This window comes from Streptomyces sp. NPDC043176 (assembly GCF_056436715.1).
On record NZ_JBWKCA010000035.1, the window covers coordinates 1 to 54,915 of the forward strand.

Here is a 54,915-nt window from a genome sequence, read left to right on the forward strand (position 1 = left end):
CTAATCTGGCGTTGATTTTTGGCACGCTGTTGAGTTCTCAAGGAACGGACGCTTCCTTCGTACTCACCCTCGCGGGTTTTCCTCCGGGCGCTTCCCTTCGTGTTTCCAACCTTACCAGATCGTTTTCCGTTCCGTTTCCGGTTCGGAGTTCGTATCCGGTGGCCTGTTGGCTGCCTTTCGCCTTTCGGCGTGGTCACTACTTTAGCTGATTTCCGTAGAGGCTCATAATCGAGTCATTCGAAACGAATTTCGGAATGCCGAAATGAACCCCGATCGGGGCGTCATCTTGAGTAGTGGATGGCCACTGCGGGGTGCTCGAACAAGCAGGCCCGGATCCAGCGGCTCGGGCCACGTTAGTCGGTCGGCCGGGCAGAGTCAAGGGCGGCGGTTGCGGGGTGCGTGGGGGCGGTAGGGGCTGACGGTCGGGTCGTCGGTGAGCCAGAAACGCCAGGGGTGGGAGGCGCCGTCGCCGCCGACCCCGGTACGGGGGCCGGTGCGGATGTGCGCCGGGGGTGCGGGGGTGCCGGTGAGGACCGCGAGGGGGGCGTCGGAGCCGGCGCAGACGTCGGTGCCGTTGAGGGAGAGGGCAACGTCGAGAGCGGTGGCCAGGCGGGCGGGGCCCTTGGCCAGCTCGCGGTCGGACCGGGCCGAGCGGCGACGGGGGCGGGCCTGGTCGGCGCCGCGGAGGACTTCACCCGCGCGCAGCAGGACACCGCTCGCGTGGCCCTCGGGACCGCACACCAGGTTCAGGCAGTGCCACATGCCATAGGTGAAGTAGACGTAGGCGTGACCGGGCGGGCCGAACATGACGGCGTTGCGGGCGGTGCGGCCGCGGAAGGCGTGGGAGCCGGGATCGATCGCGCCGGCGTACGCCTCCACCTCCGTGAGGCGCAGCTCCATGCGGCCTTCCTCGGTGTTGCGGACAAGGGTGCGGCCGAGGAGGTCGGGGGCCACCTCCAGAACGGGTCGGTCGAAGAACGTCCGCGGAAGCGGCGTACGGTCGGGGCTCTCGCTCATGGCGCCCGAGCGTAGTGGGGGAACCGGCTACGGTCGTCGCGCGTATGTAGGGGTCAGGACTGAGAAGGAGTGGAAGTCATGGGATTCAAGAAGCTGCTCGCGAGCCTCGGTGCCGGTGGGGCCAGTGTGGAGACGGTGCTCACCGAGGAGAACGTGGTCCCGGGCGGGGTCGTCCAGGGTGAGGTGCGGATCCAGGGCGGCAGCGTCGACCAGCAGATCGAGGGGCTGTCCATCGGGCTGCAGGCGCGCGTCGAGGTCGAGGGCGGCGACCAGGAGCACAAGCAGGACATCGAGTTCGTCAAGGTGCGTCTGGGTGGGGCCTTCGAGGTCAAGGCCGGAGCCGTGCACGTGGTGCCGTTCGGTCTGGACATCCCGTGGGAGACGCCGATCACGTCGGTCTCCGGGCAGCAGCTGCGCGGTATGAACATCGGTGTGACGACCGAGCTGGAGATCGCGCGCGCCGTGGACTCGGGCGACCTGGACCCGATCAACGTGCACCCGCTTCCTGCGCAGCAGGCGATCCTGGACGCCTTCATCCAGCTGGGCTTCCGGTTCAAGAGCGCGGACATGGAGCGCGGGCAGATCCGCGGGACGCGGCAGAGGCTGCCGTTCTACCAGGAGATCGAGTTCTTCGCGCCGCAGCAGTACCGGGGTCTGAACCAGGTCGAGGTCAGCTTCGTCGCGGACGACCGCGAGATGGACGTCGTGCTGGAGATGGACAAGAAGCCGGGTCTGTTCGGTGAGGGCAGCGACTCCTTCCGTGCGTTCAAGGTGGGCCTGCACGACTTCCACACCACCGACTGGGCGGCGTACCTGAACCAGTGGCTCGCCGAGGTCGGTGGGCGCCGCAACTGGCTCTAGGCTCGGCAGGAGAGAGCTGCCATGACGGTAGCGACAGGCGATTCGGAGGATTTCGACGTGTCCGAGGGCAAGAGGGCGCCGCTCCCGCATGACTTCCATCCGCCGGTGGCGTCGTTCACCGTGGTGAGCGACGACGTCGCGCCGGGCGGGGTCCTGAAGGACGCTCAGGTGTACGCGGCGGGGAACACCTCGCCGCACCTCCGCTGGGAGGGTTTCCCGGCGGAGACGAAGAGCTTCGCCGTCACCTGCTTCGACCCGGACGCCCCGACGGGGAGCGGGTTCTGGCACTGGGTGCTGTTCGACATCCCGGCGTCGGTCACGGAGCTTCCCGTCGGTGCGGGGTCGGGGTCGTTCGAGGGGTTGCCGGCCGGTGCCGTGCACGTACGGAACGACTACGGGTCCCGGGAGTTCGGCGGCGCCGCTCCCCCGGCCGGGGATCCGGCGCACCGCTATGTGTTCACGGTGTACGCCGTGGACGGCGAGAAGCTCGGTCCGGACGGTGACGCGTCGCCGGCGGCGATCGGCTTCAACCTGCGCTTCCACACGCTGGGGCGTGCCCAGTTGATCGGGGAGTACGCGGCTCCCGCGGAGGCCTGATCGTTCGTTCGTTGTTTGCCCGCTTCTGGTCTTGGAGAGATCAGAAGCGGGCATCTTTTGTTTCGCGAGAAATTACGTTGTCCGACCCGGCCGGCCCGGCCATCGTTGATCCAAGCCCGCAGCCCCGCATCGGGGCTGGGGCCGGCACACGGGAGGTGGGCAACATGCGGGACACCCTGGTACTCAACGCGAGCTTCGAGCCGCTTTCGACGGTCACACTCAACCGTGCGGTGGTGCTCGTCCTACAGGACAAGGCCGTCGTCGAGCAGGCCCATCCCGAGCTGCGGGTGCGAGGTGCCGCCGTCGACCTTCCGGTGCCCCGGGTGATCAGGTTGTGCCGTTACGTCCGGGTGCCGTTCCGAAGACAGGCCCCGTGGTCGAGGAGGGGGGTGCTGGTCAGGGACCAGCACCGGTGCGCGTACTGCGGGCGGAGGGCGACGACCGTCGACCACGTGGTGCCGCGGGCGCAGGGCGGTGGGGACAGCTGGCTGAACACGGTCGCCTCGTGCGCCGAGGACAACCACCGCAAGGCGGACCGGACGCCGGAGCAGGCCGGGATGCCGTTGCTCCACCAGCCGTTCGAGCCGACGCCGGCGGACGCGATGCTGCTCGCGTTGCGGGCGAGCGAGCGGTCGGAGCTGCCGGAGTGGCTGGCGAGCTCGGCCGCGTAGACGCGTGATCCGCGGACAGTGGAAGGGCCCGTCTCCCCGGTGGGGAGGCGGGCCCTTCCCGTGGCCGGGAACGCGGGCTAGCCGAGCGTCAGTTGGAGGATCGCGACCACGCCGACCGCGATGATCACTCCGCGCAGGACCGAGGGGGGCAGTCTCCGGCCGACCTTGGCGCCGATCTGGCCTCCGAGGGTGGAGCCGACGGCGATGAGGAGGACGGCGGTCCAGTCGAAGTCGGCGACGAAGAGGAAGAAGACGGCGGCGACGCCGTTGACGAGGGCGCCGAGGACGTTCTTGACGGCGTTGATCCGCTGCAGGCTGTCGTGGAGCAGCAGGCCCATGAGGGAGAGGTAGAGGACTCCCTGTGCGGCGCCGAAGTATCCGCCGTACATGCTGGCGAGGAAGAGGCCGACGAGGAGGACGGGGCCGCCGTCGGGGTCCGCCTCCGTGCCGGTCTGTTCGCGCCGGCGCTTCACGGCGGCGGAGATGCGGGGCTGGAAGAGGACCAGCACGAGGGCGAGGCCGATGAGGACGGGGACGATCGCGTCGAACGCCTCGGACGGCAGGGCGAGGAGCAGGATCGCGCCGATGAGGCCGCCGAGGAGGGCGACGCCGCCGAGTCGGACGATCCGGGCCTTCTGGCCCGCGAGTTCGCGGCGGTAGCCGATGGCCCCGCTGACGGAACCGGGGACGAGGCCGAGGGCGTTGGAGACGTTCGCCGTGATCGGGGGGAGTCCGGTCGCGAGGAGGACCGGGAACGTGATCAGTGTTCCCGATCCGACGATGGTGTTGATGGTGCCGGCGCCGATGCCGGCGGCGAAGACCGCCAGGGCTTCCCAGATGGACAAAGCCGTTCCCTTACATGGTCAGTGGCTCGCCTCCCCGCCCTGCCGTGCGACAGGGTCGAGGGGCTCGCACCGATCATGCACGGGTTACGTGTACGTGTCAGTCAACCGTGGGTTCTTCTCGCCGTGCGGACGGAACGTCCTTGACGTTGAAGCCGGGGGCGCCGGAGGCCGCGTTGCCCAGGGCGCCGGAGAGGCCCTTGAGGGCGTCGCCGATCTCGCTGGGGACGATCCAGAGCTTGTTGGCGTCGCCTTCGGCGATCTTCGGGAGCATCTGGAGGTACTGGTACGACAGCAGCTTCTGGTCGGGGTCGCCCGCGTGGATGGCCTCGAAGACCGTGCGGACGGCCTGGGCCTCGCCTTCGGCGCGCAGCGCGGCGGCCTTGGACTCGCCCTCGGCGCGGAGGATCGCGGACTGCTTCTCGCCCTCGGCGGTGAGGATCGCGGACTGGCGCGTTCCCTCGGCGGTGAGGATCGCGGCGCGCTTGTCGCGCTCGGCGCGCATCTGCTTCTCCATCGAGTCCTGGATGGAGGTCGGCGGCTCGATCGCCTTCAGCTCGACGCGGTTGACGCGGATGCCCCACTTGCCGGTGGCCTCGTCGAGGACTCCGCGCAGGGCCGCGTTGATCTCCTCGCGGGAGGTGAGGGTCCGCTCCAGGTCCATGCCGCCGATGATGTTGCGCAGGGTGGTGACGGTGAGCTGCTCGATCGCCTGGATGTAGCTGGCGACCTCGTAGGTCGCGGCCCGGGCGTCGGTCACCTGGTAGTAGATGACCGTGTCGATGTTGACGACCAGGTTGTCCTGGGTGATCACCGGCTGCGGCGGGAACGGGACGACCTGCTCACGGAGGTCGATCCGGTTGCGGATCGAGTCGATGAACGGGACGACGATGTTCAGGCCTGCGTTGAGGGTGCGGGTGTAGCGGCCGAAGCGCTCCACGATCGCCGCGCTCGCCTGCGGAATGACCTGGATCGTCTTGATCAGGGCGATGAAGACGAGCACCACCAGAATGATCAGGACGATGATGACTGCTGACATCGTGTTCCCCGTGCCCTTCGCTGCCGGTTGACTGCCGGGTGGCCTTGCATGATCGAGTTTCCCAGATGGCGGAGCGTCATGGGCGCGGTTCGGTCACATGACGACGGCTGTCGCCCCGTCGATCTCGACGACGTCGACCTGTTCGCCCGGTTCGAAGGTCTGTCCGGTGTCGAGCGTGCGGGCGGACCAGACCTCGCCGGCGAGTTTGATGCGCCCTCCGCTGCCGTCGACCCGCTCCAGGACGACGGCCTGACGGCCCCTCAAGGCGTCGACACCGGTGGCCATTCCGGGTCCGCCGTCGCGGTGGCGGGCGGCGATCGGGCGGACCACCGCGATGAGCGCCACGGAGGCGACGACGAAGACGAGCACCTGCGGGACGATGCCGAACCCGAGCGCGGCGGTCACCGCGCCGGCGACCGCCCCCACGGACAGCATCCCGAACTCCGGCATCGCGGTCAGGACCAGCGGAATGCCGAGCCCCACCGCGCCGATCAACCACCAGACCCATGCGTCGATGTCCACATGGTCATGGTAGGGCGGGTGGGGCTCTCCGGGACAGGGCGCGGGCGGCTGTGCGGGACGCCGGCGTTCCGTCCGGTCACTTCAGGGGCAGGCCGTGGGCGGTCCAGCGGTCGCCGACGCGCTCGACGACGAGCGGCAGGCCGAAGCAGCGCGAGAGGTTCCGCGAGGTCAGCTCGGTCTCCACGGGGCCGGCCGCGAGCACCTTGCCCTGACGGATCATCAGGACGTGGGTGAAGCCCGGCGCGATCTCCTCGACGTGGTGGGTCACCATGATCATGGAGGGGGCGTACGGGTCGCGGGCGAGGCGGCCGAGGCGGCGGACCAGGTCCTCGCGGCCACCGAGGTCGAGACCCGCGGCGGGCTCGTCGAGGAGGAGGAGCTCGGGGTCGGTCATCATCGCGCGGGCGATCAGGGTGCGCTTGCGCTCGCCCTCGGAGAGGGTGCCGAACTCGCGGTCCAGGTAGTCGCTCATGCCGAGCCGGTCGAGGAAGGCCTTCGCGCGGTCCTCGTCGACCGGGTCGTAGTCCTCGTGCCAGGTGGCGGTCATGCCGTACGCGGCGGTGAGGACGGTCTGGAGGACGGTCTGGCGCTTGGGGAGCTTCTCCGCCATCGCGATGCCGGCCACGCCGATGCGGGGGCGGAGTTCGAAGACGTCGGTGCCGACGCCGCCGAGCCGCTCGCCCAGGACCTGGGCGGTGCCCTTGGTGGGGAAGAGGTAGCTGGAGGCGATGTTCAGAAGGGTGGTCTTGCCGGCGCCGTTGGGTCCGAGGATCACCCAGCGCTCGCCCTCCTTGACCGACCAGGAGACCTCGTCCACCAGAGCCCGTCCGTCGCGGACCACGGATACGTCCACCAGCTCCAGTACATCGCTCATGAGCGCGTTGTCTCCCCTTGCGGTCGAGTCGTTTCGTCGCCTTGCGCCGATGGGCGCGGCGTCCAGGGGAAAACCTACGTTATCGACGGAGCGGGCCGGTCCCTAGGGCTCCGTTGGAGTCCCTAGTCTGGGGGGATGCTTTCGGAACCACGCTCAGGACGCCTGGCCGCATGGGGCAATGCCCTGCTGGCCGGGGCGGTGTCGCCGGACGACGCGGCGCTGGCCATTGTCGGGGAGGACGCGGTGCACCGCGTGGAGGGGCTGCCGGGCGAGGCGGGACCGGTGGGACTGACGCTGGCCCTGGGGCGGTTGCGGCGGCTCGGGGTCACCGGGTGGCGGGTGGCGCTGCCCGCGCCGGGGCATCCGCTGGGGTTGAGCGGGCCGCCCGACTTCAACGCGCGCGCGTTGGAGGCGGAGGAGGCCGTGGTGGGTTTCGGCGCGCCGTACGGGCTCGTGCCGGAGGTCACCGAGGCGGGGCCGGCGGGTGACGTGCACGTGGAGGTCGTCTGGCACTGCCTCACCGTGCGGGAGGCCCCGCCGGCGGACGTGCCGTCGCTCGGCGAGGCGGAACGGGAGCTCGCGGAGGCGCTGCGGGACGCGACCGCCGTCCTCACCCGGCTCGACGTGGCGGCCTCCGGTCCCGCGGCGGAGGCGGCGCGCGAGGCGTACCGGGCTCGGTCCGAAGTGGGCCGCGAGGTGCTCGCGCCCGGGTACCCGCCCCGGGCGGTACGGGTCCTCGAGCTGGCCCAGCGGATCGGGCTCCTCGTGAACCTGGCGTACGGCCGTGGCCACGGGGGTGCGGTGAGCGCGTCGGAGATCGCGGCGCGGGGGGAGGCGCTGCGGCCGGTGGAGAGGGTGGCGCGGAGGGCGCAGGTCGCGGCCTACAACGCGTACGTGGAGGAAAGGGAGCGGGAGCGGGGGTTCTGAGGCCTTCGGGCCCCGCCCCCCTTTCGGCCCCGCCCCCTCCGGGCCCTGCCCCTTCGGGTCCTGCCCCCCTTCGGCCCCCGGCTCTCGATCGGTGGACGGAGTCCGGCGCGGCGGGCCGGAGCCTGGGGGGTGGCACCCGCCGCCGTGCGGGCCCGCGCCTGCCGTGTGGGCAATCGTCCCGCTGCCGTGTGGGCCCCGCGCCCCCGCCCCGCGTGGGCCTGCGCCCGCTGTCGTGTGGCCCCGCACCCCCACCGCCGTGTGGGCCTTCGCCCACCCTCCGTGTGGGCAATCGTCCCGCTGGGCGGGACGGGTGGGCACACGGGACGGCGCGCTTGGCGGCGCCTCTGCCTCTTGTACCCGGGCCCGCACCTTTACGGCGTCGCACAACGTGGTGCGGGTACAGGCGCGGAAGCCTGGGCCCGGCACGGGGCGCCGTCCGTTGTGCCCACCCGTTCCGCCCCGGCGGAACGATTGCCCACAACGGGGCGGGCGGAGGCGCGGGGGGTGGGCACCGCCCAGCGGAACGATGGCCCACACCGGAGGCGGAGACGCGGGGGTGGGCACCGCCTCAGCGGAACGGTGGCCCACAACGGGCGGTGGGCGGAGGTGCGGGGTGGGCCCGCGCCAGCGGGACGAGGGCCCACGACGGGGGGTGGGTGGGCCCGCGCCAGCGGGACGAGGGCCCACACAACGCGCGGGGGCTGCGGGTGGGCGGCGCTCGGAACGAGGGGGTGTGGGCGGGGTGGGGTCAGCCGTTGAGGGCGGTGTTGCCGAAGGCGGGGTTGAGCAGGCCGATCACGTTGACCGTGTTGCCGGAGACGTTCACGGGGACGTGGACCGGGACCTGCACCAGGTTGCCGGAGGCGACGCCCGGAGAGTTGAGGGCCTTGCCCGTGGCCTCGGCGCCGTGGGCGGAGGCGACACCGGCACCGGCGGCGACGATGCCACCGGCGACCATGGTGAGGGCAGCGGCCTTCTTGAGGTTCTTCACTTGGTACATCCTCCTGGTCATCGCTGCGGCAGGTCCGCCGCAGCACGCCCTGGAGAACGCCGCATCGCCCGCCAGGTTGCGCCGAACGGGGGATATACACACGACGGTATGAAGGACTGAACGGTCGTGCGCCCGGCGCGTAAGGGGGGCGCGTCAGTCGGTGAGGCCGTGGCGGACGGCCCAGAGGGCCGCCTGGGTGCGGTCCGCCAGGTCGAGCTTCATGAGGATGTTCGAGACGTGCGTCTTGACCGTCTTCTCGGAGAGGACGAGGGCGCGGGCGATCTCGCGGTTGGAGCGGCCGTCGGCGATCAGGCCGAGGACCTCCCGCTCCCGCTCGGTCAGGGTGGTGCCCCGGCCCGTACCCCCCGGGGAGTCGTCCTGGGCGAGGAGCGCGCCGGCGACCTCGGACTGGAGGAGGACGTGCCCGGCGTGGACGGAGCGGATGGCGGCGGCCAGGGCGTCGGGGTCGATGTCCTTGTACAGGTAGCCGCAGGCACCGGCGCGCAGCGCGGGGACGACCGTGCGCTGCTCGGTGAAGCTGGTGACGATGAGGACCCTGGCGGGGTTGGCGTGCTCGCGGAGCCGTCTGAGCGCCTCGATGCCGTCCGTGCCGGGCATCTTCACGTCCATGAGGACGACGTCGGGGCGGAGCTCCTCGGCGCGGGCGACGCCTTCGGCGCCGTCGGAGGCCTCCCCCACCACCTCTATGTCGTCCTGCACCTCCAGGAAGGTGCGCAGGCCCCGGCGGACGACCTGGTGGTCGTCGACGAGCAGGACTCGGATCGGTCGGTCAGCCACCGGGAACCTCCATCTCGATCGTGGTGCCCTCGCCGGCGGCCGAGGTCACGGTGAGCATCCCGCCGACGCCGCTCGCCCGGTCCCGCATGGAGACCAGGCCGAGGTGGCGGCCGGCACTGCGGACCGTACGCGGGTCGAACCCCTTGCCGTCGTCGGTGACGGTCAGCCGCGCGCCCTGGCCGCTGCGGGCGAGGGTGACGGTGACGCGCTCGGCGTCCGCGTGCCGCAGGGCGTTGTGCAGGGCCTCCTGGGCGACCCGGAGCACGGCCTCCTCCTGGGCGGCCGGCAGGGCCCGGGCGCCCTGGCTGTCGAAGGTGACCCGGGCGGTGTGGGCGCGGTCGAGGACCTGGATCTGGGTGCGGAGGGTGTGGACGAGGCCGTCCTCGTCCAGGGCGGCGGGGCGGAGCTCGACGACGGCGGCACGCAGTTCGTCGGCGGCCTCGGCGGCGAGCGCGGCGACCTGCTGGAGCTCGCCCTTGGCGCGGGCCGGGTCGCGGTCGACGAGGGCGGCGGCGGCCTGGGCGGTCAGCCGGAGCGAGAAGAGCTTCTGACTGACGGCGTCGTGCAGCTCGTGGGCGAGGCGTGAGCGCTCCTCGACGATGGTGAGCTCGCGGCTGCGCTCGTACAGGCGCGCGTTGGTGAGGGCGATGGCCGCGTGCTGGGCGAGGATCGACAGCAGTTCCTCGTCCTCGGCGGTGAAGCCGCAGCCGCCGCTCTCCTTGGGGCAGCGCTTGTTGGCGAGGAAGAGGGCGCCCAGGATCTCGTCGCCGTCCCTGACGGGGAGGCCGAGGAAGTCGGACATCTCGGGGTGGGCGGCCGGCCAGCCCTCGAAACGGGGGTCGAGGCGGACGTCGGCCAGCCGCTCGGTCTCGGCCTTCTGGAGCATGGCGGCGAGGATCCCGTGCTGCCGGGGCAGGGGGCCGATCGCCTTCCACTGCTCCTCGCTGACGCCGTCGACGACGAACTGGGCGAAGCCGCCGTGGTCGTCGGGGACGCCGAGGGCCGCGTACTCGGCGTCGAGCAGCTCGCGGGCGGAGGCGACGATCGTCTTGAGGACGTCGCGGACCTCCAGGTGGCGGCTCATCGCCAGGAGGGCGGTGCTCACGGCGGCCAGGCCGGAGCTCGGTCGGTGGCTCATGTGTTCACCGTACCGGCGGGGTGTGACCCTCCGTATCCGTCCGGGGACGGCGGTCGGGGTCCGGAAGACCTAGGTCGGAGGGCTGGGAGGGGCGTGTCGTCCCCGAGGTGGAGACCTGCTCACGGTATGCATTGCCGATGCAACGCATGGTGAGTTCGTTACGGGCCCGATGTGAGCCCGCGCATAGGATCCACATCACTTACGAAGCCGCCTAGTGGATCCGGAGTGCCCAGGTAGGGGCGGTGGGAGCTGGCCTCGTAGGGGTGTCGGCGGCGAGGGCGGAGGGCGCTGATCCACTACCCGGGATCGTACGTCACACCTTTGCCACAGGATTTTGCGGCCGCTAAGAATTGCCCCCGTCGCCGTCGAGTAAGGCGCAGCAGCACCGCCGCCGGCGGAGCGACCCCCCAGCGATTCGAAGAGGTTTCTGCATGTCTGCGAACACCCCTGGCCACAGTCGTGGTCTGAAGAAGACCCACAAGGCCACGATCGCCGGCGTCGCCGCTCTGGGCGCCGCAGCCCTCACCCTCTCCCTGGTGCCGGGCAACGGCGCCACCGAGACCGAGCCGCAGGCCCTTTCGGGCACGCAGCAGGTCGCCTGGTCCTACAACGCCGCCAGCCCGCAGGCGAAGGCGCTGGCCGCGAGCGTCACCGAGCAGCAGGCCACCGTCGGCCTGAAGGCCAAGCAGGAGGCCGAGGCGAAGGCGAAGGCCGAGGCCGCCGCCAAGGCGAAGGCCGCGAACGCCGCGAAGGCCAAGGCCGACGCGAAGAAGAAGGCCGACGCCAAGGCGAAGGCGGCGGCCAAGGCGAAGGCCGAGGCCAAGGCCAAGGCCGCGGCGAAGAAGCGCGCCGCGGAGAAGGCGGCCGCGAGCCGTTCCGTCGCCCGCACCCCCGTCTTCGCGAACAACCTCGACGGCTGGATCCGCGAGGCGCTGTTCATCATGGACAAGCACGACATCCCGGGCTCGTACCACGGCCTGCACAAGAACATCATGCGCGAGTCCAGCGGCAACCCGCGGGCCATCAACAACTGGGACATCAACGCCATCAACGGCGTCCCGTCCAAGGGTCTGCTCCAGGTCATCTACCCGACCTTCAAGGCCTACCACGTGGCCGGCACCAAGTTCGACCAGTACGACCCGGTCGCCAACATCGTCGCCGCCGCCAACTACGCGGCCGACCGCTACGGCTCGATCGACAACGTCAACAGCGCGTACTGATCCGCTGTCGCACCGCCGCACGGATCCCGTACGGCTCCGGTACGCCGAAGGGCGGCACCCCCTGTGCGGGGTGCCGCCCTCGGGCGTACTGCCGTGCGCGGCTACTTGCGCATGACCTCGGGCTCGTGGCGGCGCAGCAGACGGGCGACCGCGACGCAGCAGACGGCTGCCATCACCAGCTGCACACCGAGGTCGAAGCCCCACTGGCCGGCCGCGTGCTCCCACAGCGGGTCGGTGTTGGTGGGGTTCTTCGGGTCCCACGGCGGCATCAGGCGCGCCAGGTCGAGAGTGGTGCCGGCGCCGGCGATGCCCCAGCGGGACGGCATCAGCCAGGCGAACTGCTCCAGGCCCGGGGAGCCGTACACCTGGAACAGGATGCCGGTGAAGACGACCTGGATGATCGCGAACATGACCAGCAGCGGCATGGTCTTCTCGGCGGTCTTGACGAGCGCGGAGATGACCAGGCCGAACATCATCGAGGTCAGGCCGAGCGCGATGACCTGGATGCACAGCTCGACGGCCGGCGGCATGAGCAGGCCCTGCGCGGGCAGCGCCCGGGTGGAGAAGCCGATGCCGCAGATGATGACGCCCTGGAAGGCCGTGATCAGGCCGAGGACGATGACCTTGGACATCAGGTAGGCGGAGCGGGAGAGGCCGGTGGCGCGCTCCCGTTCGTAGATGACCCGTTCCTTGATCAGTTCTCGTACGGAGTTGGCGGCGCCGCTGAAGCACATGCCGACCGCGAGGATCAGCATGATCGTGCCGGCGTCGCCGTTGAAGCGGGACGGCGGCGTCGGCGAGCCGAGGCCGAAGTCGGCGGGGATGACGACGGAGACCGCGCCGAGGACGGCGGGCAGGATCACCATGAGGCCGAGGAAGCCCTTGTCGGAGGCGATCACGGAGACGTAGCGGCGGATCAGGGTCCACAGCTGGGAGCCCCAGCCCTGCGGCTTGGGCGGCCTGGACATCGCCTGCTGCGGCATCTGGACGGGCTGGGCGGCGACGGCGTCGATGTCCGCGGCGTACATCTGGTAGTGCTGCGAGCCCTTCCAGCGGCCCGCCCAGTCGTAGTCGCGGTAGTTCTCGAAGGCGGAGAAGACGTCGGCCCAGGTGGAGTAGCCGAAGAAGTTCAGCGCCTCCTCCGGCGGACCGAAGTACGCCACCGAACCGCCGGGGGCCATGACGAGGAGCTTGTCGCACAGGCCGAGCTCGGCCACCGAGTGGGTGACGACGAGGACCGTACGCCCGTCGTCCGCGAGGCCGCGGAGGAGCTGCATGACGTCGCGGTCCATACCCGGGTCGAGGCCGGAGGTCGGCTCGTCCAGGAAGATCAGCGAGGGCTTGGTGAGGAGCTCCAGGGCGACGGAGACACGCTTGCGCTGGCCACCGGAGAGGGAGGTGACCTTCTTCTCCTTGTGGATGTCGAGCTTGAGCTCGCGCAGCACCTCGTCGATGCGGGCCTCGCGCTCCGCCGTGGCGGTGTCGCCGGGGAAGCGGAGCTTGGCCGCGTACCGCAGCGCCTTCTGGACGGTCAGCTCCTTGTGGAGGATGTCGTCCTGCGGGACCAGGCCGATGCGCTGGCGCAGCTCGGCGAACTGCTTGTAGAGGCTGCGGTTGTCGTAGAGGACGTCGCCCTCGTTGGCCGGGCGGTAGCCGGTCAGCGCCTTGAGCAGGGTGGACTTTCCGGAGCCGGACGGGCCGATGACGCCGATCAGCGACTTCTCGGGGACGCCGAAGGAGACGTCCTTGAGGATCTGCTTGCCGCCGTCGACGGTGACCGTCAGGTGGCGGGCCGAGAAGGAGACCGAGCCGGTGTCGACGAACTCTTCCAGCTGGCCGCCGACGATCCGGAACGTCGAGTGGCCGACGCCGACGATGTCCTGCGGGCCGAGGAGGGCCGTGCCGCCCTTGGGGATCGGCTGACCGTTGACGTACGTGCCGTTGTGCGAGCCGAGATCGCGGATCTCGAAGCGGCCGTCGGGCGTCGCGTGGAACTCGGCGTGGTTCCGGGAGACCTGGAGGTCGGAGACGACCAGTTCGTTCTCCAGGGCACGGCCGATGCGCATGACGTGGCCGAGGGACAGCTGGTGGAACGTGGTCGGGCTGCGGTCGGCGTAGGCCGACGACGCCCCCGCGGCGCCGTGTCCGGGGTGACCGTGCCCGCCCTGGGGGGCGCCCTGCTGGTGCGGGAACTGCGGCTGCGCGGGCGGCTGCTGCCAGCCCGGCTGCTGCTGCGGCGGGCCCTGCGTGACCCACTCCGCCTGGGCGGCGGCCTGCTCGGCAGCCTGGTGCGCCGCCACGGGCCGGGCCTGCTGCTGCGCGTGCTGCTGGGCCTGTGCCTGCTGCTGGGCGTGCGGCGCCGCCTGCGCTCCGGCGGCGAGATTGAGCCGCGGGCCGTCGGTCGCGTTGCCCAGGTGGACGGCCGAGCCGGGGCCGATCTCCATCTGGTGGATCCGCTGCCCCTGGAGGAACGTGCCGTTGGTGGAGCCGTGGTCCTCGATGACCCAGCTCCGGCCGCCCCAGCTGATGGTGGCGTGCCGCCACGAGACCCTGGCGTCGTCGATGACCAGGTCACCCTGCGGGTCTCTGCCCAGGGTGTACGACCGGGACGGATCGAGCGTCCAGGTCCTGCCGTTCAATTCCAGTACGAGTTCTGGCACTCCGAGCCCCACTACTTGTCCCCCGATGTACCCCCGCCTTCGGGAGTCCAGGGATGTCGAATCATCCTGGGGAACTATTTCAGGCCCGGTCCCGTCTCGGAAAGTCGGGCCGTGTGAAGACCTTCGGGGCGCGCCCTCGACCACCCGGGTGTCCGCTACGCGGGACGGGGGGTCAGGTGGCACGCGGTGCCCGATACGGTGGAACCACCATGAGCGCATCGCAGACCTCAGACGTTCCCACCCTTCTCGTCAAGATCTTCGGGAAGGACCGTCCCGGGATCACCGCGGGACTCTTCGACACCCTCGCCGCCTACTCCGTCGACGTCGTGGACATCGAGCAGGTGGTCTCCCGCGGCCGCCTCGTCCTGTGCGCGCTCGTCACGGAGCCGACCGTCGCCTCGGCCGGCGAGCTCAGGGCCACGGTGCACAGCTGGGCCGAGTCCCTGAAGCTCCAGGCCGAGATCATCTCCGGCACCGGTGACAACCGGCCGCGGGGCGAGGGGCGCTCCCACGTCACCGTGCTCGGCCACCCGCTGACCGCGGAGCAGACGGCGGCCATAGCGGCCAGGATCGCGGAGGCCGGCGGCAACATCGACCGGATCTTCCGCCTGGCGAAGTACCCGGTCACGGCCGTCGAGTTCGCGGTCTCGGGCTGTGAGACCGAGCCGCTGCGGACGGCACTGGCCATCGAGGCCCACTCCATCGGCGTCGACGTCGGCGTGGTCTCCGCCGGTCTGCACCGGCGCGCGCAGCGGCTCGTGGTCATGGACGTCGACTCGACCCTGATCCAGGACGAGGTGATCGAGCTCTTCGCGGCGCACGCCGGCTGCGAGGACGAGGTCGCCGAGGTGACGGCGGCGGCGATGCGCGGAGAGCTGGACTTCGAGCAGTCGCTGCACGCGCGCGTGGCGCTGCTGGCCGGCCTCGACGCCTCGGTGGTCGACAAGGTCCGCGCCGAGGTGCGGCTGACGCCGGGCGCCCGGACCCTGATCCGTACGCTGAAGCGGCTCGGCTACCAGGTGGGCGTCGTGTCGGGCGGGTTCACCCAGGTCACCGACGATCTGAAGGAGCGGCTCGGGCTGGACTTCGCCTCGGCCAACACGCTGGAGATCGTCGACGGCAAGCTCACCGGCCGGGTGACGGGCGAGATCGTGGACCGGGCGGGCAAGGCCCGGCTGCTGCGCAGGTTCGCCACGGAGGCGGGTGTGCCGCTGGCGCAGACGGTGGCGATCGGCGACGGTGCCAACGACCTGGACATGCTGAACGCGGCCGGGCTCGGGGTGGCGTTCAACGCCAAGCCGGTGGTGCGCCGGGCCGCCGACACGGCGGTGAACGTGCCCTTCCTGGACACCGTGCTGTATCTGCTCGGCATCACGCGGGAAGAGGTCGAGGTCGCGGACGGCGGCGAGGAGCTGCTGCACTGAGCCCCCGGCGCGGGGCTGCCCGCCCCGGCTCCGTCGGTACGGGAAAGGGCCCGGTCGCCGTGTGACGGCCGGGCCCTTCGCGTACGCACGAGTCGGGCGTACGGGGCCGGTGCGCGGGCCGGGTGTACGGATCCGACGTACGGGCCGGACGCACGGGATCGACGTGCGGACCGGGGGTACGGGATTGACGTACGGGCCGGCGTGGGGGTCAGGCGTGGGGGGCCCAGAAGTCGACGAGGCGGCCGACGCCGTGCTCCACCGCCTTCCAGGAGCCGTTGAAGGTGAGGACGGCGAAGGCGGAGGTCGGGAAGCCGCTGCGGTTCATGCGGGGCAGCAGATCCTCGTCGCCCTCGCCGGCGAGGGCGTCGGCGAGTGCGTGCATGCCGGGGTTGTGGCCGATGACCAGGAGGTTGGACACCTCGTCCGAGGTCTCGTTGAGCACGGCGATGAGCTCGCCGAGCGAGGCCTCGTACAGCCGGTCCTCGTACACGGTCCTGGGGCGCTGGGGAAGCTCGGGAACGGCCAGCTTCCAGGTCTCGCGGGTTCTGACGGCGGTCGAGCAGAGAGCCAGGTCGAAGGGGATGCCGGTCCCGGCGAGTCGGCGACCCGCCACGGGGGCGTCCGCGCGGCCCCGGTCGGCGAGGGGGCGCTCGTGGTCGGCCTCGTCGTTCCAGTCGGCCTTGGCGTGTCGGAGCAGCACGATCCTGCGGGGTGTGTCGACGCTCATGGTCAACAGCTTCGCACGAATCGGCCCTCGGCGACTCAGAGAGACAGCGTTTGCTGGAGGTGGTCCAGAACCCGGCCGACCCCCAGGTCACCCGCGGTCGCGGGGGCCTCACCCGGCCCCGCCATGAGCAGCAGGAGGGCGGCGAAGGCGGCCACCGGGAGGGCGAGGGCCCACCAGGGGAGTCGGGTGTCGACACCGGCCGTGGTGGTGGGGATGCTGGGGTGCGTGGGGGCCGACATGGCCGCCTCCGTGGGTGAGTCGCTCGCTTGCGCCGTCGTCTCCAACGTACGGAGCGCGGGCGCGGCGGCCCATCCGGTGATCCACCCACTTCACCCTGACACTCGCCCCCTAGGGGATGCGGGGGTTGTCCCCACCCCGCGGCGGCCTCACGGTCGGGTCAGGGCGAGAAGACGGAGGCGATGACGGCGATCACGACCGTGATGCCGAGCATCGCGCCGAGCACGACGAGCAGCTTCTTCTGGCCGTTCTGGGGGTTGGGTTCGAGGACTGGCATGGGACCAGTCTCGCATCTCAGCATTCGTCCTCGACGGTCCGGTCCCGTCCCGCGAGCGATCCGATGATCATCTGCGGCACCATCAGCCCGCCCATGAGCGCGATCGGCAGGCCCCAGCCGCCGCTGTGCTGGTAGAGCACGCCGACGAGGAGGGGGCCGGGGATGGAGATGAGGTAGCCGACGCTCTGCGCGAAGGCGGACAGCCGGACGACGCCGGCGCCGGTGCGCGAGCGCATGCCGATCATCGTGAGGGCGAGCGGGAAGGCGCAGTTGGAGATGCCGAGGAGCACCGCCCAGACCCAGGCTCCGGCGGCCGGGGCGAAGAAGAGCCCGGTGTAGCCGGCGAGGCCGCACAGGCCGAGCGCGACGACGATCGGGCCCTGGTTCCGCAGGCGGGTGGCGAGCCGGGGGATGACGAAGGCGAGCGGGACGCCCATGACCATCGTGACGGCGAGGAGGACGCCGGCCGTGGAGGCGGGGACTCCGGAGTCGCGGAAGATCTGCGGCATCCAGCCCATGGTGATGTAGGCGCCGGTGGCCTGGAGGCCGAAGAAGCAGCCGAGGGCCCAGGCGGTGCGGCTGCGGGCGACGCGCGGCGCCCCGGCGGCCTCCGTCGGGGCGGCGGGCTTCGCCCCCTTGCCGGCGCCGGTTCCCTCGCGCGCACGGTCGCGGTCGCGGAGCAGCGGGATCCAGGGCAGGACGGCGAGGGCGGCGAGGGCGGCCCAGACGCCGAGGCCCAGGCGCCAGTCGCCGCCGAGGGCGTCGGTCATCGGGACGGTGGCGGCCGCGGCGACGGAGGTGCCGAGGGCCAGTGCCATGGAGTAGAGGCCGGTCATGCTGCCGACGCGGTCGGGGAAGTACCGCTTGACGATGACAGGCATCAGGACGTTGCTGACGGCGATGCCCATGAGCGCGAGGGCGCTGGCGGCGAGGAAGGCGGCGGTGCCGGTGGCGAAGGGCCGTACGACGAGGCCCGTGAGGATGGCGACCATGCCGGCGCAGACGACGGCGGTGGGGCCGAAGCGGCGGGCGAGGCGGGGGGCCGTGATGCCGAAGACGGCGAAGCAGAGGGGCGGGACCGAGGTCAGGACGCCGGCGACGCTGCCGCTCATGTGGAGGCCGTCGCTGACGTCCTCCAGGAGGGCGCCGAAGCTGGTGATGGCGGGGCGCAGGTTGAGCGCGGCCAGGACGAGTCCGACGGTGACGAGCGCGAGGGACCAGCGGGGGCCGGGCGCGGCCGGCGGGGGCTCGACCACCGGGGACGTGCCGCCGCCCCCGTGGGGTCGTACGGGCGCGGAGGAGTCCGCGGTGGTGGTCGAGGCGGTGGTCCGGGCCGGTGGTGCGGCGGGGTCGAGGGTCTGCGGCTCGTCAGGCATGGGGCCATCATAGAATCATGGGATGATTGGTTGTCCAATCTCGAACCAACAGGAAGGTGTTCCATGGCCCTCGGTCACCCCCGGCGCTCAGGCCTCTCCGATCAGGTGATCGCCGAGCTGCGGAACCAGATCACCTCCGGCGAATGGCCGGTGGGTTCGCGCATCCCGACCGAGCCCGAGCTGGTCGAGCAGCTGGGCGTGGCCCGCAACACGGTGCGCGAGGCCGTCCGGGCGCTCGCGCACAACGGGCTGCTCGACATCCGGCAGGGCTCGGGGACGTACGTCATCGCGACCAGCGAGCTGGCCGGCGTGATGCACCGGCGCTTCGCCGGCTCCGACCCCCGGCACGTCGCCGAGCTGCGGTCGACGCTGGAGTCCGCGGCGGCCCGGTTCGCCGCCGGGCGGCGCACCGAGCGGGACCTGAAGCAGCTCGACACCCTGCTCGAACGGCGCGAGCAGGCCTGGGAGTCCGGGGACGCGGAGCGGTTCGTGACGGCCGACTCGGCCTTCCACCACGCGGTGGTCGCCGCGTCGGGCAACGAGGTCCTGACGGAGCTCTACGCGGACCTGGGCGACCTGCTGCGGGACTGGCTGCGCGACGACGTCGGGCAGGAGCTGCGGCCGGAGAACCACATGGACCACGCGCGCCTGGTGGACGCGATCCGGGAGGGCGACGCCGAGCGGGCCGGTACGGAGGCGGCCGGCTACCCCTTCCTGTGCCTCAGGAGCCCGGAACCGGAGCCCGGTCCGCCGGCTGGTGCGTGACCCAGGCGGACCGGACCTCCTTCCAGCAGCGGCCGGTCAGCTTGGCGTAGTCGGCGGGGCCGACCTCCACGGGGGCGCTGTCGGTGTCGACGTCCCACCAGCGGTCGCACTCGACATGGAGGCGGACCTCGTCGGTGGCGGGGTACGGGTTCCGGCAGTAGGCGGTGACGCGGGAACCCTGGACGACGGTGCGGCAGGAGGCCTCGAAGGCCTCCGGCCCCTCGGCCACCGGGGCGGCGGGAGCGTCGTCGAGCGGGGCGGGCGGGGAGCGCATCTCGTCGGCGACGGCGATCCCGGTGAGCAGGACGGCGACGGAGGCGAAGGCGCCGAACCCCTGGCGTGTCGCGCGCATACCCGCACCTCCTCCCCGTCAGCGGCAGGAACATCACGCTTCGCACCAGTCTGGGGTGGTTCGCTCGACTTTTCGAGTCGTGCAGGGGTTGCACAACGGCGAGGGCCGTGTGTCGCCTCCAGGAGGCGGACACACGGCCCTCGGTGTCGTTCGCGTGCGGCCGTCAGGCGCCGATCGCGTGCAGGCCGCCGTCGACGTGGACGATCTCGCCCGTCGTCTTCGGGAACCAGTCGGAGAGCAGCGCCACGACGCCGCGGCCGGCCGGCTCGGGGTCGGCGAGGTTCCACTCCAGCGGGGAGCGGCTGTCCCAGACGGCCGCGAGCTCGCTGAAGCCCGGGATGGACTTGGCGGCCATCGAGCCGATCGGACCCGCCGAGATCAGGTTGCAGCGGATGTTCTGCTTGCCCAGGTCACGCGCCATGTAGCGGCTGGTGGCCTCCAGGGCGGCCTTGGCCGGGCCCATCCAGTCGTACTGCGGCCAGGCGTACTGCGCGTCGAAGGTGAGGCCGACGACGGAGCCGCCCTCGGTCATCAGCGGCAGCAGCGACGTCGTCAGCGACTTCAGCGAGAAGGCGGAGACGTGCATGGCCGTGGCGACCGACTCGAACGGCGTGTTCAGGAAGTTGCCGCCGAGCGCGTCCTGCGGGGCGAAGCCGATCGAGTGCACGATGCCGTCGAGGCGGTCGCCGAGCTGCTCGCGGACCTGGCCCTCCAGGCGCGCGAGGTGCTCGTCGTTGGAGACGTCGAGCTCCAGGACCTTCACGTTCTCGGGCTTGGGGAGCTTCTTGGCGATGCGCTCGGTCAGCGACGGACGCGGCCAGGCGGTGAGGATGATCTCCGCACCCTGCTCCTGGGCCAGCTTCGCGGTGTGGAAGGCGATGGAGGACTCCATCAGCACACCGGTGATCAGGATGCGCTTGCCCTCGAGAATTCCGCTCATGGTGATCAGTGACCCATGCCCAATCCGCCGTCAACCGGGATGACGGCTCCAGTGATGTACGAGGCGTCGTCGGAGGCGAGGAACCGCACCGCGGCGGCGATCTCCTCCGGCTGCGCGTAGCGGCCGAGCGGCACCTGGGACACGATGCCCGCACGCTGCTCGTCGGTGAGCACCGCGGTCATGTCGGTGTCGACGAAACCGGGGGCGACGACGTTGAAGGTGAGGTTGCGCGAGCCCAGCTCACGCGCGAGGGAGCGGGCGAAGCCGACCAGGCCGGCCTTGGAGGCGGCGTAGTTGGCCTGACCCGCGGAGCCCAGCAGGCCGACGACCGACGAGATCAGGACGACGCGGCCCTTCTTGGCGCGCAGCATCCCGCGGTTGGCCCGCTTCACGACCCGGAAGGTGCCGGTGAGGTTGGTGTCGAGGACGGACGTGAAGTCGTCCTCGGACATCCGCATGAGGAGCTGGTCCTTGGTCACGCCGGCGTTGGCCACGAGGACCTCGACCGGGCCGTGCCTCTCCTCGATCTCCTTGTAGGCCTGGTCGACCTGCTCGGAGTCGGTGATGTCGCACTTGACGGCCAGGAGACCGGCCTTCTCCAGCTCAGCGGGGTCGCCGGAGCGGTACGTGATCGCGACCTTGTCACCGGCCTCGACGAACGCGCGGGCGATGGCGAGGCCGATGCCCCGGTTTCCTCCGGTGACGAGAACCGAGCGGCTCAACGGATCACCCTTTCGATAGCGGTCTTAACACCGAAAACCTATCGGGCCGGTGCGCCGTACAGAGACTCGGGCCCCGACAGTGCGGTGGGGCCCACCCTGTCGGGTCCCTACAGATGGCCACGTCGGCAACGCGCGACACCGCGGGTTCGTGTCCGGGAAACGTGTGGCAGCCCACAAGGAAGGGCCCGCATGATTCACTGCGGACACCAATCGAGAAGGGGAGACTTCGTGGCCCATCAGGTCGATCAGACGTTTCTGGCGCTGCCGTTGCGGGCGCTCGCCGACGCGGCGCTCGCGCGCGCGCGGGCGCTGGGTGCCGAGCACGCGGACTTCCGCCTGGAGCGGGTGCGGAGCGCTTCGTGGCGACTGCGGGACGCCAAGCCGTCCGGATCGTCGGACACCACGGACCTCGGCTACGCGGTGCGGGTGGTGCACGGCGGGGCCTGGGGGTTCGCGTCCGGAGTGGACCTGACCATGGACGGGGCCGCGCGGGTGGCCTCGCAGGCGGTCGCCATGGCCAAGCTGTCGGCGAAGGTGATCGCGGCGGCGGGTTCGGACGAGCGCGTGGAGCTGGCCGAGGAGCCGGTGCACGAGGAGCGCACGTGGATCTCCTCGTACGAGATCGACCCGTTCTCCGTCCCCGCCGAGGAGAAGGGCGCGCTGCTCGCCGACTGGAGCGCGCGGCTGCTGCGGGCGGAGGGCGTGGCGCACGTGGACGCCTCGCTGCTCACCGTGCACGAGAACAAGTTCTACGCGGACACGGCCGGCACGGTCACCACGCAGCAGCGCGTGCGGCTGCACCCGCAGCTCACGGCGGTCGCCGTCGACGAGACGACCGGCGAGTTCGACTCGATGCGGACGATCGCGCCGCCGGTCGGCCGCGGCTGGGAGTACCTGACCGGGACCGGCTGGGACTGGGACAAGGAACTCGACGAGATCCCGGCGCTGCTCGCCGAGAAGATGCGGGCACCGAGCGTCGAGGCGGGCCGGTACGACCTGGTCGTCGACCCGTCGAACCTGTGGCTGACGATCCACGAGTCCATCGGGCACGCCACCGAGCTGGACCGGGCCCTCGGCTACGAGGCCGCGTACGCGGGCACCTCCTTCGCCACCTTCGACCAGCTGGGCAAGCTGGCGTACGGCTCCTCGATCATGAACGTGACGGGTGACCGGACCGCCGAGCACGGTCTCGCGACCATCGGGTACGACGACGAGGGCGTCGAGGCGCAGTCCTGGGACCTGGTGAAGGACGGCACGCTGGTCGGCTACCAGCTGGACCGGCGGATCGCGAAGCTGACGGGCCTCGGCCGGTCGAACGGCTGCGCCTTCGCGGACTCCCCCGCGCACGTGCCGGTGCAGCGGATGGCGAACGTCTCCCTCCAGCCGGACCCGGGCGGTCTGTCGACCGAGGACCTGATCGGCGGCGTGGAGCGCGGCATCTACGTGGTCGGCGACCGGTCCTGGTCGATCGACATGCAGCGCTACAACTTCCAGTTCACCGGCCAGCGCTTCTTCCGCATCGAGAACGGCCGGCTGGCCGGGCAGCTGCGGGACGTGGCCTACCAGGCGACCACCACCGACTTCTGGGGCTCGATGGAGCAGGTCGGCGGCCCGCAGACGTACGTACTCGGCGGCGCCTTCAACTGCGGCAAGGCCCAGCCGGGCCAGGTCGCCGCGGTCTCCCACGGCTGCCCCTCCGCCCTCTTCCGGGGCGTCAACATCCTCAACACGACGCAGGAGGCCGGTCGATGAGCGCGCGCCACCAGATTTGCCGGGGGTCCGGGGGGCGTCTCCCGGGTCAGCACAGCCTCAACACGACGCAGGAGGCCGGTCGATGAGCCGCGTCAGCAAGCCGTACGAGATCGTCGAGCGGGCGCTGGAGCTGTCCCGCGCGGACGGGTGTGTCGTGATCGCCGACGAGGAGTCGTCGGCGAACCTGCGGTGGGCGGGGAACGCGCTCACCACGAACGGCGTGACCCGGGGCCGTACGCTCACGGTGATCGCGACCGTCGACGGCGCGCAGGGCACGGCCTCCGGTGTGGTGTCCCGGTCGGCGGTGACCGTCGACGACCTGGAGCCGCTGGTGCGGGCCGCGGAGGCGGCCGCGCGGGCCGCGGGGCCCGCCGAGGACGCGCAGCCGCTGGTGGAGGGCGTGCCGGCGTCGCCGGACTTCACGGACGCGCCGTCGGAGACGTCCTCCGCGGTCTTCGCCGACTTCGCGCCCGCGCTCGGCGAGGCCTTCGCCCGGGCGAAGGCGGGCGGCCGTGAGCTGTACGGGTTCGCGAACCACGAGCTGACCTCCACCTACCTGGGCACGTCGACGGGGCTGCGGCTCCGTCACGACCAGCCCAACGGGACGCTGGAGCTGAACGCGAAGTCGCCGGACCGCTCGCGGTCCGCCTGGGCCGGCCGTTCGACGCGGGACTTCAAGGACGTCGACCCGGGCGCGCTCGACGCGGAGCTGGCGACGCGCCTGGGCTGGGCGGAGCGGCGGATCGAGCTGCCCGCCGGGCGGTACGAGACGCTGCTGCCGCCGACGGCCGTGGCCGACCTGATGATCTACCAGCTGTGGTCCTCCGCGGCCCGTGACGCGGTGGAGGGCCGTACGGTCTTCTCCAAGCCCGGCGGCGGCACCCGGCTGGGCGAGTCCCTCTCCCCGCTGCCGCTGACGCTGCGCAGCGACCCGAACGAGCCGGGTCTGGAGTCCGCGCCGTTCGTGATCGCGCACTCCTCGGGCGACGACTCCTCCGTCTTCGACAACGGCCTGCCGGTCGCGCCGGTCGACTGGATGAAGGCCGGCAGCCTGGCGCACCTGATCACCACCCGGCACACGGCGGGACTCACGGGGCTGCCCGTGGCGCCCGGCGCGGGGAACCTGATCCTGGACGGCGGTGGCGAGCGCTCCCTGGAGGAGATGGTCGCCTCGACCGAGCGGGGGCTGCTGCTGACCTGCCTGTGGTACATCCGCGAGGTCGACCCGGCGACGCTGCTGCTGACGGGCCTGACCCGGGACGGCGTCTACCTCGTCGAGAACGGCGAGGTGGTCGGCGAGGTGAACAACTTCCGGTTCAACGAGTCGCCGGTGGACCTGCTGTCGCGGGCGTCGGAGGCGGGCCGTACGGAGAAGACGCTGCCGCGCGAGTGGAGCGACTGGTTCACCCGGGCCGCGATGCCCGCCCTGCGGGTGCCGGACTTCAACATGAGCTCGGTCAGCAAGGGGGTCTGACCCGCCTAGACTGGGTCGTCGTACCACTGACAACTTTCTGAGGAGACGGACGATCGTGACGGACATCGTCGACGAGCTGAAGTGGCGCGGGCTCTTCGCCCAGTCCACCGATGAGGACGCACTGCGCAAGGCTCTCGCGGACGGTCCCGTCACGTTCTATTGCGGTTTCGACCCGACCGCGGCCAGTCTCCACGTCGGTCACCTGGTCCAGGTGCTCACCGTGCGCCGGCTCCAGCAGGCCGGGCACCGGCCGCTGGCGCTGGTCGGCGGGGCCACCGGCCAGATCGGCGACCCGCGCCCGACGGCCGAGCGCACCCTGAACGACCCCGAGACGGTCGCGAACTGGGTGAACCGGCTGCGTTCGCAGATCGAGCCGTTCCTCTCCTTCGAGGGGGACAACGCCGCGGTCATGGTGAACAACCTGGACTGGACCGCCGGCATGTCGGCGATCGAGTTCCTGCGGGACATCGGCAAGCACTTCCGGGTCAACAAGATGCTGACCAAGGACTCCGTCGCCCGGCGCCTGGAGTCCGAGCAGGGCATCAGCTACACGGAGTTCAGCTACCAGCTGCTCCAGGGCATGGACTTCCTGGAGCTGTACCGCCGCTACGGCTGCACGCTCCAGCAGGGCGGCTCGGACCAGTGGGGCAACCTGGTGGCCGGGCTCGACCTGATCCACCGCCTGGAACCGGGCGCGCAGGCGCACGCGCTGGCGACCCCGCTGATGGTCAAGGCGGACGGCACCAAGTTCGGCAAGACCGAGGGCGGGGCCGTCTGGCTGGACCCGGAGATGACCACGCCGTACGCGTTCTACCAGTTCTGGCTGAACGTGGACGACCGCGACATCTCGACGTACATGCGGATCCTGTCCTTCAAGTCCCGCGAGGAGCTGGAGGAGCTGGAGGCGCAGACCGCCGAGCGGCCGCAGGCGCGCGCGGCCCAGCGGGCGCTGGCCGAGGAGCTCACCACGCTGGTGCACGGTGCCGACCAGTGCGCGGCCGTCATCAACGCCTCCAAGGCGCTGTTCGGCCAGGGCGAGCTGACGGAGCTGGACGAGGCGACGCTGACCGCCGCCCTGTCCGAGCTGCCGCACGCGCGCGTGACCGAGCTGGGCCAGGTCGTGGACCTGTTCACCGAGGTCGGCCTCGCGCCGAGCAAGTCGGGCGCGCGCCGCACGGTGAAGGAGGGCGGGGCCTACGTGAACAACGTGAAGGTCACCGCCGAGGACGCCGAGGTGTCGGCGGAGGAGCTGCTGCACGGCCGCTGGCTGGTGCTGCGGCGCGGCAAGAAGAACCTGGCGGCGATCGAGTTCGCCGGCGCGGAGGGCTGACCCGCCCGCTCCGCGCCGGAGGCCCGGTGCGGCACACCGTTCGGTGTGCCGCACCGGGCCTCCTCGCGTTCGGCGCCGGGCCGGGGGTCTTCTCCGGCGGGTCGGACGGACTGCGGGGCAGGGCTAGGTGCGCTGCCGGCTGCCCTTCATCGAGGCCCACAGCATGTCGCCCACTCCCACCACGGCGACGGCGCCGATCAGCTGGAGCAGGTGGCGGGTCCAGTCGATGCCCTTGGTGTCGTTGACGCCGATCCAGGTCGCGACCGCGTTTCCGAGCACGCTTCCGAGAATGCCGAACACGGTCGTCAGCCAGAGCGGGATCTGCTGCTTCCCCGGCAGGATCGCCTTCGCGATCAGGCCGAGGACGAATCCCACGATGATCGCCCACAACCAACTCATCGTCGCCTCCTTGTACGCATGTGCGCCCAGTCTCGACCCGCCGGCCATACGGCGCATGTCGGACACCGCCATACGTGCCCCGGCCTCGTCGCCGCGGAGGAGCGGGCGTACGGTGGAAAGAGGTCCGGACCAGGGAGGGTCCGGCACGAGCGGTGGGTGGTGGACGGTGATGCCGAAGCATGGCGGGACCGAAGTCTTCCGCATCACGGGGGCCCGGCAGGGGCTCACCGACGACGTGCGGGGACGGCAGCGGCGGTACGTCATCTCGATGACGGTGCGGACGCTCTCCGTGATCGCGGCCGCGGTGCTGTGGAACGTCGAGCGGCACGTGGCCTTCGTGGCGCTGGCCCTGGGGATCCTGCTCCCCTATGTCGCCGTCGTCATCGCCAACGCGGGACGGGAGTCGGCTCCGTCCCTTCCCTCCACCTTCGTACCGACTCCGGCACGGCCCGCGCTCGGCGCGGCCGAGGCGGCGGACGACACGGACACGGACGAGCCGAACGGCCGGAAGTGATCACGGACAGTGGCCGGAAAGCTCAAGAAAAGCTCAGATCAATCATGAAGTTCCTGTGCACCACACCCCGTGTGCCGTGACATACTTCCTACGCGCTCCGCATCCCCCGTCGGAGCGACGGACCGATGCCGGGCAGCTCCCCCCGTGGCTGCTCGGCATCGCCCTTGCTGGACAATGATCAGGTGAGTGAAGAGAAGCCGATCTGTTCCGCCAAGGGCTGCCGCGCCGACGCCGTCTGGGTCCTCGCGTGGAACAACCCGAAGCTGCACACGCCCGAGCGGCGCAAGACCTGGCTCGCGTGCGAGGAGCACCGCGAGCACCTCTCCCAGTTCCTGGGCGTGCGGGGTTTCCTGAAGGACGTCGTCCCGCTCGCGGAGTGGGAGTCGGGCTCCGAGGACGAGTAGAACCCCCGAGAACCTGAGGACCCCCGGGTTTTCCGGGGGTCCTTCGGGTTTTGGGGGCTGCCGGGGTCAGCCGCCGATCGCCGACATCGGGCGGTCGGGCTGGAGGAAGCTCGGGTCGTCGAGACCGGAGCCGGCCTTCTTGCCCCACATCGCCTTCTTCCAGATCCCGGCGACCGCCTCGTCGGTGGCGTCCGAGCGGAGCGCGGCCCGCAGGTCCGTCTCCTCGGTGGCGAAGAGGCAGGTGCGGACCTGCCCGTCGGCGGTGAGGCGGGTGCGATCGCAGGCCCGGCAGAACGGACGGGTGACGGAGGCGATGACCCCGACCGTGTGCGGTCCGCCGTCGACGACCCAGCGCTCCGCGGGGGCCGAACCGCGCTCGTCGGCGCCCTCGGCGGTGAGCGTGAAGCGGGTGCGCAGGGACTCCAGGATGTCACCGGCCGTGATCATGCCGTCGCGCTTCCAGCCGTGCTGGGCGTCGAGCGGCATCTGCTCGATGAAGCGGAGCTCGTACCCCTCGTCGATCGCCCAGGCGAGGAGGTCGGGTGCCTCGTCGGCGTTGAGCCCGGGCATCAGGACGGCGTTGACCTTGACCGGGGTGAGACCGGCGTCCCGGGCGGCGGCCATGCCGTCGAGGACGTCCTGGTGGCGGTCACGGCGGGTGAGGGTCTTGAAGACGTCGGGGCGCAGGGTGTCGAGGGAGACGTTCACCCGGTCGAGCCCGGCGGCCTTGAGGGCGGTCGCGGTGCGCTTGAGCCCGATGCCGTTGGTGGTGAGGGACATCCGGGGGCGCGGTGCGAGGGCGGCGCAGCGCTCGACGATGCCGACGAGGCCGGGGCGGAGCAGCGGTTCGCCGCCGGTGAAGCGGACCTCGGTGACGCCGAGGTCGGTGACCGCGATCCGAATCAGCCGCACGATCTCGTCGTCGGTGAGCAGGTCCGGCTTGGCCAGCCACTGGAGGCCCTCTTCGGGCATGCAGTAGGTGCAGCGCAGATTGCAGCGGTCGGTGAGCGAGACGCGCAGGTCGGTGGCCACCCTGCCGTAGGTGTCGATGAGCACTGTGGGCCCCCTCCCCGTCGTGTGGATGCGTGTGTTCCGAGCCTACGTGAGCCCACGGCCGACGAGCAGGGTCGATTCTCACGAGGACCGGGACGGCCGCGTCGTAGAACTCTACGACGCGGCCGTCCGGCGGTCGCCGACCGTATACGGTCCGGTGCCCCGCGGTCAGTGCTTGACCGCGGCGGCGACCCCCACTCCGGTGAGCGACTTGACCTCGAGCTCGGCGTACTTGCCCGGGTCCGGCTCCTCCTTGGACAGGAGCGAGCCGAGCCAGCCGAGGAGGAAGCCGAGCGGGATCGACACGAGGCCGGGGTTCTCCAGGGGGAACCAGTGGAAGTCCACGCCCTTGAACATCGAGGCCGGGCCGCCGGAGACGACGGGCGAGAAGAGGACGAGGACGACGGAGGAGATCAGTCCGCCGTAGATCGACCACAGCGCGCCCTGGGTGGTGAACCGCTTCCAGAAGAGCGAGTAGAGGATCGTCGGCAGGTTGGCCGAGGCGGCGACCGCGAAGGCGAGGGCGACCAGGCCGGCGACGTTGAGGTCGCGGGCGAGGGCTCCGAGGGCGATCGACACGATGCCGATGAGGACGGTGGACCAGCGGGCGGCCCTCATCTCCTCGCGCTCGGTGGCCTTCCCCCGCTTGATCACGTTCGCGTAGATGTCGTGCGCGAAGGACGAGGACGACGCCAGGGTCAGGCCGGCGACGACGGCGAGGATGGTGGCGAAGGCGACGGCGGAGATGACGGCGAGGAGGATCGCGCCGCCGGTGGAGCCGGCGCCGCCGCCGACTTCGAGGGCGGTGAGCGGGGCCGCCGTGTTGCCCGCCTTGTTGGACGCCTTGATGGCGTCGCCGCTGAGCAGGGCGGCGGCACCGAAGCCGAGGACGATCGTCATCAGGTAGAAGGCGCCGATGATGCCGATGGCCCAGTTGACCGACTTACGGGCGGCCTTGGCGGTCGGCACCGTGTAGAAGCGGATCAGGATGTGCGGCAGGCCGGCGGTGCCGAGGACGAGGGCGATGCCGAGGGAGATGAAGTCGAGCTTCGAGACGGCGGTGGTGCCGTACTTGAGGCCGGGCTCCAGGAAGGCGTCGCCCTTGCCGCTGTGGGTGGCGGCCGCGCCGAGCAGCTGCGAGAGGTTGAAGTCGAACTTCAGGAGGATGAGGAAGGTGATGAGGAGGGTGCCCGCGATGAGCAGGACGGCCTTCACCATCTGCACCCAGGTGGTGCCCTTCATGCCGCCGATGGTCACGTAGACGATCATCAGGACGCCGACGAGGGCGACGATCGCGACCTTGCCGCCGTCGCTGGTGATGCCGAGCAGCAGCGAGACGAGCACGCCCGCGCCCGCCATCTGCGCGAGCAGGTAGAAGATCGAGACGACGATGGTGGAGGTGCCGGCGGCGGTGCGGACGGGCCGCTGGCGCATCCGGTAGGCGAGGACGTCGCCCATGGTGAAGCGGCCGGAGTTGCGCAGCGGTTCGGCGACCAGGAGCAGGGCGACGAGCCAGGCGACGAGGAAGCCGATCGAGTAGAGGAAGCCGTCGTATCCGTAGAGGGCGATGGCGCCGCTGATGCCGAGGAAGGACGCGGCGGACATGTAGTCGCCGGAGATGGCGAGGCCGTTCTGGAAGCCGGTGAACTGGCCGCCGCCGGCGTAGAAGTCGGCGGCGCTGCGGGTCTGCCGCCCCGCCCAGACGGTGATGAACAGGGTGGCGACGACGAAGGCCCCGAAGAGGGCGATGATCAGCGGCCGGTGCTCGCTGGTGGCGTTGCCCGCGGCGAGCAGGACGGGGGTGCTCATGCGTCGCCCTCCATACGGTGTCGGATGGCCTCTGCCTGGGGGTCGAGGCGGTTCGCCGCGTGCCGCGAGTAGAGCCAGGCGATGAGGAAGGTGGTGAGGAACTGGCCGAGGCCGAGGACGAGCGCCACGTTGATGTTGCCGAAGAGCTTGGTCCCCATGAAGTCGCCGGCGTAGTTGGAGAGCAGGACGTACAGCAGGTACCAGGCGATGAAGGCGAGGGTGAGGGGGAAGGCGAACGAACGGTACGTACGGCGCAGTTCGCCGAATTCCTCGCCTTTCTGCACCTCGACGAACTGCTCCGTCGTGGGCGACGCGGGACCGTGGTCGGTCTCCGTCCCGTTCCTGGGCGGCGGCGGTGCTTCGGTAGCCACGGAATCTCCTCGTGACGCGGGGGCGGACGGCATGGTCAAGGGGGCCTCACCGGGGGGTGCGAGAGCGGGGCTCCGAGCGGAGCCACTCCCCTGACCAACGGCACGGAGCCGGAAGCGAAGCGGTTCACACGGGGGGAATTCCTTGAACAGATCTTCATGAAGTCTTCTCGACTCATTGAACGTTCGGGAAGATCAGCGATAGCTTCACTCGTCATGCACCTGCCCGCGCGCAAACCCGCGCGCGGGCAGTACATACGGATGATGTGGAGAACCCATGGCTCATCTGGGATCGAGGCGCGGCCGAGCACTCGCTCTGCCGGTTGGTCTCGCGCTCACGGCCTCGCTCGGCTTCCTTGCCCCCGGCGCCGCCTCCGCCGCGGAACTGAGTGGTGCCTCGGCCACCGTCGCGACGAACGGCCCGAAGCTGTCGTACGTCGTCAACATCGAGGGTGGCCGCTGGACGGCCGCCTCGGTGAAGAAGGCGATCGCCGCCGCGGGCGGCGAGGTGGTCATCTCGTACGACCAGATAGGCGTGATAGTCGTCCACTCGCAGAACCCCGAGTTCGCGAAGACGATCCGTCAGGCGCGCGGCGTGGTGTCGGCCGGTTCGACCCGTACCGCCCCGCTCACCGTCCAGTCCGACGACGCCGTCGACGAGGGCACGCAGACGCTGTCCGCGGCCGAGGCCAAGGCCGCCGCCGCCGGCGCCACGGACGAGCAGGACCCGCTGGAGCCCCTGCAGTGGGACCTCCCGGCGATCAAGGCCGACAAGGCCCACCAGAGGACGCTCGGCAGCAAGCGCGTCACCGTCGGCGTCATCGACACGGGTGTCGACGACACCCACCCGGACCTGGCGCCGAACTTCGACGCCGGCGCGTCCGCCAACTGCGTGACCGGCAAGCCGGACACGACCGCCGGATCGTGGCGCCCCAACCCGGGCGAGAGCGACCACGGCACGCACGTCGCCGGCACGATCGCCGCCGCCAAGAACGGCGTCGGCATCACCGGTGTCGCCCCGGGCGTCAAGGTCTCCGGCATCAAGGTGTCCACCCCGGACGGCTTCTTCTACACCGAGGCCGTGGTCTGCGGCTTCGTGTGGGCGGCCGAGCACGGCGTCGACGTCACGAACAACAGCTACTACACCGACCCGTGGATGTTCGCCTGCAAGAACGACGAGGACCAGAAGGCCCTCATCGAGGCGGTCACCCGCGCGAGCCGGTACGCGGAGAAGAAGGGCGCGGTCAATGTGGCCGCGGCCGGCAACTCCAAGTTCGACCTGGCCGCCGACTCGATCCTCGACAACAGCAGCCCGAACGACACCACGCCGGGCGACCGGGTCATCGACCCGAAGGAGTGCTTCGACTACCCGGGCATGCTGCCGGGCGTCGTGACGGTCTCCGCGACCGGCGCCAAGGGCCTCAAGGCGTCCTACTCCAACTACGGTCTCGGCGTGATCGACATCGCCGCCCCCGGCGGTGACCGCACCGAGTACCAGACCCCGGACGCCCCGGCGGTCAACGGCCGCATCCTGTCGACCACGGTCAACGGCGGCTACAACTACAAGGCCGGCACCTCGATGGCCGCGCCGCACGTGGCGGGCGTCCTGGCGCTCCTGAAGTCGACGCACCCCCACGCGAGCCCGGCGGCCCTCAAGGCGCTGCTCTACGCGCAGGCCGACGACCGCGCCTGCACCAACCCGTACGACATCGAGGGCGACGGCAAGATCGACGCCGTCTGCGAGGGCGGCAAGAACAAGAACGGCTTCTACGGAGCCGGTCTGCTCGACGCGCTGGACGCCGTCCGCCGCTGAGGCCGGGCAGGTCCTGATCGCGGAGGTCAGGTGACGGAGAGCCCCGGTGTGGTGTGCCACACCGGGGCTCTTCGCGTGGCACCGGGTGCCATAGTGCCGTCATGGACAACACAGTGCGTTCCGGTACGGAGTTGCTGTGGTCGGCCCTGGGCGGCGATCCCGCCCTCGTCGACCGGGTGGAGTACGGCGGGGTCTCCGGGCTGCTGCCCGCGCGGCTGCCCGTGATGGACCTGGCCCGGGCCTCGGTCGCCGTCTGCTCGCTCGCCGCCGTGGAGCACGCGGGCCTTCCGGGGCCGGTGCGGGTGGACGACGGGGCCGTCGCCACCGCCTTCGTGAGCGAGCGGCATCTACGGATCGACGGGCGGGCACCGGTGAGCTTCGCGCCCCTGTCGCGGTTCTGGCGTGCGGCCGACGGATGGGTCCGTACGCACGCCAACTACCCTCACCACAAAGCGGCGTTGCTCACCGCGCTGAACGCGGCCGATTCGGTCGAGGCCGTCGCGGCGGCGATCGGCGAGCGCAAGGCCCACGAGGTCGAGACGGCGGTGTACGCGGCCGGGGGCCTGGCCGTCGCCCTGCGGACGCCCGGCGAGTGGGCCGCGAGCGAGCAGGGCCGGGAGGTGGCGGCACGGCCCTTGCTGACCCGGGAGCGGCTCGACGACGCCCCGCCCCGGCGCCGTACGGGGCCGCTGCGGGTCCTCGATCTGACGCGGGTCATCGCCGGGCCCGTCGCCACCCGGACCCTGGCGCTGCTCGGCGCGGACGTGCTGCGGATCGATCCGCCCGGCAACCCCGAACTGCCGGACCAGCACGCGGACACGGACGTCGGCAAGCGGACGGCCGCGCTCGATCTGGACCGGCCCTCGGACCGGCGGACCCTCGACGAACTCCTCGACGCCGCCGACGTGTTGGTCACCGGCTACCGGCCGGGCGCGCTCGACCGCTTCGACCTCGACCGGCCCGGCCTGGTGACCGCCCGCCTCTCCGCCTGGGGCGACTACGGGCCGTGGGCCGGGCGGCGCGGCTTCGACTCCCTGGTGCAGGTGGCGACGGGGATCGCCGCGGTGGAGGGGTCGGCGGAGGAGCCGGGGGCGCTGCCGGCGCAGGCGCTGGACCACGGGACGGGGTATCTGCTGACAGCCGCGGTGTTGCGGTCGTTGACCGAGCAGCGGGAGGAGGGCGGCGGACGTCTCGTACGCCTCGCGCTGGCACAGACCGGGCACTGGCTGACGGCCTCGCTGCCGCGGTACGAGGCGGAGCCGTACCTGGCCGAGTCCGAGGGGCCGCTGGGGCGCCTGCGGTACGCCTCGTCGCCCGTGTCCTACGAGGGCGGGCCCGCGGGGTGGTCCCGGCCGCCGGGGCTCGCGGGGGCGGATGCGCCGGAGTGGCTCGGGGCCTGACGGGGCCGTACGGGCGGAACGGGCCGGGGCGGGCACCCGGCAGGGCGTGTGCCCGCCCCGGCTCGTTCCGCCCCGCGGAGCGATTGCCCACCCGTGGGAGGGGGACGGAGTGGCCACGCGGGGGCGCTTGTGGAGCGTCCCCCCGCGTGGTTCGGGTGGCCGTTACGGCTTGATGAGGACCTTGAGGGCGGAGCGGTCGTCCATGGACTTGTAGCCGTGGGGGACGCCGTCGAGGTCGACGGTGAGGTCGAAGACCGGGGAGGGGTCGATGGCGCCGGAGAGGATGTCGGGGAGGAGCTCGGGGATGTAGGCGCGGACGGGTGCGACACCGCCGCGCAGGGCGATGTTGCGGTCGAACATGTCGTCGAGGTCGAGGCCGGTGCCGCTGCCGTGGGGGACGCCGACGTAGCCGACGGAGCCGCCGTCGCGGGTGATGGCGACGGCGGTGCGCATGGACTGCTCGGTGCCGACGGCCTCGATGACGCCGTGGGCGCCCTGGCCGCGGGTGAGCTCGCGCACGGCGGCCTGGGCGGCCTCGCCGCGCTCGGCGACGACGTCGGTGGCGCCGAAGAGGCGGGCGATGTCGGTGCGGGCGGTGTGCCGGCCGAGGGCGATGATCCGCTCGGCGCCGAGGCGCTTGGCCGCGAGGACGCCGCAGAGTCCGACGGCGCCGTCGCCGACGACCGCGACGGTGGAGCCGGGCTTCACGCCGGCGCCGAGGGCGGCGTGGTGGCCGGTGCCCATGACGTCGGAGAGGGCGAGCAGCGCGGTGAGGAGCCGGTCGTCGGAGGCGGCCTCGGCGGGCAGCTTGACGAGGGTGCCGTCGGCGACGGGGACGCGGACGGCCTCGCCCTGGCCGCCGTCGGAGCCGGCGGAGCCCCAGAAGCCGCCGCGCGGGCAGGAGGTCTGGAGGCCCTCGGCACAGTAGGCGCAGGTGCCGTCGGACCAGACGAAGGGGGCGACGACGAGGTCGCCGGGGACGAAGCCGGTGACCTCGGAGCCGGCCGCCTCGACGATGCCGAGGAACTCGTGGCCGATCCGCTGGCCGGGCTGCCGGGCGGACTCGCCGCGGTAGGCCCACAGGTCGCTGCCGCAGATGCAGGCGCGCAGGACGCGCAGGACGACGTCCGTGGGCTCCTGGATCACCGGATCGGGTACGTCCTCCACGCGCATGTCGAACGGGGCGTGGATGGTGGTGGCGCGCATGGGTGGCGCTCCTCGCTGTCAGACGGTTGTACGACGTTCACCGTATATCGCGTGGAGTGCTCCCGCCGCCAGCAGGTACTGCGCCGCGATGTAGGTCAGCATCACCCAGAAGTCGGGCGCGGGCAGCTGGGGCCAGGCGGCGACGCCGGTGGCGATGAGGGTGTCGGACAGCAGGAACAGGGCGCCGCCGAGGCCGGCCAGGAGTCCCAGGGCGCTCGCGCGGTAGGCCATCGCGGTGAGCAGCAGCGAGTAGCCGGCGACGGGGATCCGCAGGTCGGCGGGGAGGTCGGGCCAGAGGAGGACGACGGTGCCGGCGAGGGCCGCCGCGTACAGGGCGCCGAGCGCCGGGGACGTGCGCCCGCGGCCGAAGAGGACCAGGTAGCACACGTGTCCGGCGGCGAAGGAGCCCATGCCGGCCAAAAACGCCCGGTCGGCGTCGGAGAGCAGGAACACGTCGCCTCCCCATCCGAAGAGGAGTGCGGCGGTGAGCGGCTTCGGGGCGCCGAGGGTGAGGGCGTACGCGGCGAGCAGCGGCATCAGGAGCGGCTTGGCGATCCGGTGGCCGAGCTCGGCGCCGGCGAGCAGTGAGCCCAGGTCGACGGCGGCCGCGAGCGCGAAGGCGACGAGCAGCGCGCGGGAGACGGCGGTCGGGGCGGGGCGCGCGGCGGCGGGTGCGGCTGCGCCGGGTGCGGCGGCCGGGGTGGTGCTCACGCGGCGGCCTCCGGTGCGGTCGCCTTCCCGGTGACGGGGCCGGTTCCGCCGGTGTCGGCGGGCTGCCAGCCGGGGCCGCGGAAGACGCGGCCGGCGCGCTCGCGCCAGTCGTGGGCGGCGCGGAGGTCGCGGGCGATGGCGGCGTACTCGTGGGTGGCGACGCGCAGCGGGTTGTAGGTCTCGATGTTCTTGGTGAGGCCGTAGACGGGCCGGTCGGTCTCGCCGGCCCAGGACCCGAACATCCGGTCCCAGACGATGAGGACGCCGCCGAAGTCACGGTCCAGGTAGCCGCCCTGGGAGGCGTGGTGGACGCGGTGGTGCGAGGGGGTGTTGAGGACGTACTCGAACGGCCGGGGGAGCTTCCCGATGCGCTCGGTGTGGATCCAGAACTGGTAGACGAGGTTGACCGAGGAGCAGAAGGCGACGGCCGCGGGGTGGACGCCGAGGACGATCATCGGCAGGTAGAACGGCCAGCCCGTCACGCCGGTCCACGGCTGGCGCAGGGCGGTGCTGAGGTTGAACCTGCGGCTGCTGTGGTGGACGACGTGGCAGGCCCAGAGGATCCGGATGACGTGGTGGCCTCGGTGCTGCCAGTAGTAGAGGAAGTCCTGGGCGAGCAGCATGAGCGGGATCGTCCACCACAGGACGGGGACGCGGAGCGGGGTCAGCTCGTGGACGGCGGTGTAGATCGCGACCACGGGGATCTTCCACAGCGCGTCGAAGGCGAGGCTCCCGAGCCCCATGCCGATGCTGGTGGCGGCGTCCTTGGTCTCGTAGCCGGCGGCGTCCTCGTCGGGGCGGAGGCGGTGGCCGACCATCTCCAGGACGGTGAGCAGGACGAACGCCGGTATGGACCAGAGCACGACATCGGGCAGGTTCGGCATGCCGTCGACGGTAGGGGCGGCGGGCGGACGCGACTAGACGTGATTGCTCACAAGTAAGTGAGACGACTTGTCAGCAAGCTTTGGCACCTTCCGACAACACCACTGGCCCGCCCCTACACTCCGGCCGCCCCGAGCAGGGAGCCCGCCCCGTAGGTGACCGCCATCGCCAGCGCCCCGCCGCCCGCGTTGCGGAGGACGGCCGGGGCCGCGGGGGCGCTGCCGAGGCGGGCGCTCCACCAGCCGGTGAGGGTGAGGGCGGCGAGGACGGAGAGGACGGTGACCCAGAGGCGGGCGGAGGCGGGCGGGAGGACGATCGCGAGGAGCGGGAGCAGGGCGCCGACGGTGAAGGCGAGGAAGCTGGCTCCGGCGGCGTGCCAGGGGTTGGTGAGGGCGTCGGGGTCGATGCCCAGCTCCACGCGCGCGTGGGCGCGCAGGGCGTCGCGCTCGGTGAGCTGTTCGGCGGCCTCCCTGGCCACGTCCGGGGAGAGGCCGCGGGAGGCGAGGAGGCCGGTCAGTTCGCGGAGCTCGGCCTCCGGCTGTTCGCGCAGTTCGCGCTTCTCCTGGGCGAGCGCCGCCTTCTCGGAGTCGCGCTGGGTGGAGACCGAGACGTACTCCCCCGCCGCCATCGACATCGAACCGGCGAGCAGCCCGGAGAGGCCGGCCGTGAGCAGGGCGGCCCGGGACTCGGTGGCGCCGGCGACGCCGACGACGAGGCCGGCGGTGGAGACGACTCCGTCGTTGGCCCCGAGCACGGCGGCACGGAGCCAGTTGAGACGGGAGCCGAGACCTCCGCCGTGGGCCTCGTCGTGTGCGGCGTCCGGTGCGGGGGGTGACATCACGTCAGGAGGGTCGCACCCGGCGGGTTACCAGACGCGGACCGACCCGCCAGGGGCGAACGCCGGGCTCGTGGCGCCCTCGGGCACCTCCTTCAGCGGCTCGGCGATCTCCTCGACGGTCGGCCCGTGGACGGCGGCGAGCCGGTCGAGGAGGGCGAGGTCGAAGCCGTAGACGCGGGCCGCGTTGCCGCCGACCATGGCGGCGACCTCGTCCCTCGGCACGCCCGCGTAGGCGATCCGGAGCCCTTCGCGGGAGTACGGGGTGGTGCCCTCGTCGTGCGGGTAGTCGCTGCCCCACATGATCTTGTCGAGGCCGATCCGCTCGCGCAGCGGCACCTCGTGCGGGCGCATGAAGCTGGCGCCGACGTAGCAGTTGTCCCGCCACACCTCGCTGGGGCCCTTGCCCATGGACGCGGCGAGTCCGGCGCCGAACCGGGACTCCGCCGTCGTCGCCCGCGTCGCCGCCGCGACGAGCCGGGCGTGGTAGTAGTCCAGCATGTCCATGACCCCGGGGATCCAGCCGGAGCCCTGCTCCGTCAGGACGAGCCTGAGGTCCGGGTGGCGGCGGAACGCGCCGCCGAAGACGAGGTGCCACAGGGCCCGGTGGGAGAACCACGTGGTCTCCACCATGAAGACGGCGCGGGCCGCGGGTTCGTCGCCGAGCGGCGGCGACGCCGAGCCTCCGTGGTGGTTGACCGGGACGTCGAGCTCGGCGCAGACCGCCCAGATCGGGTCGTACGTCTCCGAGTAGAGCTCGGGCACGCCGGACCCCGGTGGGGCGCCGGGCAGCAGGATGCCGCCGGTCAGGCCCGCCTCCTTCGCGCGGCGGATCTCCCGTACCGCCTCGTCCACGTCGTTGAGCAGGATCTGCGCCACGCCCGCGCGGCGGCCCGGCGCGTCCGCGCAGAAGTCGGCCAGCCAGCGGTTGTGGGCGCGCAGGCCGGCCCAGCGGAGCTCGTACTCCTCGCGGGTCGGCGGCGGGGCCATGAGGGAGGCGGAGGGGAAGAACGGCGGGACGGTGTTGGGGAAGACGACCTCGGCGACGATCCCGTCCGCCTCCAGTTCGGCGAGCCGGCGCCGCGAGTTCCAGTTGCGGTCGGCGGTGTCGGCGAGGAGGTCCTCGTAGGGGTTGACGTAGTCGGCCGCCCACGCGTCGAACGCCTCGTGGTGCCTGCGCTCCAGGTAGGGCCGGTAGTCGAGGAGGTCGGCGCCCGCGTGGCAGTCGGCGGAGACGACGGTGTACCTGTCCATCGGTTCGTCCCCCATCAGTTCGTTCCGATGACCGGGAGGTCGTGGTCCGTCAGCCAGTGGCGGCCGACCTCGCGCGAGCGCGCCCAGGAGGCCTCCACGGCGGCCTGGTCGGCGGGCTGGCCGAGGTCCGCGGGGGTGGGGCCGATCCGGCGGGCGATCGGCGCCAGCGCGCCGGGGTCGAAGCCGAAGACCTCCGCCGCGGCCAGGCCGAGCATCCGCCGGGTCTCCTCGACCGGGATGTCGTGGAAGGTCCTCCGCAGCCACGCGCGCGTGTCGGGCCAGGTGCCCTCCGGGTGCGGGAAGTCGGAGCCCCACAGGATGTTGTCGACGCCGATCTCGTACCGCTGGGCCAGTTCGCGCCGCTTGGTGTTGGTGGCGCAGACGAAGACCTGCCGGTCCAGGTACTCGCTCGGCGGCCGCTTCAGCTCCGCGAACGGGGACAGCTTCTTGCCGCCGTGCGCGCCGAGGTAGAGCCGGTCCATGAACCAGAGGAGGTTGGGCAGCCACCAGCAGCCGGACTCGGCGACGCCGAACCGGAGTCCCGGGTGGCGCTCGAAGGCCCCGGACCAGAGCAGGAACCACAGCGGCCTGGCCGGCCACCAGGTGACCTCGGAGACGTAGATCCCAAGGTGGTCGCCGTACTCCTCGCGGGGCGCGGCCCCGGAGTGGGTGACGACCGGCATGCCGGTCTCGGCGGCGGCCGCCCACACCGGGTCGTAGTGCCGGTCGTGGTAGGGGGTCTTGTCGACCCACATGGAGGGGATCATCAGCGCGCCGAGGCCGGACTCCTTGGCCCGGTGGATCTCGGCGACGACCTCGCGGACGTCGGCGGTGACGGGGAGGAGGGCGACCCCGCAGTGCCGCTGCGGGTTCTGTCCGACGAACTCGGCGAGCCAGCGGTTGTGCGCCTTCGCGCCCGCCATGCCGAGCTCGGGGTCCTGGTCGCCGGAGAGGCCGAGGCCGACGCCGAAGGGCGCGGCGGTCCGGCTGTCGACGGCGTCCGCGTCGGGGAAGACGACCTCGGCGGCCACCCCGTCGCCGTCGAGCTCCTTGATCCGCTGCGCGGCGTCCCAGCCGCCGCGCAGGCCCTCCTCGTTGTCGCTGAACCACTTGTTCGCGAAGGCCTCGTTGCGCACCCCGAGCCGGGTCATCGCCTCGCGGCGGGCGTCGCGCCCCGCCAGGAAGTCGTCGAAGGCCCGGTGGAAGCGGGAGTCGAGATAGGGCCGGTACTCCTCGGTGGGGAGCCCGGCATGGCAGTCGGAGGAGATGATCAGGTACGGGTCTTCGAAGCTCACGTCGGGCTCCTTGGCCGGTCAGTCGAGGATGAAGCTCTCCAGGTAGGACGGGTTGGCGCGGTCGAGCATGGCCTGCGAGCGCGCCCTGATCTGGCGGTCGCTGTGCTCGCTCGCCGGCAGCATCCAGAAGCGGTCGGCGCGGATGCCGTCGACGACGTGCTCGGCGACCTCCTCCACGGGCGTGAAGGCGACCTCGTGCCCGGCCTCCTTCATGGCGGCCTCCCACTGGTCGAGGCTGCGGTACGGGGTGCGGCGCGGCCGCTGCTTGGCGTACCGCTCGGGCCGGTTGCGGTGCGACTCCCACAGGCCGGTGCGGAGCATGTGCGGTCCGGGGAAGAGCACGGACGCCCCCACGCGCGCGTGCTCGGCCCTGAGGTGGGCGTAGAGCGATTCGGTCATGGTGACGACGGCCGCCTTGGTGACCGCGTACACGGAGGCGGTGGGCAGCGGGGCGATGCCGCCGTCGCCGGAGGAGGTGTTGACGACGTGGCCGGGCTCGCCGCTCGCGAGCATGCGCGGGACGAAGGCCTGGATGCCGTGGAAGACGCCCCAGACGTTGACGGAGAAGGCCCACTTCCAGTCGTTGGGCTCGTGCTCCCACATGCGGCCCTCGGCGCCGGAGCCGACGCCCGCGTTGTTGCAGAGGACGTGGACGGCGCCGAAGGCGTCGTACGCGGCGTCCGCGAACGCCCGGACCTCGTCGGGGTCGGAGACGTCGACGGTCCGGGCGAGGACCTGCGCCCCGCTCGCCATCAGCTCGTCGGCCGCCGCTTCGAGGGCGCCCCGCTCGACGTCCCCGAGGACGACGGCGAGCCCTTCGGCGGCGAAGCGGCGGGCCATGGCGAGGCCGATGCCGCTCGCCGCGCCGGTGACGACGGCGACCTGTCCCTCACGCAGCTCCATCGGACGCCCCCTGCCGGACGCTCGTCTCGGGCGGGCCGTCCAGGATCTGGAGCGGGTCGTCGTACCGCTGGTGGACGAAGGGCAGCAGGTCACGGGCGGAGACGCGTTCGGCGACCGTGCCCTTCTGGTCGGTGGTCTTCTCGCCGATCGTGATCTCGACGAGCCGGCGTACGGGGAGGTCGGCGACGGGGTCGTACATGGACTCGCGCAGCACCACGTCGCCGGTGACCCGCTCCAGCCTGCGCACCTTCTCGTTGCGGACGCAGTGGACGAGGACGGGATCGGCGTCGAAGCCGGAGCCCTCGACGCCGGGCAGGAACTTGAAGTAGAAGTCGGTCTTCTCGACGGGCTCCGGCAGCGGCAGCGGGCCGGAGACCGCGCCGCGCACCTCCACGAAGGCGATGCCGTGCCGGGCCAGGGACGCCCGGACGACGAGGCCGTCGCGCTCGACGGTGACGTCGCCCAGCTTCTTCGGCTCGCCGAAGACCTCGCGGCCGCCGACCAGGGCCCGCTCGTGGGTCATCGGCATGACCAGCGGATACCAGCCCTCCCGGTCGCCGTGGGCCGCGGCGACCGCCACGGAGCCGGCGCCGAGGGGGTAGCCGGGCAGGTCGACCCGGCTGATGTTGGCGCGCACGAGGGGGCGCGCGGTGGGTTTCAGCGGGGGCGGCAGGACCGCCGCGACGACGTCCGGATCGGTCTCCCAGACGGCGACCACGCCGGTGGACCAGATGTCGGGGAGCTTGGCGGACCGCTCGCGGGCCGCCGCCGCCTCCGCGTCGCTGCGCGCCCCGTACCGTACACGTGCCATGACGTACCACCCTTCGGGATCGTCGGCCTGTAACACAGTTACACCGATGGCGATGAACGGTAAAGACCCGTGCACGCAGAGGAGTTGGGGGATCCGATGGCGCGCTCCGCACTGAGCCGCGACGAGGTGCTGGACACCGCCGCCGCCCTGGTGAGGGAGCACGGCCCGGCCGCCCTGACCATGCGCAGGCTGGCGGCCGAACTCGGCACCGCCGTCACCTCGATCTACTGGCACGTCGGCAACCGCGAGTCGCTCCTGGACGCGCTCGTCGCCCGTACCGTCGCCGACCTCGGCGCCATCCGCCCGCGGGGGACGACCCCGGCCGAGCGGATGGTGTCCGTCGCCCGCTCCCTGCGGCTCGCCCTGCGCGAGCGCCCGCACCTCGTCGCGATGGTCCACGAACGGGGTCTCACCGAGCGGATGTTCCTGCCGGCGCAGCGCGCCCTGGTCCACGAGGCCCATGCCGCGGGCCTCCGGGGCGCGGCCGCCGCCCGCGCCGTGCGCGCCGTCCAGTTCCAGGTCGTCGGCTACGTCCTCGTCGAACGCAACCGCGAACGCGCCCCGGCCCAGTCGCCCGCCGAGGAGGAGCTGTGGCGCGGGGAGGACGCGGAGGCCGACGGGCCGCTGGCCCGCGCCCTGGCGGCCCCGATCGACACCGAGCTGCTCTTCGTGGACTCCGTACGGGCACTGGTCGACGGACTGCTCGCCGGCACCCGCGGGGGCACCGGGGACGGAGCGGTCGGTCGCGGGCCGTATTCTCAGTGACCGTGTTTGACGACCGTACGACAGCAGCGACGTGGCCGGCCGCCTACCCGCAGGGGTACGCGGTCGTCGACGTGGAGACCACCGGACTCGCCCGCGACGACCGGATAGTGTCGGCTGCCGTCTACCGGCTGGACGCCCAGGGGAACGTCGAGGACCACTGGTACACGCTGGTGAACCCCGAGCGGGACCCCGGGCCGGTGTGGATCCACGGGCTGACCAGCGACGTCCTTGAGGGCGCTCCGCTGTTCCCGGAGATCGCGGCGGAGTTCGCGGCGCGGCTCGACGGGCGGGTGCTCGTCGCGCACAACGCGATGTTCGACTGGCAGATGATCGCCCGGGAGTACGCGCGCGCGGAGTCGGCGGCGCCCGTGCGGCAGCGGCTGTGCACGATCGCGCTCGCCAAGGAGCTGTCGCTGCCGCTGCCCAACCACAAGCTGGAGTCGCTCGCCGCGCACTTCGGCGTGGTGCAGCAGCGCGCGCACAACGCGCTGGACGACGCCCGGGTCCTGGCGGAGGCGTTCCGGCCGAGCCTGCACGCGGCGGCGGAGCGGAACGTCCGGCTGCCGCTCCTGGAGTGCCGCCCGCTGACGGAGTGGGCCTCGACGCCCGCGCAGCCGCGCCTCGGCCACCAGTCGTCCTACCGGGCCAACAGCTGGCGCCCCTCGCGGAAGCGTCCGGCGTGCCCGTACCCCAACCCCGGCCGTTACGAGTCGGACAAACCTCTCAAGCAGGGCATGCGGATCGCGTTCTCCGGGGACACCTCCGTCGACCGGGAGCTCCTGGAGGACCGCACGGTCGACGCCGGGCTCCACGTCGCCACCAGCGTCTCCCGGCTGACGAGCCTGCTCGTCACCAACGACCCCGACTCGGCGACCTCCAAGACGCTGAAGGCCAAGTCCTTCGGCACCCCGGTCGTCGACGAGGCCGCCTACACGCAGCTGCTGCGGGACGTGACCCCGGCAGACGGGTGACACCCCCGCCCCGGCGGGCGTGCCGTGCAGCGCCCGCCCGCCGGGGAGCCTCACCCTGTGGCGCATGGCACGTTGTGAGGTCTGCGGAAACGATTACGGCATGTCCTTCGAGGTGCACGCGCAGGGCGCGGTGCACGTCTTCGACTGCTTCTCCTGCGCCATCCACCGGATGGCGCCCATCTGCGAGCACTGCCGGGTCCAGATCATCGGACAGGGCGTCGAGGTCGAGGGCAGCTGGTACTGCGGCGGGCACTGCGCCCGCGCGGAGGGAAAGGTGGGCATCGTCGACAGGGTGTGAGCGGGACAGGACCTGAGGAAACGATCCTGGGCTCGCCTCCGGGCGAGCCGAACCCCCCTGCGTGCGCCCCGTGCCCCCGGATGTACCGTCATGGGGTGTACCGCTTCCTGTTGTCCCGGCAGTGGGTGATCCTCACCCTCCTCGGCCTCGTCCTCGTCCCGACGATGATCGAGCTGGGCTTCTGGCAGTTCCACCGGCACGAGCGCCGGGTGGCCCAGAACGCCCTGATCGCGGACAACGTCGCCGCGAAGCCGGTACCGGTCGAGGACCTCACCTCCCCCGGTCACACCGTCCCGCGCGCCGACTACTGGCGCCGGGTCACCGCCACCGGCACCTTCGACACGGCGCACGAGGTGGTCGTCCGCCGACGCACCAACGCCGAGGACCGGGTGGGCGTGCACGTCCTCACCCCGCTGGTACTGAAGGACGGCAGGGTCGTCCTGGTCAACCGGGGCTGGATCCCGGCCGCAGCCGACCAGCACGCCTATCCCCCGGTGCCGCCCGCCCCCAGGGGCGAGGTCACCGTCACCGGTCGGCTCAAGGCCGACGAGACGACCGGCGCGAGCGGGATCAAGGACCTGAAGGGGCTGCCGGACCGCCAGGTGATGCTGATCAGCAGTCGGCAGCAGGCCGAACTGACCGGCCGCGAGGTGCTCGGCGGCTACGTCGAACAGATCGAGCCCGCCTCCGGGAACGACACCCCCGAGCAGATCGCCGAACCCGACCACGACTCGATCGGCGCCCACATGGCGTACGCCGTCCAGTGGTGGCTGTTCGCGGCCGGGGTGCCCGTCGGCTGGGTGATCCTCGTACGCCGGGAGAAGCACGACCGGCAGGCCGGACAGGCATCCGACGTCCCCGGTTCCCCTCAGGAGGACACGGATCCGGTCGCGGCCGTCCCGTCCCCCTGATTGACCGGCGCCGCTTCCGGGAACAGCCCAAAGCGTGACGCAACGTATCGACGACTACGCCCTCATCGGCGATCTCCAGACCGCCGCGCTCGTCGGCCGCGACGGGTCGGTCGACTGGCTGTGTCTGCCCCGCTTCGATTCCGCCGCCTGCTTCGCCGCGATCCTCGGCGACGAGAACAACGGCCACTGGCGGCTCGCCCCCAAGGGCGCCACGACCTGTACGAGCCGCCGCTACGCCGAGGACTCCCTCGTCCTGGAGACGTACTGGGAGACCCGCTCGGGCACCGTCAAGGTCGTCGACTTCATGCCCCAGCGGGACCGGGCCCCCGACGTGATGCGGATCGTCGAGGGGATCAGCGGGAGCGTCGAGATGAGCGCCGTCCTGCGGCTGCGCTTCGACTACGGCTCGGTCGTGCCCTGGGTGCGCCGCGCCGACGACCACCGGGTCGCGATCGCCGGCCCCGACGCGGTCTGGCTGCGCAGCGAACCCCACGTCAAGACCTGGGGCCAGCAGTTCTCCACCTGCTCCTCCTTCACCGTCGACGCCGGCCGGCGGGTCGCCTTCGTGCTGACCTGGCACCCGTCGCACGAGCCGCGCCCGGAACTCGTCGACCCCTACGAGGCTTTGGAGCACACCCTGGCGGACTGGCGGGACTGGTCCGCCCGCTGCACCTACGAAGGCCCCCACCGGGACGCGGTGATGCGCTCCCTGATCACCCTCAAGGCCCTCACCTACGCCCCCACGGGCGGGATCATGGCCGCCCCCACCACCTCGCTGCCGGAGGAGCTCGGCGGCGTACGGAACTGGGACTACCGCGCCTGCTGGCTGCGCGACTCCTCCCTCACCCTCGGCGCGCTCCTCGCCGCCGGATACGTCGAGGAGGCCGCCGCCTGGCGGGACTGGCTGCTCCGCTCCGTCGCCGGCGACCCCGCCGACCTCCAGATCATGTACGGCCCCGCCGGCGAGCGCCGGCTCCCCGAGACGACCCTGCCGTGGCTGCGCGGCTACGCCGACTCGGCGCCGGTGCGCACCGGGAACGCGGCCGTGGACCAGTTCCAGCTCGACGTGTACGGCGAGGTCATGGACTCGCTCCACCGCGCCCGCGAGGCCGGCATCCCTCCGGAGCGGCACGCCTGGAACCTCCAGCTCAGCCTCCTCGGCTTCCTGGAGTCGACCTGGCGGGAGCCCGACGAGGGGCTGTGGGAGGTGCGCGGGCCGCGCCGCCACTTCACCCACTCGAAGGTGATGGCCTGGGTCGCCGCCGACCGCGCGGTCCGCACCCTGGAGGCCGACCCCTCGCTGCCGGGGGACGCGGCGCGGTGGCGGACCCTGCGGGACGAGATCCACGCCCAGGTGTGCGCCCTGGCGTACGACCCGGTGCGCAACACCTTCACCCAGGCGTACGGTTCCCGGGAGCTGGACGCCGCCACCCTGCTCATCCCCCGCGTCGGCTTCCTGCCGCCGGACGACCCCCGGGTGGTGGGAACGGTGGACGCGGTGCGGGCCGAGCTGACACAGGGCGGGTTCGTACGGCGCTACAGCGTCGACTCGGGGGCCGTCGACGGGCTGCCGGGGCAGGAGGGCACGTTCCTCGTCTGCTCGTTCTGGCTCGCGGACGCCCTGCAGATGACCGGGCGGGCCGACGAGGCCCGCGAGCTCTTCGACCGGCTGGTCGCGCTCACCAGCGACGTGGGGCTGCTCGCGGAGGAGTACGACCCGGCGACCGGGCGCCAGCTGGGCAACTTCCCGCAGGCGTTCAGCCACATCGGCCTGGTGGGGACCGCCTTCGCGCTCGCCGAACCGGAGACGGCAGGATAGGGCCATGGATCTTGGACTGAAGGACCGTGTGTACGTAGTGACCGGCGCGACGCGAGGGCTCGGCCGGGCCTCCGCGGAGGCGCTGCTCGCGGAGGGCGCCCGGGTGCTGATCACCGGGCGCGAGGAGAAGGCGGTCGCCGACGCGGTGGCCGAACTGGGCGAGGGCGCGGCCGGGATCGCCGCCGACAACGCCGACCCGCAGACCCCGGCCCGGCTGATCGCCGAGGCACGGGCCCGGTTCGGCGCCTTCGACGGCATCCTGATCAGCGTCGGCGGCCCGGCCCCCGGCTTCGGGGCCGACAACACCGACGAGCAGTGGACGGCCGCGTTCGACACGGTCTTCCTCGGCGCGGTACGGCTGGCCCGCGCGGCCGCCGAGGCGCTCACCGAGGGCGGGGTGATCGGTTTCGTGCTGTCCGGCTCGGTCCACGAGCCCATCCCCGGCCTGACCATCTCCAACGGGCTGCGTCCCGGCCTCGCCGGCTTCGCCAAGTCCCTCGCCAACGACCTGGGCCCGCGCGGCATCCGGGTCATCGGCCTGCTGCCCAGCCGGATCGACACGGACCGGGTCCGCTCGCTCGACGCGCTCTCCGGCGACGCGGAGGCGTCCCGCGCGGCGAACGAGGCCCGGATCCCGCTGCGCCGCTACGGCACCCCGGAGGAGTTCGGGCGGTCGGCCGCGTTCCTGCTGTCGCCCGCCGCCTCCTACCTGACCGGGCTGATGCTCCCGGTCGACGGCGGGGCGCGCAGCGGCTTCTGAGCCGGTGCGTGGCGGCGGCTTCCGGGCCGCCGTGGCGTGGTCGCCTCTGAACAGCCGTGGGGCCGGTCCGGATACGGGCCGGCCCCACGCCTTGTCAGGTCACGCGGCGGGCCCGGTGCTTGGCCGCCCGCAGGCGTGCCTCGGTCGGCAGAGCGGGCAGGCCCGTCGACGTACGGGCGTGGGCGAGGGCCTCGGTGCTGAGGGTCGTCAGGGCGTCGCCCGGGGAGGCGTACGGCTCCAGAAGCAGGGCGACGCGGGTCCGGGGAGCGGTGCGGCGGCCGGTGAGGGAGACCCGGGCCCTGGCCACGCCCTCCTGGGCGACGGCGTCCGCCTCCAGGACGCCCTCCAGCGCCCGGCCGCGCAGGATCGCCTCCTCGCCGTCGCCGGTGTCCACGAGGACCTCGGCGAGCCGGGCCCGCCGGAACTGGACGAGCAGCCACCACAGGGCGAGCAGGACGATCACCCCGAGGGCGGCGATGACCACCGGCCACCACCAGCCCTCGCCGCGCCAGCGCTGCCGGTCGGCGGTGGACAGCAGCACGTCGGCGGGGCCCGACCAGGGCCACCAGGACGGCACGGACAGGTCGAGGGCGGCGGCGAGCACCGCTCCGCCGCCGACGACGAGGAGCAGCCCGGCGAGCCCGAGCAGGGCGCGGTTGACGCGCCGGAGGACGACGGTCACCGTCTCCTCCCTTCTTGGGGGTGTCCTGCCGACGAGCCCGGCATGATCGGCAGAAGGCTGCCCGGGTCCCGAGGTCTCATCGGCTCACTTCTTCCTGGGCGGGCGCGTCACCCGTACCGTCAGCGCGGGCGGGCGGGCGAGGCCGAGTTCGTCGACCCCGGTGGCGAGGACCCGCTCGACGTCGGCACGGACCTCGTCGAGCGCCCGGAAGTGGGAGAGCGCCCGCACGGTGGCCTTGGAGCGGCCGACGCGCACCTGGACCGACTGCACGCCGGAGACCTCCATCGCCCGGTCGCGCAGGGTCAGGGCCGCGGCCTCGCGGTCGAGGCCCGCGCGGACGTCGTCGTGCTCGCGCCGCATGGGGAGCACCGCCCGCAGTCCGGGCGTGGCGGCCAGGAGCAGCAGCCAGAGGCCGAGGACCACGGCGACGGCCGCGCCGACGACGACCCCCGTGCTGTCGAGGGGCCGGGTCGCGAGGGCGTCGGCGAGCTCCCGCCGCCACGCCATCGCCGTGTGGTCGGCCCGCACGGCGGCCACGTCGTACAGGAGCAGCCCGGCCCCGCCGAGGACGACCGCCGCGAGCAGCGCCGCGGGGATGCGGCGCACCGCCCAGAAGCGGCGGACGCGGGCCGCCGGGGCGTCCGCGAGGACGGGCACGGGACCGGGGGCGCCGGGGTCGGCGCCTCCGGGGCCGGAGGCGGGCAGGGGGCCCGGGCCGGCGGGCCCGGCGCGGCGGCCGGGGTCGCCGTGTTCCGGGTTCCCGGGGTCCGGGGGTCCGGCACCGCTCGTCGGGCCCGGTGGCCCGGCGTTCGCGGGCCGGGGGTCGTCGGCGGGGGGCGGTTGCGGAGTGTGGGTCATGAGAGGCGATCCCGGTGGGCGGCCTGGCGGGTGAGCGGGGAGTGGAGTCGCTCGACGTGGACGGCCACCTCGTGGACCTCCATGCCGGCGAGTTCCTCGACCCGGGTGCGGACCCGGCCCCGCACGGCCCCGCACTGGCGGCCGACGTCGGAGGGGTAGTCGAGTTCGAGACTGATCGAGACCCGGGCGACGTCCCGGTGGACGACGACCGAGGCGTGCGGCCGGGAGCCGCCCTCGGGTACGGCGTCGAGGGCCTCTCTGGCCGCCTGGGCGGCGATCTTCGCGACGACCCGGTCGGCGATCCTCGTCGCCCCCCGGTCGCGCGCCAGGTCCGTCACCACCCGGCGTCACCGCCGCCGGTCGCCGCGTTCGCGGCCCCGGAACAGGTCGCCGGGTTCGAGGTCGCCGTCCACGAACCGACCGGCCACGAAGCCGATCGCGCCCAAGGCCGCGACCAGGAGAAACGCCCCGAAGCCGCCGAAGTATCCGGCGAATCCGAGGGCCATGCCGGCCATCAGGCCGACCATCGCCATGCTCATTCCTGAGCCCCTTCCGTGCCCGTGCCGCCGAGGGGTCGGCGACTACTGGAGCCGGGACTCCGGCTCCTCTTCCTCTTCGTCGGGCAGCTTCACGTCGCTGACCGCGATGTTGACCTCGACGACTTCGAGGCCGGTCATCCGCTCGACGGCGGCGATGACGTTCTCCCTGACGTCGCCCGCGACGTCGTTGATCGAGACGCCGTAGTCGATGACGATCTCCAGGTCGAGCGCGGTCTGGACCTCGCCGACCTCGGCCTTCACCCCGCGGGTGACGCTCGCCTTGCCGCCGCCCCCGCCCGGCACCCGGTCGCGCACGGCGCCGAAGGTGCGGGAGAGTCCGCTGCCCATGGCATGGACGCCGGAGACGTCACGTGCGGCGAGACCGGCGATCTTCTCGACGACGCCGTCGGCGATGGTGGTCCGGCCCCGTGAGGCCGGGGCGCCGCCGCCGCGCTTGGTCACGCTGGTCCGGCGCTGTTCGTCGGACCCGGGGTTTCCCGAGGAAGTGGTGTCAGTCATTACTTTTCGCCCCTTCTGTGATATTTCGGGGTTCCTCGCCCACACTAAGGGCGCTTGCCCCGATTCGCTCCAGGGATACGGCAGGCTGGGGGAATGACGACTGGTGAGGGTTGGGCGACGGCGGTGCGAGACCGCCTCGCGCCGGGCAGGCTGCTGCCCCTGGGAACGCCGGAGGACGGCGCGTGGATCACCGAGCGGGCCGCGCGGACATTTCTGGACCGCGCCGCTTCGGCCGTAAGGGGGGTGGTCCCCGGCGAACTCCGGGTCCGGCCGGCCCCTGACGCCGAACCGGGCCCCGGGCCGGAGGACGTTCCGGGCCCCGGGCCGGAGGCCGAGCCGGGCTTCAGGCCGGAGGACGTTCCGGGTGTCGAGCGGGTGTCCGGGGTGGCGGCTGCCGCTCCGGAGGCGCTTCCGGTGCCGCCGGGCGGTCTGCCGCCGGGGCCGCTGCGGATCACCGCGGAGTTCGCGGCGGTGGCGGGCCGTCCGCTGCCGGAGCTGGCCGAGGAGCTGCGGTCGGCGCTGCTCGGGGCGGCGGACGGGCTCGGGCTCCCCGTGGCGAGCGTGGACCTGCGGGTGACGGACCTGCTCGACGCGGCGCCGCCGCCGGCCGGACCGGCCGTTCCCCCGCCGGGCCGGACCTCACCGGCGACGGACGACCCGGTGGCGCTCGCGGTCCTGCGCGTCGAGGGCGTGGCGGGTGTGACGGACGCCCTGGGACACCCGGTGCGCCGGGACCCTGAGGGTCGCGTGCGGGTCGAGCTGGCCGTGACGGCGGGTCGACGGCCGCTGGACGTCGCCCGGGCCGCCCGGAGCGCCGCGACCGCGGCCGCCGGTGGGGCGACCGCGGTCACGGTGCTGGTGTCGGAAGTGCGCTGAACGCGCGCGTGCGTCAGTCGCCGAGGCCGGCGAGGTCGCGCAGGCGGCGGGCCTGCGCGGCGCGCTCGGCGGTGCGCTGCTCCTCGTAGGAGCGGCCGGAGGCGCCCCGGAGCAGCGCCTTGGTCTCGGTGACCGCGTCGCGGGGCGCCGCGAGCAGGGCGGCGCCGAGGTCCCGTACGGCCGCGTCGAGCTCGTCGACGGGGACGGACAGGTTGGCGAGACCGATGCGCTCGGCCTCGTCCGCGTGGACGAAGCGGCCGGTGGCACAGATCTCGAGCGCGCGGGCGTAGCCGACGAGCGAGACGAGCGGGTGCGTCCCGGTGAGGTCCGGGACGAGGCCCAGGCTGGTCTCGCGCATGGCGAACTGCACGTCCTCGGCGACGACCCGCAGGTCGCACGCGAGGGCGAGCTGGAAGCCGGCGCCGATGGCGTGTCCCTGGACGGCCGCGATCGACACGATGTCGCTGCGGCGCCACCAGGTGAACGCCTCCTGGTACTCGGCGATGACCGCGTCGAGGTCCGCGTCGGAACCGCGCGCGAGGTCGAGGAAGGACGGCTCTCCGTCGAAGCCCTCGGGCGTGAACGCCTGCCGGTCGAGCCCGGCGGAGAAGGACTTGCCCTCACCGCGCAGGACGACGACCCGCACGCTGCCCGGGAGTGACCGGCCGGCTTCCGTCAACGCCCGCCACAGAGCGGGAGACTGAGCGTTGCGCTTCGCCGGGTTGGTCAGGGTCACCGTGGCAACGGCGTCTTCGACGGTGAGCCGTACACCGTCCTTGTCGAATACGAGCTCAGAGTCTTCGAGCGTAGTCATGGGGGCGCCTCCGGTTCCGGTGCAGCACTGCATGCGAAATGCTAAGTGACTGCACAGTAACCACCTGGTCGACCGCAGGGCCGACCGGGTGGCCACCGAGAGACCCGGTGGCCCGGTCGAGCCGCCCCGATGTCAGACCGAAGCCGCCTTCTTGCCCCGTGTCGCTCCACCGCGACCACGCAGCGTGACTCCGGACTCACTGAGCATCCGATGGACGAATCCGTAGGAGCGGCCGGTTTCCTCGGCCAGCGCCCGGATGCTCGCACCGGAGTCGTACTTCTTCTTCAGGTCTGCCGCGAGCTTGTCGCGCGCGGCGCCGGTCACCCGGCTGCCCTTCTTCAGAGTCTCGGCCACCCGTGCCTCCTCATGGGAAGTGCGCTCTGGACTTCTCATGATCACCCCTCCCCGGCCTCCTGGCCACCCATTCGACAAGGTCCGTGCCGCCGGGTTTGCGGAGGAGTACGGCGTCGTCACAGACGGAACCTTCCATTCCGCAGGCGCGGGGCGCCCCATCCGTACGGGTCGGGACGGGAAGTGCCAGGTCAGCGGCGCCGTGGGAACACACGTACGGCGCGGGTCTGCCGGAAGGATTCAGCAGAGCACCGCGCCGGGATGTACCAGAGACCCTCACTCAGATGAAGGATCACCGATGAGCCGAATGATCCAGCTCTACATGATCGATCCGGTCCCCGGAAGCACCCCTTCGGGCGCATCCGGGGCCGTCGGCCGGGTCAGGCCAGGGCCACCAGGTCCGCGTAGTCCGCGCCCCACAGGTCCTCAACGCCGTCCGGGAGCAGGATGATCCGCTCCGGGTCGAGCGCCTCGACGGCGCCCTCGTCGTGGGTGACGAGGACGACGGCGCCCTTGTACGTCCGCAGGGCGCCGAGGATCTCCTCGCGGCTGGCCGGGTCCAGGTTGTTCGTCGGCTCGTCGAGCAGCAGCACGTTGGCCGAGGAGACGACCAGGGTCGCCAGCGCGAGACGGGTCTTCTCGCCGCCGGAGAGCACCCCGGCCGGCTTGTCGACGTCGTCGCCGGAGAACAGGAAGGAGCCGAGCGTCTTGCGCACCTCGACGAGGTCGAGGTCGGGCGCGGCCGAGCGCATGTTCTCCAGGACGGTCCGCTCGGGGTCGAGCGTCTCGTGCTCCTGGGCGTAGTAGCCGAGCTTCAGGCCGTGGCCGGGGGTGACCTGGCCCGTGTCGGGCTTCTCCACGCCGCCGAGGAGGCGCAGCAGGGTCGTCTTGCCGGCGCCGTTGAGGCCGAGGATGACGACGCGGGAGCCCTTGTCGATGGCGAGGTCCACGTCGGTGAAGATCTCCAGCGAGCCGTAGGACTTCGAGAGCCCCTCGGCGGTCAGCGGGGTCTTGCCGCAGGGCGCGGGCTCCGGGAAGCGCAGCTTGGCGACCTTGTCGGAGACGCGGACGGCCTCGAGGCCGGAGAGCAGCCGCTCGGCGCGCTTGGCCATGTTCTGCGCGGCGACGGTCTTGGTGGCCTTGGCGCGCATCTTGTCGGCCTGCGAGTTGAGGGCGGCGGCCTTCTTCTCGGCGTTCTGGCGCTCGCGCTTGCGGCGCTTCTCGTCGGCCTCGCGCTGCTGCTGGTAGAGCTTCCAGCCCATGTTGTAGACGTCGATCGTGGAGCGGTTGGCGTCCAGGTAGAAGACCTTGTTGACCACGGTCTCGACGAGGTCGACGTCGTGGGAGATGACGATGAAGCCGCCGCGGTAGGTCTTCAGGTAGTCCCGGAGCCAGACGATGGAGTCGGCGTCGAGGTGGTTCGTGGGCTCGTCCAGGAGGAGCGTGTCGGCGTCCGAGAAGAGGATCCGGGCGAGCTCGACGCGGCGGCGCTGACCACCGGAGAGGGTGTGCAGCGGCTGGCCCATGACCCGGTCGGGCAGGCCGAGGGCGGCGGCGATGGTGGAGGCCTCGGCCTCGGCCGCGTAGCCGCCCTTGGTGAGGAACTCGGTCTCCTGGCGCTCGTACTGCCTCATCGCCTTGTCGCGGGTGGCGCCGGAGCCGGTGGCGATGCGCTCCTCGTTCGCCCGCATCTTCTTGATGAGGGCGTCGAGGCCGCGGGCGGAGAGGATGCGGTCGCGGGCCAGGACGTCGAGGTCGCCGGTGCGCGGGTCCTGCGGGAGGTAGCCGACCTCGCCGGAGCGGGCGATGGCACCGGCGGCGGGCTGGCCCTCGCCCGCGAGGCACTTGGTGAGGGTGGTCTTGCCCGCTCCGTTGCGGCCGACGAGGCCGATGCGGTCGCCCTTGGCGATGCGGAACGAGGCGGATTCGATGAGGACGCGGGCGCCGGCGCGCAGCTCGATGCCGGAAGCGGTGATCACGGACAGACTCCAGGGCGGTGGGGAAACGGCGGAAGGACGACTGGTGGCGGGCTTCGACGCCGCTAATGCACCCAAAGGAGAATGGCCATACAGCCAGTCTAACGGGCTTCTGCAACTGGTTTTCGGCCATGTGGGGCACGAGGGCACCACGGGACCTTCTCCATCATTGCCGACCAATGGCGCCCAAAAGGGGCGATGTGGTCGAGATCATTCGATACTCGGCGCAGGGCGGCGGCCACTGCCGCGGCAGTGACGCGGAGGGTGGTGGACCGTGCAGTTCGACGACGACGCCGACCTGGACACCTCGGAGGTGCGGGACGCCCGCGGCAGCCGCATCCCGGGCGGCAGGGCGACCGTCGGCGGCGGCGTCATCGGACTCGTCGCACTGATCCTGGGCGTCCTCTTCGGCGTGGGCCCCGACCAGCTCGGACTCTCCGGCGGCGGCGACGAGCCGGCGGCCAGCTCCTCGTCCGCGACCCAGGTGAGCCGGACCTGCCGGAAGGGCTCGGACGCCAACACCCGCGAGGACTGCCGGATCGTCGCCGTCGTCAACAGCGTCCAGGACTTCTGGCGGGCCGAGTACGCGCGCCGCGGCGGCACCTACGGGAGCGCCGCCACCGTCATGTTCACCCAGCGGGTCGGGACCGCGTGCGGGTCGGCGACCTCCGCGGCGGGGCCCTTCTACTGCCCCGGCGACCGGCAGGTCTACCTGGACCTGGGCTTCTTCGACGAGCTGCGCACCACGTTCGGCTCGAACGGCGGCCCCTTCGCCCAGGCGTACGTGGTCGCGCACGAGTACGGCCACCACGTCCAGAACCTGATGGGGACCCTCGGCCGCGCCCAGGACGGCCGGACGGGCGCGAACTCCAACGCCGTACGGGTCGAGCTCCAGGCCGACTGCTACGCCGGCGTCTGGGCGCGCCACGCGACGACCACCCCCGACGACAGGACGGGCCGGCCGCTGCTGACCCGGCTCACCGACGACGACATCCGGGACGGCCTGGACGCGGCGGCCGCGGTGGGCGACGACCGGATCCAGGAGCGGTTCCAGGGCCGCGTGACGCCGGAGAACTGGACGCACGGCTCGGCGGCGCAGCGGCAGCAGTGGTTCTACCGGGGGTACCGGACCGGCGACATGGCCCAGTGCGACACCTTCCGCTGACTTGCCAGCGGCGGCTGCCAGACTGAGATCCAGGTCACGTTCGGCTGCACGAGAGGAAGCGATCGGGATGGCTGACACGCCCGACATCTGTCCGGCCCTGCGGTACGAGGACGCGAAGGCGGCGGTCAGGCAGCTGACGGAGGCCTTCGGTTTCGCCGAGCACGCCGTCTACGAGGGCGAGGACGGCCGCGTGATGCACGCCGAGCTCGCCTGCGGGAACGGCATGGTGATGCTCGGCAGCAAGGGCAGCGGCACCGACTTCGACAAGCTCATGGCCGGGGCCGGACCCGTCGCGGTGTACGTGCGCGTGGACGACGTGGACGAGCACCACGCCCGGGCCGTGGCGCACGGCGTCGAGATCGTGATGCCGCCGACGGACCAGGAGTACGGCTCCCGGGACTACACCGCCCGGGACGCCGAG

60 protein-coding genes (1 of these 60 only partly in view) are annotated in these 54,915 nt (G+C 72.0%); 24 read left to right on the forward strand and 36 right to left on the reverse strand.

The genetic code is table 11. The features are described 5' to 3' along the window. Positions 1 to 209, forward strand: a 209-nt coding sequence (locus AC067A_RS34800; protein ID WP_479247249.1) for a hypothetical protein, incomplete at its 5' end; no start/stop codon positions are given. A 166-nt stretch (positions 210 to 375) separates the two neighbouring features. Here AC067A_RS34800 and AC067A_RS34805 read toward each other — a convergent pair. Then, positions 376 to 1,017, reverse strand: coding sequence for a DNA-3-methyladenine glycosylase (locus AC067A_RS34805; RefSeq protein WP_479247251.1), 642 nt, complete (start codon positions 1,015 to 1,017; stop codon positions 376 to 378). 78 nt (positions 1,018 to 1,095) lie between these two features. Between AC067A_RS34805 and AC067A_RS34810 the strand changes: the two genes are divergently transcribed. From AC067A_RS34810 to AC067A_RS34820, 3 genes are all read left to right on the forward strand, one after another. Further along, positions 1,096 to 1,878, forward strand: a complete 783-nt coding sequence (locus tag AC067A_RS34810) for a sporulation protein (RefSeq protein WP_479247253.1) — start codon at positions 1,096 to 1,098, stop codon at positions 1,876 to 1,878. A gap of 57 nt (positions 1,879 to 1,935) precedes the next feature. After that, positions 1,936 to 2,475 carry a YbhB/YbcL family Raf kinase inhibitor-like protein gene (locus AC067A_RS34815; RefSeq protein ID WP_479247255.1) on the forward strand — a complete coding sequence of 180 codons (540 nt, stop codon included), beginning with the start codon at positions 1,936 to 1,938 and terminating at the stop codon, positions 2,473 to 2,475. 164 nt (positions 2,476 to 2,639) lie between these two features. Beyond that, on the forward strand, positions 2,640 to 3,146 hold the full coding sequence (locus AC067A_RS34820; RefSeq protein ID WP_479247257.1) for an HNH endonuclease: 507 nt from the start codon (positions 2,640 to 2,642) through the stop codon (positions 3,144 to 3,146). A gap of 77 nt (positions 3,147 to 3,223) precedes the next feature. On the opposite strand, the gene AC067A_RS34825 is transcribed toward AC067A_RS34820, so the two are convergent. From AC067A_RS34825 to AC067A_RS34840, 4 genes are all read right to left on the reverse strand, one after another. After that, the gene (locus AC067A_RS34825) at positions 3,224 to 3,991 is read right to left on the reverse strand and encodes a sulfite exporter TauE/SafE family protein (RefSeq protein ID WP_479247258.1); all 768 of its coding nucleotides are present in this window, start codon (positions 3,989 to 3,991) and stop codon (positions 3,224 to 3,226) included. A gap of 97 nt (positions 3,992 to 4,088) precedes the next feature. Next, on the reverse strand, positions 4,089 to 5,027 hold the full coding sequence (locus tag AC067A_RS34830; protein ID WP_479247259.1) for an SPFH domain-containing protein: 939 nt from the start codon (positions 5,025 to 5,027) through the stop codon (positions 4,089 to 4,091). A gap of 93 nt (positions 5,028 to 5,120) precedes the next feature. After that, positions 5,121 to 5,549, reverse strand: a complete 429-nt coding sequence (locus AC067A_RS34835) for an NfeD family protein (protein WP_479247261.1) — start codon at positions 5,547 to 5,549, stop codon at positions 5,121 to 5,123. A 76-nt stretch (positions 5,550 to 5,625) separates the two neighbouring features. After that, the gene (locus tag AC067A_RS34840; protein WP_479247263.1) at positions 5,626 to 6,423 is read right to left on the reverse strand and encodes an ABC transporter ATP-binding protein; all 798 of its coding nucleotides are present in this window, start codon (positions 6,421 to 6,423) and stop codon (positions 5,626 to 5,628) included. A gap of 135 nt (positions 6,424 to 6,558) precedes the next feature. Here AC067A_RS34840 and AC067A_RS34845 point away from each other — a divergent pair, with 135 nt between their 5' ends. After that, complete coding sequence (locus AC067A_RS34845) at positions 6,559 to 7,350, forward strand: hypothetical protein (RefSeq protein ID WP_479247265.1); 792 nt, start codon at positions 6,559 to 6,561, stop codon at positions 7,348 to 7,350. A gap of 748 nt (positions 7,351 to 8,098) precedes the next feature. Here AC067A_RS34845 and AC067A_RS34850 read toward each other — a convergent pair. From AC067A_RS34850 to AC067A_RS34860, 3 genes are all read right to left on the reverse strand, one after another. Further along, complete coding sequence (locus AC067A_RS34850; protein ID WP_479247267.1) at positions 8,099 to 8,341, reverse strand: chaplin; 243 nt, start codon at positions 8,339 to 8,341, stop codon at positions 8,099 to 8,101. Between the two features lie 153 nt (positions 8,342 to 8,494). Then, complete coding sequence (locus AC067A_RS34855; protein ID WP_479247269.1) at positions 8,495 to 9,139, reverse strand: response regulator; 645 nt, start codon at positions 9,137 to 9,139, stop codon at positions 8,495 to 8,497. Next, entirely contained in the window at positions 9,132 to 10,277 is a 1,146-nt protein-coding gene (locus AC067A_RS34860) for a GAF domain-containing sensor histidine kinase (protein WP_479247271.1), read from the reverse strand. Before AC067A_RS34860 ends, AC067A_RS34855 begins: the two co-directional genes overlap by 8 nt. Positions 10,278 to 10,708: 431 nt before the next feature. Between AC067A_RS34860 and AC067A_RS34865 the strand changes: the two genes are divergently transcribed. After that, positions 10,709 to 11,497, forward strand: a complete 789-nt coding sequence (locus AC067A_RS34865) for a transglycosylase SLT domain-containing protein (protein ID WP_479247273.1) — start codon at positions 10,709 to 10,711, stop codon at positions 11,495 to 11,497. A gap of 101 nt (positions 11,498 to 11,598) precedes the next feature. On the opposite strand, the gene AC067A_RS34870 is transcribed toward AC067A_RS34865, so the two are convergent. Beyond that, complete coding sequence (locus tag AC067A_RS34870; RefSeq protein WP_479247274.1) at positions 11,599 to 14,169, reverse strand: ABC transporter ATP-binding protein/permease; 2,571 nt, start codon at positions 14,167 to 14,169, stop codon at positions 11,599 to 11,601. A 197-nt stretch (positions 14,170 to 14,366) separates the two neighbouring features. On the opposite strand from AC067A_RS34870, the gene serB reads away from it, so the two are divergent. Then, entirely contained in the window at positions 14,367 to 15,581 is a 1,215-nt protein-coding gene (gene serB, locus AC067A_RS34875) for a phosphoserine phosphatase SerB (RefSeq protein WP_479247276.1), read from the forward strand. Positions 15,582 to 15,789: 208 nt separating this feature from the next. Here serB and AC067A_RS34880 read toward each other — a convergent pair whose 3' ends face one another. The 4 genes from AC067A_RS34880 to AC067A_RS34895 form a co-directional block, all read right to left on the reverse strand. Beyond that, positions 15,790 to 16,308: a SixA phosphatase family protein gene (locus AC067A_RS34880; protein ID WP_479247278.1), complete on the reverse strand. Its 519-nt coding sequence runs from the start codon at positions 16,306 to 16,308 to the stop codon at positions 15,790 to 15,792. A 35-nt stretch (positions 16,309 to 16,343) separates the two neighbouring features. Next, on the reverse strand, positions 16,344 to 16,547 hold the full coding sequence (locus AC067A_RS34885; protein ID WP_479247279.1) for a hypothetical protein: 204 nt from the start codon (positions 16,545 to 16,547) through the stop codon (positions 16,344 to 16,346). Between the two features lie 158 nt (positions 16,548 to 16,705). Continuing rightward, complete coding sequence (locus AC067A_RS34890; protein ID WP_479247281.1) at positions 16,706 to 16,822, reverse strand: SGM_5486 family transporter-associated protein; 117 nt, start codon at positions 16,820 to 16,822, stop codon at positions 16,706 to 16,708. 17 nt (positions 16,823 to 16,839) lie between these two features. Next, positions 16,840 to 18,198 carry a CynX/NimT family MFS transporter gene (locus AC067A_RS34895; RefSeq protein ID WP_479247282.1) on the reverse strand — a complete coding sequence of 453 codons (1,359 nt, stop codon included), beginning with the start codon at positions 18,196 to 18,198 and terminating at the stop codon, positions 16,840 to 16,842. Positions 18,199 to 18,261: 63 nt separating this feature from the next. On the opposite strand from AC067A_RS34895, the gene AC067A_RS34900 reads away from it, so the two are divergent. Further along, complete coding sequence (locus AC067A_RS34900) at positions 18,262 to 18,963, forward strand: FadR/GntR family transcriptional regulator (protein ID WP_479247284.1); 702 nt, start codon at positions 18,262 to 18,264, stop codon at positions 18,961 to 18,963. On the opposite strand, the gene AC067A_RS34905 is transcribed toward AC067A_RS34900, so the two are convergent. From AC067A_RS34905 to fabG, 3 genes are all read right to left on the reverse strand, one after another. Then, on the reverse strand, positions 18,920 to 19,315 hold the full coding sequence (locus tag AC067A_RS34905) for a hypothetical protein (protein WP_479247286.1): 396 nt from the start codon (positions 19,313 to 19,315) through the stop codon (positions 18,920 to 18,922). The genes AC067A_RS34900 and AC067A_RS34905 overlap by 44 nt on opposite strands. A gap of 163 nt (positions 19,316 to 19,478) precedes the next feature. Then, positions 19,479 to 20,255: an enoyl-ACP reductase FabI gene (fabI, locus tag AC067A_RS34910; RefSeq protein ID WP_479247288.1), complete on the reverse strand. Its 777-nt coding sequence runs from the start codon at positions 20,253 to 20,255 to the stop codon at positions 19,479 to 19,481. Positions 20,256 to 20,260: 5 nt separating this feature from the next. After that, entirely contained in the window at positions 20,261 to 20,977 is a 717-nt protein-coding gene (fabG, locus tag AC067A_RS34915; RefSeq protein WP_479247290.1) for a 3-oxoacyl-[acyl-carrier-protein] reductase, read from the reverse strand. Positions 20,978 to 21,205: 228 nt separating this feature from the next. On the opposite strand from fabG, the gene AC067A_RS34920 reads away from it, so the two are divergent. From AC067A_RS34920 to tyrS, 3 genes are all read left to right on the forward strand, one after another. After that, positions 21,206 to 22,729: a TldD/PmbA family protein gene (locus AC067A_RS34920; protein ID WP_479247292.1), complete on the forward strand. Its 1,524-nt coding sequence runs from the start codon at positions 21,206 to 21,208 to the stop codon at positions 22,727 to 22,729. Positions 22,730 to 22,811: 82 nt separating this feature from the next. Next, positions 22,812 to 24,203: a metallopeptidase TldD-related protein gene (locus AC067A_RS34925; RefSeq protein ID WP_479247294.1), complete on the forward strand. Its 1,392-nt coding sequence runs from the start codon at positions 22,812 to 22,814 to the stop codon at positions 24,201 to 24,203. A gap of 55 nt (positions 24,204 to 24,258) precedes the next feature. Further along, on the forward strand, positions 24,259 to 25,533 hold the full coding sequence (tyrS, locus tag AC067A_RS34930) for a tyrosine--tRNA ligase (RefSeq protein WP_479247296.1): 1,275 nt from the start codon (positions 24,259 to 24,261) through the stop codon (positions 25,531 to 25,533). Between the two features lie 123 nt (positions 25,534 to 25,656). On the opposite strand, the gene AC067A_RS34935 is transcribed toward tyrS, so the two are convergent. Further along, on the reverse strand, positions 25,657 to 25,932 hold the full coding sequence (locus AC067A_RS34935; RefSeq protein WP_479247297.1) for a GlsB/YeaQ/YmgE family stress response membrane protein: 276 nt from the start codon (positions 25,930 to 25,932) through the stop codon (positions 25,657 to 25,659). Positions 25,933 to 26,101: 169 nt separating this feature from the next. On the opposite strand from AC067A_RS34935, the gene AC067A_RS34940 reads away from it, so the two are divergent. Beyond that, positions 26,102 to 26,446: a DUF3099 domain-containing protein gene (locus AC067A_RS34940; protein ID WP_479247299.1), complete on the forward strand. Its 345-nt coding sequence runs from the start codon at positions 26,102 to 26,104 to the stop codon at positions 26,444 to 26,446. Positions 26,447 to 26,628: 182 nt separating this feature from the next. Continuing rightward, a complete protein-coding gene (locus AC067A_RS34945) occupies positions 26,629 to 26,850 on the forward strand; it encodes a hypothetical protein (protein ID WP_479247301.1) in 222 nt (73 codons plus the stop codon). 66 nt (positions 26,851 to 26,916) lie between these two features. On the opposite strand, the gene moaA is transcribed toward AC067A_RS34945, so the two are convergent. The 3 genes from moaA to AC067A_RS34960 all read right to left on the reverse strand — a co-directional run bounded on the left by moaA (position 26,917) and on the right by AC067A_RS34960 (position 30,083). Next, complete coding sequence (moaA, locus tag AC067A_RS34950) at positions 26,917 to 27,906, reverse strand: GTP 3',8-cyclase MoaA (RefSeq protein ID WP_479247302.1); 990 nt, start codon at positions 27,904 to 27,906, stop codon at positions 26,917 to 26,919. Positions 27,907 to 28,071: 165 nt separating this feature from the next. Next, a complete protein-coding gene (locus tag AC067A_RS34955) occupies positions 28,072 to 29,712 on the reverse strand; it encodes a solute symporter family protein (protein WP_479247304.1) in 1,641 nt (546 codons plus the stop codon). Next, positions 29,709 to 30,083 carry a DUF485 domain-containing protein gene (locus AC067A_RS34960; RefSeq protein ID WP_479247306.1) on the reverse strand — a complete coding sequence of 125 codons (375 nt, stop codon included), beginning with the start codon at positions 30,081 to 30,083 and terminating at the stop codon, positions 29,709 to 29,711. Before AC067A_RS34960 ends, AC067A_RS34955 begins: the two co-directional genes overlap by 4 nt. A gap of 274 nt (positions 30,084 to 30,357) precedes the next feature. On the opposite strand from AC067A_RS34960, the gene AC067A_RS34965 reads away from it, so the two are divergent. Both AC067A_RS34965 and AC067A_RS34970 read left to right on the forward strand, forming a co-directional pair. Then, positions 30,358 to 31,893, forward strand: a complete 1,536-nt coding sequence (locus tag AC067A_RS34965; RefSeq protein WP_479247308.1) for a S8 family peptidase — start codon at positions 30,358 to 30,360, stop codon at positions 31,891 to 31,893. A 101-nt stretch (positions 31,894 to 31,994) separates the two neighbouring features. Beyond that, a complete protein-coding gene (locus AC067A_RS34970; protein ID WP_479247310.1) occupies positions 31,995 to 33,293 on the forward strand; it encodes a CoA transferase in 1,299 nt (432 codons plus the stop codon). Between the two features lie 162 nt (positions 33,294 to 33,455). Here AC067A_RS34970 and AC067A_RS34975 read toward each other — a convergent pair whose 3' ends face one another. The 8 genes from AC067A_RS34975 to AC067A_RS35010 form a co-directional block, all read right to left on the reverse strand. Further along, positions 33,456 to 34,499 carry a zinc-dependent alcohol dehydrogenase family protein gene (locus AC067A_RS34975; RefSeq protein WP_479247312.1) on the reverse strand — a complete coding sequence of 348 codons (1,044 nt, stop codon included), beginning with the start codon at positions 34,497 to 34,499 and terminating at the stop codon, positions 33,456 to 33,458. A gap of 18 nt (positions 34,500 to 34,517) precedes the next feature. Beyond that, entirely contained in the window at positions 34,518 to 35,210 is a 693-nt protein-coding gene (locus AC067A_RS34980; protein ID WP_479247314.1) for a lysoplasmalogenase, read from the reverse strand. Next, complete coding sequence (locus AC067A_RS34985) at positions 35,207 to 36,094, reverse strand: sterol desaturase family protein (RefSeq protein ID WP_479247316.1); 888 nt, start codon at positions 36,092 to 36,094, stop codon at positions 35,207 to 35,209. The genes AC067A_RS34980 and AC067A_RS34985 overlap by 4 nt, the downstream gene beginning before the upstream one ends. Positions 36,095 to 36,207: 113 nt before the next feature. Continuing rightward, positions 36,208 to 36,930 (reverse strand): VIT1/CCC1 transporter family protein, encoded by a 723-nt coding sequence (locus tag AC067A_RS34990; RefSeq protein ID WP_479247356.1) that lies wholly within the window; start codon positions 36,928 to 36,930, stop codon positions 36,208 to 36,210. A 27-nt stretch (positions 36,931 to 36,957) separates the two neighbouring features. After that, positions 36,958 to 38,181 (reverse strand): amidohydrolase family protein, encoded by a 1,224-nt coding sequence (locus tag AC067A_RS34995; RefSeq protein WP_479247318.1) that lies wholly within the window; start codon positions 38,179 to 38,181, stop codon positions 36,958 to 36,960. Between the two features lie 14 nt (positions 38,182 to 38,195). Then, positions 38,196 to 39,476 carry an amidohydrolase family protein gene (locus AC067A_RS35000; protein WP_479247319.1) on the reverse strand — a complete coding sequence of 427 codons (1,281 nt, stop codon included), beginning with the start codon at positions 39,474 to 39,476 and terminating at the stop codon, positions 38,196 to 38,198. Between the two features lie 18 nt (positions 39,477 to 39,494). Then, the gene (locus tag AC067A_RS35005) at positions 39,495 to 40,379 is read right to left on the reverse strand and encodes an SDR family NAD(P)-dependent oxidoreductase (protein WP_479247321.1); all 885 of its coding nucleotides are present in this window, start codon (positions 40,377 to 40,379) and stop codon (positions 39,495 to 39,497) included. Beyond that, positions 40,366 to 41,190, reverse strand: a complete 825-nt coding sequence (locus AC067A_RS35010) for an acetoacetate decarboxylase family protein (RefSeq protein WP_479247323.1) — start codon at positions 41,188 to 41,190, stop codon at positions 40,366 to 40,368. The genes AC067A_RS35005 and AC067A_RS35010 overlap by 14 nt, the downstream gene beginning before the upstream one ends. A gap of 96 nt (positions 41,191 to 41,286) precedes the next feature. Between AC067A_RS35010 and AC067A_RS35015 the strand changes: the two genes are divergently transcribed. The 6 genes from AC067A_RS35015 to AC067A_RS35040 all read left to right on the forward strand — a co-directional run bounded on the left by AC067A_RS35015 (position 41,287) and on the right by AC067A_RS35040 (position 46,714). Continuing rightward, positions 41,287 to 41,955 carry a TetR/AcrR family transcriptional regulator gene (locus AC067A_RS35015; RefSeq protein ID WP_479247324.1) on the forward strand — a complete coding sequence of 223 codons (669 nt, stop codon included), beginning with the start codon at positions 41,287 to 41,289 and terminating at the stop codon, positions 41,953 to 41,955. Then, positions 41,952 to 42,926, forward strand: a complete 975-nt coding sequence (locus tag AC067A_RS35020) for a DEDDh family exonuclease (RefSeq protein ID WP_479247325.1) — start codon at positions 41,952 to 41,954, stop codon at positions 42,924 to 42,926. Before AC067A_RS35015 ends, AC067A_RS35020 begins: the two co-directional genes overlap by 4 nt. Before the next feature lie 64 nt (positions 42,927 to 42,990). Further along, the gene (locus AC067A_RS35025) at positions 42,991 to 43,224 is read left to right on the forward strand and encodes a hypothetical protein (protein WP_078905232.1); all 234 of its coding nucleotides are present in this window, start codon (positions 42,991 to 42,993) and stop codon (positions 43,222 to 43,224) included. Between the two features lie 95 nt (positions 43,225 to 43,319). Then, complete coding sequence (locus tag AC067A_RS35030) at positions 43,320 to 44,135, forward strand: SURF1 family cytochrome oxidase biogenesis protein (RefSeq protein WP_479247326.1); 816 nt, start codon at positions 43,320 to 43,322, stop codon at positions 44,133 to 44,135. A gap of 34 nt (positions 44,136 to 44,169) precedes the next feature. Continuing rightward, complete coding sequence (locus AC067A_RS35035; RefSeq protein ID WP_479247328.1) at positions 44,170 to 45,954, forward strand: glycoside hydrolase family 15 protein; 1,785 nt, start codon at positions 44,170 to 44,172, stop codon at positions 45,952 to 45,954. A 4-nt stretch (positions 45,955 to 45,958) separates the two neighbouring features. Then, positions 45,959 to 46,714 carry an SDR family oxidoreductase gene (locus AC067A_RS35040; RefSeq protein WP_479247330.1) on the forward strand — a complete coding sequence of 252 codons (756 nt, stop codon included), beginning with the start codon at positions 45,959 to 45,961 and terminating at the stop codon, positions 46,712 to 46,714. A 94-nt stretch (positions 46,715 to 46,808) separates the two neighbouring features. Here the strand turns inward: AC067A_RS35040 and amaP are convergent, their stop codons facing one another. From amaP to AC067A_RS35065, 5 genes are all read right to left on the reverse strand, one after another. Further along, on the reverse strand, positions 46,809 to 47,396 hold the full coding sequence (gene amaP / locus AC067A_RS35045; RefSeq protein ID WP_479247332.1) for an alkaline shock response membrane anchor protein AmaP: 588 nt from the start codon (positions 47,394 to 47,396) through the stop codon (positions 46,809 to 46,811). An 84-nt stretch (positions 47,397 to 47,480) separates the two neighbouring features. Next, positions 47,481 to 48,254, reverse strand: a complete 774-nt coding sequence (locus tag AC067A_RS35050; RefSeq protein WP_479247334.1) for a DUF6286 domain-containing protein — start codon at positions 48,252 to 48,254, stop codon at positions 47,481 to 47,483. Then, positions 48,251 to 48,595, reverse strand: a complete 345-nt coding sequence (locus AC067A_RS35055; protein WP_479247335.1) for an Asp23/Gls24 family envelope stress response protein — start codon at positions 48,593 to 48,595, stop codon at positions 48,251 to 48,253. Before AC067A_RS35055 ends, AC067A_RS35050 begins: the two co-directional genes overlap by 4 nt. A 6-nt stretch (positions 48,596 to 48,601) precedes the next feature. Further along, a complete protein-coding gene (locus AC067A_RS35060; RefSeq protein WP_479247337.1) occupies positions 48,602 to 48,793 on the reverse strand; it encodes a hypothetical protein in 192 nt (63 codons plus the stop codon). A 42-nt stretch (positions 48,794 to 48,835) separates the two neighbouring features. Further along, positions 48,836 to 49,312 carry an Asp23/Gls24 family envelope stress response protein gene (locus AC067A_RS35065; protein WP_479247338.1) on the reverse strand — a complete coding sequence of 159 codons (477 nt, stop codon included), beginning with the start codon at positions 49,310 to 49,312 and terminating at the stop codon, positions 48,836 to 48,838. 93 nt (positions 49,313 to 49,405) lie between these two features. Between AC067A_RS35065 and AC067A_RS35070 the strand changes: the two genes are divergently transcribed. After that, entirely contained in the window at positions 49,406 to 50,188 is a 783-nt protein-coding gene (locus AC067A_RS35070) for a hypothetical protein (RefSeq protein WP_479247340.1), read from the forward strand. A 13-nt stretch (positions 50,189 to 50,201) separates the two neighbouring features. Here AC067A_RS35070 and AC067A_RS35075 read toward each other — a convergent pair whose 3' ends face one another. From AC067A_RS35075 to AC067A_RS35085, 3 genes are all read right to left on the reverse strand, one after another. After that, positions 50,202 to 51,002, reverse strand: a complete 801-nt coding sequence (locus tag AC067A_RS35075) for an enoyl-CoA hydratase/isomerase family protein (RefSeq protein WP_479247341.1) — start codon at positions 51,000 to 51,002, stop codon at positions 50,202 to 50,204. A gap of 132 nt (positions 51,003 to 51,134) precedes the next feature. Continuing rightward, positions 51,135 to 51,356, reverse strand: a complete 222-nt coding sequence (locus AC067A_RS35080; protein WP_024756249.1) for a helix-turn-helix domain-containing protein — start codon at positions 51,354 to 51,356, stop codon at positions 51,135 to 51,137. Positions 51,357 to 51,733: 377 nt separating this feature from the next. Then, positions 51,734 to 53,332, reverse strand: a complete 1,599-nt coding sequence (locus AC067A_RS35085) for an ABC-F family ATP-binding cassette domain-containing protein (protein WP_479247343.1) — start codon at positions 53,330 to 53,332, stop codon at positions 51,734 to 51,736. 271 nt (positions 53,333 to 53,603) lie between these two features. Between AC067A_RS35085 and ypfJ the strand changes: the two genes are divergently transcribed. Together ypfJ and AC067A_RS35095 are read left to right on the forward strand one after the other, a co-directional pair. Continuing rightward, entirely contained in the window at positions 53,604 to 54,494 is an 891-nt protein-coding gene (ypfJ, locus tag AC067A_RS35090) for a KPN_02809 family neutral zinc metallopeptidase (protein WP_479247344.1), read from the forward strand. Between the two features lie 67 nt (positions 54,495 to 54,561). Continuing rightward, positions 54,562 to 54,915: the 5' portion of a VOC family protein gene (locus tag AC067A_RS35095; RefSeq protein WP_479247347.1), read on the forward strand. Its footprint extends 51 nt past the window's final position; only the first 354 of its 405 coding nucleotides appear in the window; the start codon lies at positions 54,562 to 54,564; its stop codon lies beyond the right edge, outside the window.

Coding starts and splice junctions, on each gene's coding strand:
- AC067A_RS34830 (WP_479247259.1), bottom strand. CDS start 5,027: ATGTCAGCAGTCATCATCGTCCTGATCATTCTGGTGGTGCTCGTCTTC.
- AC067A_RS34885 (WP_479247279.1), bottom strand. CDS start 16,547: ATGTCGGCCCCCACGCACCCCAGCATCCCCACCACCACGGCCGGTGTC.
- AC067A_RS34900 (WP_479247284.1), top strand. CDS start 18,262: ATGGCCCTCGGTCACCCCCGGCGCTCAGGCCTCTCCGATCAGGTGATC.
- AC067A_RS34990 (WP_479247356.1), bottom strand. CDS start 36,930: ATGTCACCCCCCGCACCGGACGCCGCACACGACGAGGCCCACGGCGGA.
- AC067A_RS35005 (WP_479247321.1), bottom strand. CDS start 40,379: ATGGAGCTGCGTGAGGGACAGGTCGCCGTCGTCACCGGCGCGGCGAGC.
- AC067A_RS35060 (WP_479247337.1), bottom strand. CDS start 48,793: ATGAGCATGGCGATGGTCGGCCTGATGGCCGGCATGGCCCTCGGATTC.
- AC067A_RS34845 (WP_479247265.1), top strand. CDS start 6,559: ATGCTTTCGGAACCACGCTCAGGACGCCTGGCCGCATGGGGCAATGCC.
- AC067A_RS34970 (WP_479247310.1), top strand. CDS start 31,995: ATGGACAACACAGTGCGTTCCGGTACGGAGTTGCTGTGGTCGGCCCTG.
- AC067A_RS35010 (WP_479247323.1), bottom strand. CDS start 41,190: ATGGCACGTGTACGGTACGGGGCGCGCAGCGACGCGGAGGCGGCGGCG.
- AC067A_RS34895 (WP_479247282.1), bottom strand. CDS start 18,198: ATGCCTGACGAGCCGCAGACCCTCGACCCCGCCGCACCACCGGCCCGG.
- AC067A_RS34890 (WP_479247281.1), bottom strand. CDS start 16,822: ATGCCAGTCCTCGAACCCAACCCCCAGAACGGCCAGAAGAAGCTGCTC.
- AC067A_RS34840 (WP_479247263.1), bottom strand. CDS start 6,423: ATGAGCGATGTACTGGAGCTGGTGGACGTATCCGTGGTCCGCGACGGA.
- AC067A_RS34865 (WP_479247273.1), top strand. CDS start 10,709: ATGTCTGCGAACACCCCTGGCCACAGTCGTGGTCTGAAGAAGACCCAC.
- AC067A_RS34810 (WP_479247253.1), top strand. CDS start 1,096: ATGGGATTCAAGAAGCTGCTCGCGAGCCTCGGTGCCGGTGGGGCCAGT.
- AC067A_RS34880 (WP_479247278.1), bottom strand. CDS start 16,308: ATGAGCGTCGACACACCCCGCAGGATCGTGCTGCTCCGACACGCCAAG.
- AC067A_RS34805 (WP_479247251.1), bottom strand. CDS start 1,017: ATGAGCGAGAGCCCCGACCGTACGCCGCTTCCGCGGACGTTCTTCGAC.
- fabI (WP_479247288.1), bottom strand. CDS start 20,255: ATGAGCGGAATTCTCGAGGGCAAGCGCATCCTGATCACCGGTGTGCTG.
- AC067A_RS34925 (WP_479247294.1), top strand. CDS start 22,812: ATGAGCCGCGTCAGCAAGCCGTACGAGATCGTCGAGCGGGCGCTGGAG.
- AC067A_RS34940 (WP_479247299.1), top strand. CDS start 26,102: ATGCCGAAGCATGGCGGGACCGAAGTCTTCCGCATCACGGGGGCCCGG.
- AC067A_RS35040 (WP_479247330.1), top strand. CDS start 45,959: ATGGATCTTGGACTGAAGGACCGTGTGTACGTAGTGACCGGCGCGACG.
- AC067A_RS34935 (WP_479247297.1), bottom strand. CDS start 25,932: ATGAGTTGGTTGTGGGCGATCATCGTGGGATTCGTCCTCGGCCTGATC.
- AC067A_RS34905 (WP_479247286.1), bottom strand. CDS start 19,315: ATGCGCGCGACACGCCAGGGGTTCGGCGCCTTCGCCTCCGTCGCCGTC.
- AC067A_RS35070 (WP_479247340.1), top strand. CDS start 49,406: ATGACGACTGGTGAGGGTTGGGCGACGGCGGTGCGAGACCGCCTCGCG.
- AC067A_RS34975 (WP_479247312.1), bottom strand. CDS start 34,499: ATGCGCGCCACCACCATCCACGCCCCGTTCGACATGCGCGTGGAGGAC.
- AC067A_RS35050 (WP_479247334.1), bottom strand. CDS start 48,254: ATGACCCACACTCCGCAACCGCCCCCCGCCGACGACCCCCGGCCCGCG.
- AC067A_RS34965 (WP_479247308.1), top strand. CDS start 30,358: ATGGCTCATCTGGGATCGAGGCGCGGCCGAGCACTCGCTCTGCCGGTT.
- AC067A_RS35025 (WP_078905232.1), top strand. CDS start 42,991: ATGGCACGTTGTGAGGTCTGCGGAAACGATTACGGCATGTCCTTCGAG.
- AC067A_RS34860 (WP_479247271.1), bottom strand. CDS start 10,277: ATGAGCCACCGACCGAGCTCCGGCCTGGCCGCCGTGAGCACCGCCCTC.
- AC067A_RS34820 (WP_479247257.1), top strand. CDS start 2,640: ATGCGGGACACCCTGGTACTCAACGCGAGCTTCGAGCCGCTTTCGACG.
- AC067A_RS34985 (WP_479247316.1), bottom strand. CDS start 36,094: ATGCCGAACCTGCCCGATGTCGTGCTCTGGTCCATACCGGCGTTCGTC.
- AC067A_RS34995 (WP_479247318.1), bottom strand. CDS start 38,181: ATGGACAGGTACACCGTCGTCTCCGCCGACTGCCACGCGGGCGCCGAC.
- AC067A_RS35065 (WP_479247338.1), bottom strand. CDS start 49,312: ATGACTGACACCACTTCCTCGGGAAACCCCGGGTCCGACGAACAGCGC.
- AC067A_RS34955 (WP_479247304.1), bottom strand. CDS start 29,712: ATGAGCACCCCCGTCCTGCTCGCCGCGGGCAACGCCACCAGCGAGCAC.
- serB (WP_479247276.1), top strand. CDS start 14,367: ATGAGCGCATCGCAGACCTCAGACGTTCCCACCCTTCTCGTCAAGATC.
- AC067A_RS35075 (WP_479247341.1), bottom strand. CDS start 51,002: ATGACTACGCTCGAAGACTCTGAGCTCGTATTCGACAAGGACGGTGTA.
- AC067A_RS35015 (WP_479247324.1), top strand. CDS start 41,287: ATGGCGCGCTCCGCACTGAGCCGCGACGAGGTGCTGGACACCGCCGCC.